The sequence below is a fragment of the Roseateles sp. genome (genome assembly GCF_039595295.1).
Lineage (GTDB): Bacteria > Pseudomonadota > Gammaproteobacteria > Burkholderiales > Burkholderiaceae_C > Roseateles.
Genome location: NZ_JBCNLU010000027.1, coordinates 1 through 57,151 on the forward strand (window position 1 = coordinate 1; position 57,151 = coordinate 57,151).

A 57,151-nucleotide genomic window follows, 5' to 3' on the forward strand; every position below is an offset into this window, starting at 1 on the left:
TGGGTAGCGTGGGAACGGTCGGCAAGCCCAACCACGGCTACCGCGTCGTCTACTTCGACAAGACGGATACGCCCGCCTCCGAGCCGCTGCGCCTGCGCACGCTGGCCCACGAGATGGGCCACAACATTGGCCTGGGCCATGCCCGCACCATCACTTGTCTGGACGACGCGGGTCGGCGTGTGTCGATGTCCGCGAACTGCACCGAGGATGTCCAGGGCGATCCCACGGATGCGATGGGGACCTCGGGCCGAGTCAGCAATCCGGGTCCGGAAGGCAACGACTACAGCCCGATGGATCCCAACCCGCGACTGCTCGCCGCATCGCGCGCCTACGACCTGGGCTGGCTGACGCCGTCGGAACTCCAGGTGGTCACCGGCCCCGGCGTTTACCGGCTGCGTCCGCTGTACTGCTCCGCCGACAACGGCGCGCCGCGCGCGCTGCGCCTGGCCTCCACCACGCCGGGGCGCGATTACTGGCTCGAGACCCGCATCGCCTGCGGCGGTCCCTACGACAACTTCCGCAACGGTTCGATCCACCACGGGGTGAGCGACACGACGGTGAACGGGCTGATCATTCGGCAGGGCGATTCGGGACCGGGGCCGTCGGGCAGCACCTTCCTGCTGGATCTGCATCCGGCCACGACCAACGGCTCCAGCGGCTTCGTCGACGCGGCGCTGAGCCGGGGCGAGGTCTTCTCCGATCCGCTGCCGGGCGGCCTGCGTTTCGAGATCACGGCGGTCGACGCCGACGGCACCATCACCGTCCGCATCCGGTGACCCGCGCAGGCCCGCCGCGTCCGCGCGGGCCTGTCCGGCCTGTCTTTTCGCACTTGCCGCCCGCATGAGGGCGCTGATAGCATCGGCGCCTTGTTCCTCCCCGGAACCTCTGCAATCCACCGCGAATGCGGTCCTCACAAGCGGCCCTCGCCGGCCGCCGATCTCCGATGACCAAGCTGCTCGACCGCACCAAATCCGACGCCCTCGCGTCGGTGCGCGCTCGCGTCCTCGGTCCGGAGACGCGACGACCGTAGCGCTCCGGCGCGGACGCGACCAGCGTCGGCGACCGCCTGATCGGCTCATGGCTGATCCCCGCGCGGCGCCTCATTCACAGGTCTGATTGCATTCATACGCATCCGGCGTCCAGGCCGGATCCGACCGGCGCCGACGACGTCGACCACGACGCGGGGCCGCCTCCGGAGATTCATCATGCTGCCCACCAGGCAACCCAAGTCGTTCGATCGACTGCTCGACCGTTTGCTGGACCTGATCCGGCTGCCCGCCGGCGATCTGCTGCGCAACCTCGTCTACCGTCGGCTGTGGACGTCCATCCTGATCAGCTCGCTGGGCGGTCAGATCACGCTGCTGGCGCTGCCGCTGACCGCGGCCATCCTGCTGCACGCCACGCCCACGCAGATGGGTCTGCTGACCGCGATGGAGCTTGCGCCCTTCGTGCTGTTCTCGCTGCCCGCCGGCGTGTGGCTGGACCGCGTGCGCAAGCTCCCGGTCTACATCGTGGGCGAGGTCACGCTCGCCGTCGCCGTGGGCAGCGTCCCCATCGCCGCCTGGATGGGCTGGCTGGGCATGCCCTGGCTGTACTTCGTGGGCTTCCTGCTCGGCACCGTGTACACGATCGCGGGCAGCGCCTCGCAAATCGTGCTGACGCAGGTGGTGAGCCGCGACCGCCTGGTCGAGGCCCACGCCAAGAACGCGCTCGCGTCCTCCGGCGCGGAAGTCGCCGGTCCCGGCGTGGCGGGCGCGCTGATCAAGCTCGTGGGCGCGCCGCTGGCGCTGGCGGTGGACGCCTTGCTGCTGCTGGTGTCCGCGCTGATCCTGCGCGGCGTGAAGGTCGACGAGGTCCTGCATCGCCGCGACGGCGCCGATTTCTGGCGCGATCTGAAGGCCGGTGTCGCGTTCGTCCGCGGCAAGCCCATGCTGGTGAGCCTGGCCTGCGCGGTCGGAGGCTGGCAGATGTTCAACCAGGCGGCGCAGGTGGTGCAGATCCTCTTCGCCACCCGCGTGCTGGGCCTGTCGGCGCAGAGCGTCGGCCTGTCCTACATCGCGCTGGGCGCCGGCACGGTGCTGGCGAGCGCCCTGGGCCACCGGGTCAGCGCGCGCGTCGGTCCCGGTCCCTGCCTGATCAGCGGCTTCCTGATCTGCGGCATTGGCTGGACGGCGCTGTGCGTCGCGCCGGCCAACGCGATCGGTGTCGCGGCCTTCGCCTTCACGCTGTTCATGTTCGGCGTCGGCGCGGTGTTCATCTTCATCAACTTCCTGTCGCTGCGCCAAGCGGTCACGCCCGCGCCGCTGCTGGGCCGCATGACCAGCACCATGCGCTGGCTGATCCTCATCCCCGCCGGCCCCGGCGCGCTGATCGGCGGTTGGCTGGGCGAGCACGTCAGCCTGCGCGCCGCGCTGGGCTTCGCGGGCATCGGCGCGCTCCTGCTGGCCGTGGCCGCCTGGCAGCTTCGGGCGATCCGCACGGTGCGTCAGCTGCCGCGCGTCGAGGAAGAGGTCGCGCTCGGCGCCGAGGCCCAGCCCGGCGGCTTGAACCTGCAACCCGTCAACGGCAACTGACCGCCCCTTTCAGCGATGCGACCCATGCCTGCCACCGACGATCCCATCCTCATCGATGTTCCCGAATGCCTCGAGACCCCGCGGCTCTTGCTGCTGATGCCGCGCGCCGGCATGGGCCCGGCGCTCAACCGCGCCGTGCTCGAGGCCCAGGAGTCGCTCAAGCCCTGGATGCCCTGGGCCCACGAGACGCCCAGCGTCGAGCAGTCCGAGGCCATCGTGCGCCGCATGCAGGCGCAGTTCCTCAAGCGCGAGCACCTGGCGTTCCACGTCCACGAGCGCGGGCCCGACGGGAGCGTCGGGGCGCTGATCGGCGGCGCCGGTCTGCACACGCTGGACTGGAAGATCCGGCGTTTCGAGATCGGCTACTGGCTGTCGCCCTCGCGCGCGGGCCGCGGCCTGACGAGCGAGGCGGCGACCGCGCTGACGCGATTGGGCTTCGAGCGGCTGCGCGCGCGGCGCATGGAAATCCGGGTCGACTCGCGCAACATCGCCAGCCGCAAGGTGGCCGAGCGCCTGGGCTTCTCGCTCGAGGGCGTGCTGCGCCGCGACGCGCTGGACGTCAAGGGCGAGCCCTGCGACACCTGCGTCTACGCGCTGATCGCGCTGGACGATCTCAAGCGGTCGGACTGAAGCGGTCCACCGCGTCGGTGATGATGCCGTCGACGCCGTTGGCGATCAGCCATTGGGCGGTGGCGGCGTCGTTGACCGTGTAGACGAGCGCCTTCATCTCGGCCTCGTGCAGGCGCGCCACCAGCGCCTGATCCATCAGCGCGTAATGCGTGATGACGGCGCGGCAGCCCAGCGACTGCGCCAAGCCCAACCACCCGTCGGCCGGCTCCAGCTTGTCGAGCAGCAGCCCGCGCGGCACCTGCGGCGCCGACTCGCGCGCGCCGCGCAGCGCCTCCGGCTGGAAGCTGCTGAACAGCACCGCGCCCGGCGCGGTGTCGCCCCACAGCCGCAGCACCTCGCGGCCCACGACCTCGCCGGTGCGGAACTCGTCGCCCGGCGTCGGCTTGATCTCGATGTTCAGCGCATGCTGATTGCGCCGCACGAAAGCGGCGATCGCCTCCAGGCTGGGCGGCGGCTCGCCCGCGAAGGCGCGGCTGTGCCAGCGGCCGGCGTCCAGGCGGGAGAGCTCGCTCCAGCTCAGGTCCGCCGCGCGGCCGCGTCGCGTGGTCGTGCGGTCCAGCGTCGCGTCGTGCAGCAGGAAGGGGATGCCGTCGGCGCTGAGCTTCACATCGCATTCGAAGGCGCGGTAACCGTGGCGCGCGCCCTCGCGGAAGGCCGCGAGCGTGTTCTCCGGCGCCAGTTTGCCCGCACCGCGATGCGCCACCCAGAAGGGCAGCGACCAGGGCCAGACGGCCTCGACCATCGAGGCGCCCGCGTGTTTGCCGTCGCTCATGATCCCGCTCCGATCGATGTTCACTCGACCCGCTGTCCCGTCGCCGCGTCGAACCAATGCAGCCGCTCGACCGGCGCCTTCAGCGTCACCACGTCGCCGGGACGCGGCGGCGTGTCCGTGCCGTCGATGCGCAGCGTGAAGGCCGCGGCGCCCAGACGCCCGTAGACCAGGCGCTCGGCGCCCAGCATCTCGACCATCTCCACCCGCAGCGGCCAGGTCGCGAGCTGCGACGCATCGGCGGCGACGGCCTGGCCATCATGCGGCAACGCATGCTCGGGCCGCAGGCCCAGGATCAGTTCCCCGGTCCGCGGCGCGGGATGCGGCAGCGGCAGTGCGACGTCGCCGATGACGAAGCGCGCGCCCGCGGCGTCCGATTCCGCGCGGCCCTTGAGCAGGTTCATCGCCGGCGAGCCGATGAAGCTCGCGACGAAGGTCGTGGCCGGCCGGCCGTAGACCTCGTCCGGCGTGCCGAACTGCTCCATGCGGCCCGCGTTCATGACGACGATGCGCTGCGCCAGCGTCATCGCCTCGACCTGGTCGTGGGTGACGAAGAGCGAGGTCACGCCCAGCTCGCGGTGCAGCTTCTGGATCTCCAGCCGGGTCTGCACCCGCAGCTTGGCGTCGAGATTGGACAGCGGCTCGTCGAAGAGGAAGACCTGCGGGTCGCGCACGATCGCGCGGCCCATGGCCACGCGCTGGCGCTGGCCGCCGGAGAGCTCGCGCGGACGGCGCTCCAGCAGATGCGCCAGCTCCAGGATGCCGGCCGCCTTGTCCACGCGGGCGCGGATCTGCTCGGGCGGCAGCTTGCGGATCTTCAGGCCGTAGGCCATGTTCTCGAAGACGCTCATGTGCGGGTAGAGCGCGTAGTTCTGGAACACCATGGCGATGTCGCGATCGGCCGGCTCGACCTGGTTCACGACCTTGTCGCCGATGGCGATCTCGCCGTCGCTGATCTCTTCCAGACCCGCGACCATGCGCAGCAGCGTGGACTTGCCGCAGCCCGAGGGGCCGACGATCACGACGAACTCGCCGTCCGCGATCTCGGCGTCGACGCCGTGGATCACCGGATTGGCCTTGGCGCCGTGGCCGTAGCGCTTGACGACCTTGCGCAGGGAGATGCTTGCCATCGAGGTCCTTCTTACTTTTCGGTGTCGACCAGGCCCTTGACGAACCAGCGCTGCATCAGCACCACGACCAGGGCCGGCGGGATCATCGCCAGCAGCGCGGTGGCCATGATGACGTTCCAGTCGTTGGCCGCGTCGCCGCCGCCGATCATTCGCTTGATGCCGATGACCACGGGATACATGCGCTCGTCGGTGGTGACCAGCAGCGGCCACAGGTACTGGTTCCAGCCGTAGATGAACTGGATCACGAAGAGCGCCGCGATGCTGGTCCTGGACAGCGGCAGCAGCACGTCGCGGAAGAAGCGCAGCGGTCCGGCGCCGTCGATGCGGGCGGCCTCGACCAATTCGTCGGGCACGGTCAGGAAGAACTGCCGGAACAGGAAGGTCGCCGTCGCCGAGGCGATCAGCGGGACCGTGAGGCCCGCGTAGCTGTCCAGCATCTTGAGGTCGGCCACGACCTGGTAGGTCGGCCCGATGCGCACTTCCACCGGCAGCATCAGCGTGACGAAGATGGCCCAGAAGAAGACGTTGCGCAGCGGGAAGCGGAAGTACACGATCGCGAAGGCCGACAGCAGCGAGATCGCGATCTTGCCGATGGCGATGATCATCGCGGTCACGAAGCTGACCCACATCATCTGGCCGACCGGCGCCTTCGATCCCGCGCCGCTGCTGCCGAAGAGCGCGGCGGAATAGGTATCGATCAGGTGCGCGCCCGGCAGCATCGGCATCGGCGCCTGCAGCACCTCGCTGGCGGTGTGCGTGGAGGCGACGAAGGCGATGTAGATCGGGAAGGCGACGATGATCACGCCCAGCACCAGGATCAGGTGCGAGAGCGCGGTGAGGACGGGGCGACGCTCGACCATGTCAGTACTGGACCTTCTTTTCGACGAAGCGGAACTGCAGGACGGTCAGCGAGATCACGATCACCATCAGCACCACGCTCTGCGCGGCCGAGCCGCCCAGGTCCAGCGCCTTGAAGCCGTCGTAATAGACCTTGTAGACCAGGGTCGCGGTGTCCTTGCCCGGGCCGCCCTGCGTCGCCGCGTCGATGATGCCGAAGGTGTCGAAGAAGGCGTACACCACGTTGATCACCAGCAGGAAGAAAGAGGTGGGCGAGAGCAGCGGGAAGGTGATGGTCCAGAAGCGCCGCCACGGGCCTGCGCCGTCGATGGCGGCGGCCTCGATCAGGGATTTGGGAATCGACTGCAGCCCGGCGAGGAAGAACAGGAAGTTGTAGGAGACCTGCTTCCACACCGCCGCCATGACAACCAGCGCCATCGCCTGATCGGCGTTGAGCAGGTGATTCCATTCGATGCCCAGCCGGCCCAGCCCGTAGGCCACCAGGCCGATGCCCGGCGCGAACATGAAGACCCACAGCACGCCCGCGATCGCCGGCGCCACCGCGTAGGGCCAGATCAGCAGCGTCTTGTAGAGCCCGGCGCCGCGCACCACGCGATTGGCCATGGTCGCCAGCAGCAGCGACAGCCCCAGCCCCAGCACCGCGACCAGCAGCGAGAACACCGCCGTGGTCTTGAACGAGGCCAGATAGCCGGGGTCGTCGAGCAGCACGCGGAAGTTGGCCAGGCCCACCCACTCGGTGGACAGGCCGAAGGCGTCCTGCTGCTGCAGGCTTTGCAGCAGGGCCTGGGCCGCGGGCCAGAAGAAGAAGACGCCGATCACCAGCGCCTGCGGCGCGAGCAACACCCACGGCAGCCAGCCCGAGCGGAAGAGTACGCGTTTGGTTTGGGCCACGATGGGTCGTCCTCAGCCGATGAGGCGGGTGGTCGCGCCGACCGAGCTGATCGAGCGGATCACGCCGATCAAGTCGGTCGCGTTGACCGAGCGCGTCGCGCCTGTCGAAGCGGCGCTCACAGCTTGGCGGACTTCTGGAACCGTTCCAGCAGCTCGTTGCCGCGCTTGACCGCCGCGTCCAGGCCGTCCTTGGCCGAGCGCCGGCCGGCCCAGACCGGTTCCAGCTCCTCGTCGATGACGGTGCGGATCTGCGCGAAGTTGCCCAGCCGCACGCCGCGCGACTTGTCGGTGGTCTTGCGGATCATCTGCTGGACCGCCACGTCGGTGCCGGGGTTCTCCTTGTAGAAGCCGCTCTTCTCGGTCAACTCATAGGCCGCCTTGGTCACCGGCAGGTAGCCGGTGCGCTTGTGGCTCTCGGAGGCCACCTCGGCCTTGGACAGGTACTGGAAGAACGCGGCGACGGCCTTGTACTCGGCCGGCTTCTTGCCCGACATCACCCACAGGCTGGCGCCGCCGATGACGGTGTTCTGCGGCGCGCCGGGCACGTCCGGGTAATACGGCAGCGGCGCGATGCCGGAGGCGAACTTGGCGTTCTTCTTGATGTTGGCGTACAGGCCCGAGGAGCCGGTCATCATGGCGCACTCACCCGAGAAGAAGCTGGAGTCGGCGGCGTTGCCGCGGCCCTTGTAGACGAACAGGCCCTGCTTGGCCATGTTGGCCAGGTTCTCGATGTGGCGCACGTGCAGCGGCGAGTTGAACACCAGCCGCGCGTCCAGGCCGCCGAAGCCGTTGTTCTTGGTCGCGTACTCGACGTTGTGCCAGGCGGAGAAGCTCTCCAGCTGCGTCCAGCTGACCCAGCTGGTGGTGAAGGGGCACTTGTGGCCGGAGGCCTTGAGCTTGGCGGCCGCGGCGGCGACCTCGGGCCAGGAGCTCGGCGGCTTGTTGGGGTCCAGCCCGGCGGCCTTGAAGGCGTCCTTGTTGTAATGGAAGACCGTGGTCGAGCTGTTGAACGGGAAGCTCAGCATCTGGCCGTTGGGCGCGGTGTAGTAGCCGGCCACCGCGGGCACGTAGGCCGCGTTGTCGAACTTGGCGCCGGCCTGCTGCATCACCTGGCCGACCGGGACGATCGCGCCCTTGCTGGCCATCATGGTGGCGGTGCCGACCTCGAAGACCTGCAGGATGTGCGGGGCGTTGCCGGCGCGGAAGGCGGCGATGGCGCCAGCCATGGACTCGTCGTAGCTGCCCTTGTAGGTGGGGACGACCTTGACCTCCTTCTGGCTGGCGTTGAAGTCCTTGGCCAGGTCGTTGACCCAGTCGCCGAGCGCGCCGCTCATCGAGTGCCACCACTGGACTTCGGTCTGCGCCGCGGCGCTCAGGGGGGACATCAGGGCGGCCGTGGCGATCGAGGCGGCCAGCAACGTGGTCTTGACGGGCTTCATGGGTCTCCGATGCTCGAGAGGGTGGTTCTGCGGCCCGGGTCGGAGACGTCGGATGGACGTCCGGCGGCGGGCCGGCGAGCTTATCGATCGATTGTGACACCGCCGAACTGAGAGTCCCTCGCCCGGGATTGCCCTCTGGCGCTGCGGTAGGATTCTGCCCATTGCCCAGTCCGGGCCGGTCGCGATCGCGGCCTTTCGCAACGCCGGTTCCGGCGCCGTGTCCAGCGGCGGCGGCGGATCACAAGTCCGAGGCGAGGTCCGGTCGCGGCGCTTCTCGCTTTTCCCCAGCCAGGCCGCGGCGTCCCAGAGGACGCACGAGGCCGCAACTCCCGGTGCGCGAGCACCAGGCCGCCATGAACGCACCGCATCCGCCGATGCCCGCCGCCCCCGCGATGGTCGGCGACCTTGCCCAGACCCACGCGCCCGCCGCCCGGCTGCGCGAGATCCCGTACAACTACACCTCCTTCTCCGATCGCGAAATCGTCCTTCGTCTGTTCGGCGCTCGCGCCTGGGAGCTGCTGGACCAGTTGCGTGGCGAGCGCCAGACCGGCCGCTCCGCGCGCATGCTCTACGAGGTGCTGGGCGACATCTGGGTGGTGCAGCGCAATCCGTACCTGCAGGACGACCTGCTGGACAACCCCAAGCGCCGCGAGGCTCTGATCGGCGCGCTGCGCCACCGGCTGACCGAGGTCCAGCGCCGCCGTCATCCGGAAGACGACGCCCAGCGCGACGCCTGGGTCGGCGAGCTGCTCACCGCCGCGGAAGCGGCCGTCGGCGCCTTCGCTCACCAGTTCGAGCAGGTGGCCGAGCTGCGCAAGCGCGCGACCAAGGTCTTCGCCCGCACGACGGCCAAGGACAACGTCAAGTTCGACGGCCTGTCCCGCGTGGCCCACGTGACCGACGCGACCGACTGGCGCGTCGAATACCCGTTCGTGGTGCTCACCCCCGACACCGAGGCCGAGATGGCCGCGCTGGTGGCGGGCTGCTTCGAGCTGGGCCTGACGGTGATCCCGCGCGGCGGCGGTACCGGCTACACCGGCGGCGCGGTGCCGCTGGTCTGGAACAGCGCCGTCATCAACACCGAGAAGCTCGAGGCCATGCGCGGCGTCGAGATGGTCTCGCTGCCGGGCCTGGACCAGCCGACCGCGACGATCTGGACCGAGGCCGGCGTGGTCACGCAGCGCGTGTCCGATCTGGCCGAGCTGCACGGTTTCGTCTTCGCCGTCGATCCGACCTCGGCCGAGGCCTCCTGCGTCGGCGGCAACGTCGCGATGAACGCCGGCGGCAAGAAGGCCGTGCTGTGGGGCACCGCGCTGGACAACCTCGCCTCGTGGCGCATGGTGACGCCGGACGCGAAGTGGCTGGAGGTCGTGCGCGTCAACCACAACCTGGGCAAGATCCATGACGTGGAGGTCGCCAGCTTCGACCTGCATTACTACGACGCCACCGGCAAGACGCTGGAGCGCACCGAGCGCTTGGACATCCCCGGCCGCACCTTCCGCAAGGAAGGCCTGGGCAAGGACGTCACCGACAAGTTCCTGGCCGGCCTGCCCGGCATCCAGAAAGAAGGCTGCGACGGCCTGATCACCAGCGCCCGCTGGATCGTGCACCGCATGCCGGCGCATGTGCGCACCGTCTGCCTGGAGTTCTTCGGCAACCCCAAGGACTGCGTCCCGTCCATCGTCGACATCAAGGACTTCATGTTCGGCGAGATGAAGAAGCCCAACGGCGCCATCCTCGCCGGGCTGGAGCATCTGGACGACCGATACCTGAAGGCGGTGGGCTACGCGACCAAGAGCAAGCGCGGCGGCCTGCCCAAGATGGTGCTGATCGGCGACATCGTCGGCGACGACGCCGATGAAGTGGCCCGCGCCACCAGCGAGGTGGTGCGCCTGGCCAACGGCCGCTCGGGCGAGGGCTTCGTCGCCGTCAGCGCCGACGCGCGCAAGAAGTTCTGGCTGGACCGCAAGCGCACGGCCGCGATCTCGAAGCACACCAACGCCTTCAAGGTCAACGAGGACGTCGTCATCCCGCTGCACCGCATGGGCGAGTACACGCTGGGCATCGAGCGCATCAACATCGAGCTCTCGTTGCGCAACAAGCTGGCCCTGGTCGGCGCGCTGCGCGAGTTCTTCGAGACCGGCAACCTGCCGCTGGGCAAGACCGACGACGCCGGCGAGATCCCCAGCGCCGAGCTGCTGGAGGACCGCGTGCAGCAGGCGCTCGCGCTGCTGGACGAGGTCGAGCGGCAATGGCGCCAGTGGATGCAGGAGCTGGACCTGGAGCGCGAGGGCGAGCGCAGCTTCTTCGAGCAGCTGCAGGACTACACGCTGCGCGCCAGCTGGCGCAAGCAGATCCTCAAGCCGCTGCAGGACCTCTTCGCCGGCGCCTCGTTCGCGCCCATCGTGGCGGAGTGCAAGCGCATCCACAAGGAGGTGCTGCGCGGCCGGGTGTGGGTGGCGCTGCACATGCATGCGGGCGACGGCAACGTCCACACCAACATCCCGGTGAACTCCGACAACTACGAGATGCTGCAGACCGCGCATGAGGCGGTCGCCCGCATCATGACGCTGGCGCGCTCGCTGGATGGCGTGATCTCGGGCGAGCACGGCATCGGCATCACCAAGCTGGAGTTCCTCAACGATGACGAGCTCGCGGGCTTCGCGGGCTACAAGGCCAAGGTCGATCCGGAAGGGCGCTTCAACAAGGGCAAGCTGCTGCGGCCCGGCACCGGCGGCCACGGCAGCCAGAACACCTTCGCCGATCTGACCAACGCCTACACGCCCAGCTTCGGGCTGATGGGCCACGAGTCGCTGATCATGCAGCAGAGCGACATCGGCGCCATCAGCGAGTCCATCAAGGACTGCCTGCGCTGCGGCAAGTGCAAGCCGGTGTGCGCGACCCACGTGCCGCGCGCCAACCTGCTCTACAGCCCGCGCAACAAGATCCTGGCGACCTCGCTGCTGGTCGAGGCCTTCCTCTACGAGGAGCAGACCCGGCGCGGTGTCTCGATCAAGCATTGGGAGGAGTTCGAGGACGTGGCCGACCATTGCACGGTCTGCCACAAGTGCGTGAATCCGTGCCCGGTGAAGATCGACTTCGGCGACGTCACGATGAACATGCGCAACCTGCTGCGCAAGATGGGCAAGAAGAGCTTCCGTCCCGGCAACGCCGCCGCGATGCTGATGCTCAACGCGACGAATCCGGAGACCATCAAGGTCGCGCGCGCGGCCATGGTCGGCGTCGGCTTCAAGGCGCAGCGCATCGCCAACAGCCTGCTCAAGCGGGTCGCGCGCAAGCAGACCGCGGCGCCTCCCGCCACCGTGGGCACTGCTCCGATCAAGGAGCAGGTCATCCACTTCATCAACAAGAAGCTGCCGGGCGGCTTGCCGAAGAAGACGGCGCGCGCGCTGCTCGACATCGAGGACAAGAACTACGTCCCCATCATTCGGGATCCGAAGAAGACCTCCGCGGATGCCGAGGCGGTCTTCTACTTCCCGGGCTGCGGATCGGAGCGGCTGTTCAGCCAGGTCGGTCTGGCGACGCAGGCGATGCTCTGGCATGCGGGCGTGCAGACGGTGCTGCCGCCGGGCTATCTGTGCTGCGGCTATCCGCAGCGCGGGTCCGGCCAGTTCGACAAGGCGGAGAAGATCATCACGGACAACCGGGTGCTCTTCCATCGCGTCGCCAACACGCTGAACTACCTGGACATCAAGACGGTGGTCGTGTCCTGCGGGACCTGCTACGACCAGCTCCAGGGCTACAAGTTCGAGGACATCTTCCCCGGCTGCCGGATCATCGACATCCACGAGTACCTGCTGGAGAAGGGCATTCAGCTCGACAGCAAGCAGGCCTATCTGTATCACGACCCCTGCCATTCGCCGATGAAGCTGCAGGAGCCGATGAAGACGGTGAAGGCGCTGGTGGGGCCGGAAGTGATGAAGAGCGAGCGCTGCTGCGGCGAGAGCGGCACGCTGGGGGTGACGCGTCCGGACGTGTCGACGCAGGTTCGCTTCCGCAAGGAAGAGGAGCTGCGCAAGGCGGAGATGCAGTTGCGCGATGCGGGCAAGGTCGGGGCGGAGGAGAACCTCAAGATCCTCACGAGCTGCCCGTCCTGCTTGCAGGGGCTGAGCCGCTACGGCGGGGACATGCAGAACGGCCTGCTGGAGGCGGACTACATCGTGGTCGAGATGGCGCGCAAGATCCTGGGCGAGGATTGGATGCCCGCGTATGTGGCGAAGGCCAACGACGGGGGCATCGAGCGCGTGCTGGTCTGAGTCCGAAGACCCTCTCCCCAGCCCTCTCCCGCAAGCGGGCGAGGGGGCCATACGGCTCGCTGCCAATCGAGCAGCGCGGTTCCTGTTCACTCCCTCTCCCGCGAGGCGGGAGAGGGCGGGGGGAGAGGGTGGGAACGTTGCAGGACGCTAGACCCCGAAGACCCTCCCCCCATCCCTCTCCGGCAAGCGGGCGAGGGGATAATTAGCGCGAGGCACTTGGTCTCAGACCCTGAACTGCCCGACCTGAGCGACCAGCCGATGCGCCTGCTCCCGCAGGCTCTCCGCCGCCGCCGTGCTTTCCTCGACCAGCGCCGCGTTCTGCTGCGTGCCCTGATCCAGCTGCGCCACCGCGCCATTGATCCGCGACACGCCCTGCGACTGCTCGCGCGACGCGGTCGAGATCTCTCCGATGATGTCCGTCACCCGCTTCACGCTCACGACGATCTCCTGCATCGCAGCCCCCGTGTCGCCCACCAGCCGCGCGCCCGATTCGACCCGTTCGCCGCTGGCTGTGATCAATCCCTTGATCTGCTTGGCCGCCTCCGCGCTGCGCTGCGCCAGCTGACGCACTTCCGCCGCGACCACCGCGAACCCACGCCCCTGCTCACCCGCGCGCGCCGCTTCCACCGCCGCGTTCAACGCCAGGATGTTGGTCTGGAACGCGATCGAATCGATCGTGCCGATGATGTCGCCGATCTGGCGGCTGGCCGCGCTGATCTCGTCCATGGTGCTGACGACCTGCGCCACCACCTGACCGCCGCGCTGCGCCGCACGATCCGACTCGCCCACCAGCTGATGCGCCTGCTCCGCCGACGCGGCCGTCTGGCCCATGGAGCTGGCCAGCTCCTCCAGCGCCGAGGCCGTCTCCTGCAGATGGCTGGCCGACTGCTCGGTGCGCATCGACAGATCGCGGCTGCCCGCCGCCACTTCCGCCGAGGCCGTGCCGATGCTGTCGCTGGCCTGGCGCACTTCGGTGATCGTGCGCGCCAGCTGCTGTCGCATGCGCTCGACGCCGGCCGCCAGCGCGCCCAGGTCGTCCTCGTGGCGCACCTGCACCGGATGGGTCAGGTCGCCCGCGGCGACCGCCTCGACCGCCTGATTCAGGTCGGCCAGCGGGCGGCCCACCCACAGGTTCAGCAGCCAGGTCACGCCCACGCCCAGCAGGACGACGGTCGCCAGCACCAGTCCCCACAACGTCCACAGCGTGCGGTTGTGCGCCGCCAGCGCCTGCGAGCGCGAGGCCTCCGCCACGACCCACCAGCCTGTGGCCTTGGACTTGCGGGCCACCGCGAAGGCGTCCTGATACTTCTCGCCGTAGACCGCGTGCACGGTCTCCAGCACGCCGTCCTCGTCGCCGCTCAGCGTCTTGACGAGCCCGGCCGCTTCCTGCTCGGGCATCAGCTCCGCGAGCTTCTTGCCTTGCGCGCGCGGATGAGCGCGCAGCATCGCGTCGGCCGGCGTCTTGCCGGTCTCGATCAGGTACAGGCCGCCGGTGTCGTAGAGCTTCACCGCGTCGGCCATCTTGACCAGCTCCTCCTGCAGCCCGCGCATGTCGAAGCCGATGTACAGCACGCCGACGATCTTGCCGCCCGCGTCCTTGATCGGCGTGTAGCGCGTCATGTAGGGGACCTTGAACAGCGTCGCCGGACCGACATAGGTCTCGCCCGTCGAGACCTTCGCATAGGCCGCGCCGTCGCGCGCCAGCGTCGTGCCGATCGCGCGCGAGCCGTCTTCCTTCTTCACCGAGGTGGTGACCCGCACGAAGTCGTCCGCGCCCTTGCGCGCGAAGATCGTCGCGTTGCCGCCGGTCAGGCGCGTGAAGCGGTCGACCGCATCGAAGTTGCCGTTGAGCTTCTGACCGTTGTAGGAGAGCTCCCCATCACCGCTCAGCGCGAACTCGCCGCCGGTGAAGTCGCCCGCCAGCACGTCGTAGAGCCGGTTGGCCGAGTCCCGCGCGGTGCGGTCCAGGGCGTCGGCCACGCGCGCCACCGAGGCGGCCTCGGCCGACATGTAGTCCACCGTGCGCTGACGGGCCTGATCAGTCAGTACCCAGGACAGGGCGCCGCAGATCAGCACCAGCATCGCCGCGATGGCGGCGCTGGACCACAGGGACACGCGGCGAGCGACGGTCGCGCGCGCGGCATTCATGTTGTTCTTGTTCATGACGGACGGCCCCGCCGGGGAGGCGGAGCGGGCAGGAGTGGGCGGGGGATTCGGGGCCAGACACGTCTTGAAAGTCTTGTCATCGTGTCTGGATCAAAACTTTATGCGCGTCTGAGCGCATAGCGACCACTTGTCCGCTCTCGGCGTGCGGGATAACCCGCAGCTATTCGACTTTCACGTGAAGTAATGCGCGGCCCGTCGGACAGCGCTATCTCCGCTCATATACGACCGACCGGACGGTCGCCCTCTTGCCTTCTTGCGCTCTTGCCTTCTGGCCGCCCGGCCCGTTGGCTTCAGTCGATCATTCGGCGGTGATGCCGCGGCTGCGGATCAGCGCATGCCACTTCACCGTCTCCTGCTGGACGAATCGCGCCAGCGCCGGCGCGTCGCCGGGCGCGACCTCCAGCCCGAAGTCCTCCAGCTTGGCCTTGAGCTCAGGCTGCGCCAGCGCCTTCGTCAGCTCGGCGCCCAAGCGCGCGACGACGGGCTCGGGCGTGCCCTTGGGGACGAACAGGCCCTGCCAGGCCGCGACGTCGACGCCCTTGACGCCGAGCTCCTCGAAGGTCGGCACATCCGGCAGCGCCGCGATGCGGCGGGTGGACAGCACCGCCAGCGCCTTGAGCTTGCCCGCGCGCAGATGGGGCAGGGCGGCGGCGGTGTCCAGGATACCCATGGGCACGATGCCGGCGATCAGGTCCTGCGTCGAGAAGGCCGTGCCGCGATAGGGCACGTGGACGATGTAGGTGTGGGTGCGGTCCTTCAGCAGCTCCATCGCCAGATGGTGCGGACTGCCGATGCCGGGCGACGCGTAGCTGAACTTGCCAGGCTTGGCCTGCACCGTCTCCAGCCATTGCTTGGCGGAGCTGAAGCCCGAAGCGGGGTTCACCACCAGCAGCAGCGGGAAGCGCGCCATGAAGCCCACCGGCGCGAGATCCGCGGGCGAGTAGGGCAGCTTCTTGTAGAGCGCGCTGTTGAAGACCATCGCGCCGTTGTCGCCGGTGAGGAGGGTGTAGCCGTCGGGCGCGGACTTGGCGGCGTTGTCGGTGCCGATGATGCCGCCCGCGCCGGGGCGGTTGTCGATCACGAGCGTCTGGCCCAGCGCCTTGCCGAGCACCGGCGCGAGCTGCCGCGCCAGGAAGTCGGAACCGCCGCCCGCCGGATAGGCCACGACCCAGCGGATCGGCTTGCTCGGCCAGGTGTCCGCGCGCGCGGCGGCGGGCAGCAGGCTCAGCGTGGACACGCCGGCGGCCGCGGCGGCGCTCAGCAGCAGGGATCGGCGCGCGGCATGGGTGCGGCGTTCGGGCATGGGGGAGGTCTCCTCGTTGTGCGTCGGCCCATCCTAGCCAGCGCGCGCGAGGCCCCCATTCAGGATCAACCCGATTCCGCGGCGAGCGACGTGCCGATCAACGCGCCGTGGCGCTGGCGATCGTGGCGGGTGCGCCGGCGGCCGGCGGCGCGAACTCGATCATCGCGACGCGGTTGGCGCCGTCCCCGTCATCGCCCTCGTTGCGGAACTGCACCTGCATCACGAAGAGCGTGTCGCGCGCGGGACCGCTGCACTTGAGGTCGGACACGGCGCGGCGCAGCAGCTGGCGATACTCGAGCGGGCTGCCGGTCTGACGCACGTCGCTGACGGTCTCGCCGTTGAGGCGGAAGCTGATCGTCGACAGGCCTTCGGCGCGGGCGCGGAATTGCAGCGGGCTCATGCGGGTGACGATGCTGGCGTCGACGCCGGGGCAGGTCGCACGCACGTCGGTGCGCGGAATCTCGCCGGGGCGGCGGCCGCTGATCTCGACGCGTTGCAGGTCGTCCGGCGCGGCTTGCGCGACGCCGCCGGCCAGGGCGATCCAGGCGCCGGCGGCGGCCAGGACGAGGTGCTTGAGCGGGGTGCGGGTGGTGGCGGTCATGTCGTTCTCCTCTGCGGGCTGAAGGGCCGTCGCGGTCCGCGTCCGTGCGGCTCGTGATCGGACTGCATTCAGCGTAGGCAGCGGCGCGCAGGCGTCCAAGCGACGCGCGACCAAGCGTGGAAGCGACGGGTCGTATCGACGAAAGCCCGCGATGAAACGCGCCCGTCCGCGACGAACGGAGAATCGACTTTCCCCAGTATCCATCGGGTGAAAAGTCATGCTGACCGGCTGGTGACACCGGTTCCCGAAGGGGCATTGCGAGCGCATGACAAGACCTGACACCTCGGCCTGATGCGCGCGGCCCATGACTTCCCGCAGCCCTGTCCGAAAGACACCCATGAAAGAAGAGACCCGCCCACCTCGCGGCGGACGAGTCCCTGTTCATCGGTCATCGGCGTGGCGGCCGATCAGCCGTTCATCCGATCAAGCGATCAATCGCGCGATCACCACACCTTGATCGGGTCGGTCGCGACCATCGCGTCGCCCGTCTTGCAGCTGAAGGCCTTGGCGAACTCCGGCATGTTGGACATCGGCGCCAGCACCCGGTACTTGCCCGGCGAATGCGGATCGGTGCGTAGCTGGTTCAGCAGCGCCGCCTCGCGGGTCTTGTTGCGCCACACCAGTGCGTTGGACAGGAAGAAGCGCTGCTCCTGGGTGAAGCCGTCGATCTTGTCCGTCTTGCCGGTGCGCTTGAGCGCGTTCTGCAGCGCGTCGAAGGCGATCGGCATGCCGGCCATGTCGGAGATGTTCTCGCCCAGCGTCAAGCGGCCGTTGATGTGGGTGCCGGGGACGGGCTCGTAGCTCTCGTACAGCGCGACCACGCGATCGGCGCGCGCCTTGTAATGCTCCGCGTCGGAGGCGGTCCACCAGTCCTTGAGGCTGCCGATGCTGTCGAACTGGCGGCCGCGATCGTCGAAGTGGTGGACGATCTCGTGGCCGATGACCATGCCGATGCCGCCGTAGTTCATCGCGTCGTCGAGCTTGGCGTCGAAGAAGGGCGGCTGCAGGATGCCGGCGGGGAAGGTGATCTCGTTCAGGCCGCCGGCCTGCGCGTTGACGATGTAGGGCGACATGCTCCAGCGCGTGCGGTCGCTGGGGCGGTCCAGGTCCTTGATCTGCTCGCCGTGGAACCAGGCTGCCGCGCGCAGCTGGTTGCCGGCAAAGTCCTTGGCCTGCAGCGTCATCCCCTCGTAGGTCGGCCAAGTCTCGGGCGCGCCGATCTTGGGCTGCATCGCGTCCAGCTTCTCCAGCGCCTTGACCTTGGTCTCGGGGCTCATCCAGCTCAGGTTCTGGATGCGCGTTTTCATGGCCGCCTTGACGTCGCCGATCAGCAGCGTGGCTCGGCGCTGCGCCTCGGGCGAGAAGGCCTTGGACACGAAGAGCTCGCCCAGCGCCAGGCCCAGCGGCGCGCCGCCGGTGCGGCCGCCGATGAGCATGATCACCTCCTCGTCCCGCGGGGTGCGCTTCTCCAGGCCGCTGATGGCGACGCCGCGGTAGTCGAAGTCGGCGTCGGCATAGGCCTTGGGCAGGCGCGCGGCGCTGTTCTCCAGCACGCGCACCCGCAGATAGGTCTGCCACGTGGACAACGGCACGCTGCCGGCCAGCTGCGCCACGCGCTTCATGAATTCGGGCTGCGCGACGATCAGGCGCTCGACGCCGCCAGGACGCTGGTCGCTGCGGGTCAGCTGCTTCAGATAGGCGTCCCAGGCCAGGCCCGGGGCCTTGCCGGACAGCTCGGGCGTGGTCATCGGGTTGTAGACCGCCAGCGGATCGCGCAGCTGCGCGCGCGGCGTGGTGGCCTCGGCCAGCTGGGATTCGAAGGCCATCAGCGCGTCCAGCGTCTCGGGGCGGGCGTCGAATCCGGCCGAGGACAGCAGGCGCTGCGCATACAGCCGGTAGGCGGCGCGCAGCTTCTTGGCGATGTCGGTGTCCTTGAAATAGTCGTCCCGGTCCGGCAGGCCCAGGCCGCTCTGGCCCAGGGTCAGCACGTTGACGCGGGTGTTCTTGACGTCGGGACGGACGTAGGCGCCGACGGGCGCCGAGATGCCGACGCGGCCCAGCTGGGCCAGCGCATAGGGCAGGTCCTCGGCGGACTTCAGGCCGGCGACGCGGTCCAGCAGCGGTTGGACGGGCTTGAGCCCCGCCGCCTCGATGGCGGCCAAGTCCATGCCGCTGGCGAAATAGGCCGCGACCTGCTTCAGGCCGGGTGACTTCTGCAGCTCGGGCTTGGCCAGCAACTCGGCCAGGGCCTGACTCAGCAGCTTGTCGTTGGCCACGCGCAGCGCGTCGAAGCTGCCGATGCGGGTGCGCTCGGCGGGGAGCTCGGTGCGGGCGACCCAGGGGCCGTTCACGTAATCGTAGAAATCGGCGCAGGGCGACACGTCGGGCGAGAAGCTCGCCACATCCAGCGCGTGGGTCGGAACGGCGGCCAGGGACAGGGCGGCGGCCGCGGCGGCCGCAATCAGGCGGGGTCGGAACATGTTCTTGTGGGCCACCGGTGTGGCGAAAACGACAAGGCGCGCAGGCTAATCGACGCGTCGACCCTGCGCCATCGGTCCCGTCCCGCGCATGCCTTCCGGCACCCGGGCACGCCGTTCGCGCGGGCGCACCAGAAGGGCGCATCCCTTATGAATCAGGGCGTTAGCCGCGCCGTCCGGGCGAATGTCAGGCGGGAGGCTGCTTTCGGACACAAAAAAGTTATAGGTGTATTCCTTCCTGTCAGGTCTTGCAGGGGGTGCGTCCGTCGCCCCGCCGGCTTCCTAAACTGGCCTCCGGTTCTTGCCACTCTCCTCGTTTGGTAAGCCGGGTGCCCTGGGCCCGAACGGGGCTCCCGTTGAATCCCGCCGGTGCAAGCCGGCGGGATTTTTTTCGCTCCCTCGCTCGTCCCCCTGCCGGCCGCACGGGCGCACCGGGGTGACCGGGGCGGGGCCGCTACACTGCGGGCCTCCATTTCTCCGCGACTTTCTCGCGACCCCATGGCCGGCCTCGACAGCAATTCGCCGCTTCCCACCGACATCGTGGTGCACCAGCAGTCCAAGGTGCTGGAGCTCGCCTTCAGCGACGGGGCGCGCTTCCGCATTCCCTTCGAGCTGATGCGCGTGTGCAGCCCCTCGGCCGAGGTCCAGGGCCACGGCCCGGGCCAGGAGACGCTGCAGACCGGCAAGCGCGAGGTGTCCATCGTCGCGGTGCAGCAGGTCGGCCATTACGCGCTGCAGCCGCTGTTCTCCGACGGCCATGAGAGCGGTCTGTTCACCTGGGCTTATCTCTACGAGCTGGGCCGCGACCAGGACCGTCTGATGCGCGAGTACGAAGAGAAGCTCGCCGCCGCAGGCCTGGACCGTGATGCGCCCATGCCCGACAAGGGCGGCAAGGGCGGCGGCCACTCGCACGGCGGCGGCGGCGCTTGCGCCAGCCATTGACCCGGATCGCGCGCGCGGCGGCCGACCCGACCGTGACGCCCTCACCATCAGCAGGATTCCCATCATGAGCAGCACCCATTTCGGTTTCGAGACCGTCGACGAGAACGCCAAGGCCAGTCGCGTGCGCGGCGTGTTCGACTCGGTCGCGTCGCGTTACGACGTCATGAACGACCTGATGTCGATGGGGCTGCATCGCGTCTGGAAGCGCTACACGCTGGCCGTGGCCAACCTCAAGCCGGGCGAGCGCGTGCTGGACATCGCCGGCGGGACGGGCGACATGGCCCGGCTCTTCGCCCGCAAGGTGGGCGAGCGCGGCATGGTGGTGCATACCGACATCAACGAGGCGATGCTGCGCACCGGACGTGAGCGCATGATCGACGAGGGCCTTGTGCTGCCGACCAACCTGTGCGACGCCGAGCAGTTGCCCTACAAGGACGGGAGCTTCGACCTGGTGTGCGTGGCATTCGGGCTGCGCAACATGACGCACAAGGACAGGGCGCTGGCCGAGATGAATCGCGTGCTGCGTCCGGGCGGTCGGCTGCTGGTGCTGGAGTTCTCGCGGGTCGCCGAGCCGCTGCGCAAGCCGTATGACTGGTACTCCTTCAAGATCCTGCCGCGCATCGGCTCGATGATCGCGGGCGATGCCGACAGCTACCGCTATCTGGCCGAGTCCATCCGCATGCACCCGGCGCAGCAGGAGCTCAAGGCCATGATGAAGTCGGTGGGCTTCGGGCACGTGGACGTGCACAACCTGACCGGCGGCGTCGTGGCGCTGCATGCGGGCATCAAGTGCTGATGCGCGCTTGAACGCCGAGCCATGAACGAGGGCCCCTGCGAAGGGGCCCTCGGCGTTTGTGGCCCGCCTTTCCCGCTCAGATGCGGGGCGGGGAGATCAGGTCCTCATGGGCCCGGCGCTGGCGCTCTTCTTCGCGCGCCTTCAATCGATCCCGTCGCCGTCCATGAACGTCCTCCCGGACGACCATGCCGCCGAAGACATAGAGGATCACGCCCGCGAACAGCAGTAGCAGCAACACATCCATCATCGATCTCCTTTGCTCATCACGGCGCCGCACAGGAAGCACAGCACGCCAATGGTCATCAACACGAGCAGCCTTGCGGCATCCCAGAAGCGGAACGGCCAGGCCGTTCCAACAATCACCGCCGCACCGGACAGCGATGCAGCGGAAAGCGTGTGCAGGAAACGGCCGGCGGCTTCCCGCTGCTTCGTGGTCGGTCGTCGCAGCGCCGCGCGCCAGTTCGCCACCACCTTGCGCGTGTAGCGGCGGACCAGGCGCCTACCCCTGTCAGTCCACCATCGCTTCGCGACCTCGACGATTCGTTCCCACTGCATGCGCCGAATTGGAGCAAGCGACAACGCGGAAATCACTTCCTTGGATGGGCTGTTCTGATGGCCACTTCAAGTGGGCGAGTGGCATGGATGCCGGGACCCGCGACACCGCTCCGGGATCTTCCCCATTGACGTCCTGAAGCGGTTTTTACGGCGTCGTCCCCCCTTGTTCGAGGGGTCTGCTGCGACGATGCGAGGCAGGCCAGGACCCATTCTTGCTATGGACCCTGCGAACCCGGGGTGGAGGGCCCCGCGGCAGCTTGCAATCGGGGTTTTCCGTCATGGGCCAGGACTACACTCGCCCCTCGCGCGAGCACCCCTAACGGCCCGTGTGGGCCCCCTGGACAGTCAGAACAACGAAGGTCGACACATGCAATCGAATCGGGCCCTGGTCCATCGCATCGGATTCCGTCATGCAGCTCTTGCAGCAAGCCTGTTCACCGCGGCGGCTTTGACCGCCTGCGGCGGCGGCAGCGGCGCCAAGGCCTCGCAGACCGCGGCCAAGGTGAACAAGGAGGAGATCACCGTCCATCAGATCAACTTCGTGCTGCAGACCCAGCCCGGCATCAAGCCCGATCAGGTCGACGCGGTCTCCCGGCAGATCCTGGAGCGCCTGATCGATCAGGAGCTCGCGGTGCAGAAGGCGCAGGACCTCAAGCTCGATCGCGACCCGCGCGTGGTGCAGCAGATCGAGACCGCCAAGCGCGAGATCATCGCCCGCGCCTACGCCGCCCGCATCGGGGAGACCGCCTCCAAGCCCACCGACGAAGAAATCCGCAAGTACTACGCCGAGAACCCCTCGCTCTTCGCCGATCGCCGCATCTTCAATCTGCAGGAAATCAACATCGAGGCCAAGCCCGAGCAGCGCGAGGACATCCGCAACCGCCTGCAGGCCGCCAAGACCCTGCCCGAATTCCTCGAGAGCCTGAAGGCCGACGGCCTGCGCTTCACCGGCACGCAGGCGGTGCGCGCCTCCGAGCAGATCCCGCTGCAGAACCTGGACGCGATCTCCCGCATGAAGGACGGCCAGTTCTTCATGAACGGCACCGCCACCGGCGTGACCGTGCTGTTCCTGGCCGGCTCGCAGCGCCAGCCCTTCAGCGAGGCGCAGGCGCGTCCCTCGATCGAGCAGTTCCTGCTCAACAAGCGTCGCAACGACCTGCTCGCCAAGGACATCAAGTCCATGCGCGAGAACGCCAAGATCGAATACGTCGGCAAGTTCGCCGAAGCCGCGGCCTCCGCCCCGGCCTCGACTTCGCCGGCCGTCAGCCCGGGCGCCACGGCGTCCGACTCCGCCACCGGCGCCGCCAGCGGCCCGGTCGACAACAACGTTTCGAAGGGCCTCGACATCAAATGACCAATTCGCGTCGCCACCCGCTCCGCTCCACCGTCCGCGCCGTCGCGGCCTGCTCGCTCGCCGCGGTGCTCGCCAGCACCGCGTTCGCGCAGTCCACGACCCGCGCCGCCGCGCCCGGCGCCCAGCCCGCGCCGGTGGGCAGCGTCAGCGGCTCGACCGCGGAGTACCGCCTGGGATCGGGCGACGCGATCAAGATCTCGGTCTTCCAGAATCCGGACATGACGCTGGAGACGCGCGTGTCCGAGGCCGGCACCATCAGCTTCCCGCTGCTGGGCCTGGTGCGCATCGGCGGCCTGACCGTCAGCGACGCGGAAGCCAAGATCGCCGACGGTCTGAAGAAGGGCAACTACGTCAAGCAGCCGCAGGTCACCATCCTGATCGTCAAGGTCACCGGCAACCAGGCCAGCGTGCTGGGCCAGGTCAACCAGCCGGGCCGCTATCCGCTGGAGGTCGCCGACACGCGGCTGACCGACCTGCTGGCCAACGCGCGCGGCGTGTCGGTGGCGGGCGGCGATCTGCTGGTGCTCAGCGGCTCGCGCGGCGGCAAGCCCTTCCGCATGGAGATCGACCTGCCCACGCTGTTCGGCCCCAATGGCCGCGAGCAGGATGTGATCGTCCAGAACGGCGACGTGCTGTGGGTCGACCGCTATCCCATGATCTACATCTACGGCGAGGTCCAGAAGCCCGGCCAGATCCGCCTGGAGCGCGGCATGACGCTGCTGCAAGGCCTGGCCGCGGGCGGCGGCCTGACGCTGCGCGGCACCGAGCGCGGCATCCGCGTCCAGCGCAAGACCGACGGCAAGGTCCAGGAGCTCAAGCCCGCGATGGACGAGACGCTCAAGGACGGCGACGTCATCTTCGTCCGCGAGAGCCTGTTCTGATTGTTTGAAGTCGATGCCGGACCCCGGGTCCGGCGAAGGAGTGCATGGTGACGCCCAGCAAGTTGATGTCCATTCTTCGCGCGCGCTGGTCGCTGGTGCTGCTCGTGGTCGTGCTGACCACGCTGACGGCATTCGGCGTCAGCCTGATCCTGCCCAAGCGCTATGTCGCGAGCGCCTCCGTCGTCATCGACGCCAAGCCCGATCCGGTGAGCGCGCTGATCTATCCCGGCATGGCCTCGCCGGCCTACATCAACACGCAGGTGGACGTGATCGCCAGCGATCGCGTCGCGCTGCGCGTGGTGCGCGACCTGCGCCTGACCGAGGTGCCCGAGCTGCGCGAGCGCTGGCAGGAGCAGGGCGCCGAAGGCACGATGGAACAGTGGGTGATGGATTTCCTGCGCGCGGGCATGGAGGTCAAGCCGTCCAAGGAAAGCAACGTGCTGACGGTGTCTTACCGCTCGCCGTCGCCGGAGACCGCGGCCGCCTTCGCCAACGCCTTCGTCAAGGCCTACATCGCCACGACGCTGGATCTGCGCGTGGAGCCCGCGCGCCAGTATGCCGGTTACTTCGACCAGCAGGCCAAGAGCGCGCTGGAGCGGCTTGAGGCCGCGCGCGCCAAGCTCTCCGCCTATGAGCGCGAGCACGGCATCCTGGCCAGCGACGAACGCCTGGACGTCGAGAACGCGCGTCTGGCCGAGCTGTCCTCGCAGCTCGTCGGCCTGCAGGCGCTGGCCTCCGAATCCGGCAGCCGTCAGGGCCAGGCCGCCCGCGGCGCGGACACGCTGCCCGACGTGCTGAGCAACCCGGTGGTGTCGCAGCTCAAGGCCGACGTCAGCCGCGCCGAGGCGCAGCTGCAGCAGCTCAGCACCCGCTACGGCGACAACCATCCGCAAGTGATCGAAGCGCGCGCCTCGGTGGCTGACACCCGCGCCAAGCTCAACGCGGAAATCCGCCGCGTGTCGGGCTCGATCTCGGCGACCAACAACATCAACCGCCAGCGCGAGGCCGAGACCCGCGCTCAGCTGGAGGCGCAGCGCGCCAAGGTGATCAAGCTCAAGGAAGCGCGCGACGAGGCCAGCGGCCTGATGCGCGAGACCGAAAGCGCCCAGCGCGCCTACGAGAACATCACCCAGCGCCTGACCCAGACCAGCCTGGAGAGCCAGTCCACGCAGAGCAACGTCAATCTGCTGGGCGAGGCCACGCCGCCGACCAAGCCGGCGTCGCCGAAGGTGCTGCTGAACACGGCGCTCGCGTTCGTGGCCGGTCTGATTCTTGCGATCGGCATTGCCTTGCTGCTGGAGCTGCGCGACCGCAAGGTGCGTGACGCCGACGACGTGATGGCGGTGCTGCCGCTGCCCATGCTGGGCGTGCTGCCCGCGCCGGGCAAGCGGGTGCGCGGCGCGCTGCCCTCGGTCGAGCGACGTCTGCTCGGCCATGCCGCAGGTGCCACGAGTCGAGGAGCGACCTGATGTCGGATCTGAAGGAACCCCTTTCCCACGCTTTCCCCGCGTTTCCCGCGTACGGCAACCCCGCCACCGGCAACCCTGCAACCGGCAAATCCGTGGACACATCGAACACCAAGCCCGCGGCCGGCATCCATGACCGCTCCATCGGCGCGATCATTGCCGAGACCCGCAACCTCAGCGCCGATCAGGTCGAGCGCGTGCTGCAGTACCAGCGCGAGCGCGGCATCCGCTTCGGCGAGGCCGCGGTGGCGCTGGGCTACGCGAACGCCGAGGACGTGCTGGAGGCGCTGTCCAAGCAGTTCCACTATCCCTACGCCCCGAACGAGCGCAAGAGCCGCAGCCCCGAGCTGGTCGCGCTGAACCAGCCCTTCTCGTCGCAGGCGGAAGTCTTCCGCGGCATCCGCAGCCAGATCACGATGCGGCTGTACCGCGAGGGCGAGCCGCGCCGCGCGCTGGCGGTGATCAGCCCGGACACGCTGGACGGAAAGAGCTACTTCACCGCCAACCTGGCGGTGACGCTGGCCCAGCTGGGCGGCCGCACGCTGCTGGTGGACGCCGACCTGCGCCGTCCTCGCCAGCACGAGATCTTCGACGTCAGCAACCAGGCCGGGCTGTCGTCCATCCTGTCGGGCCGCAGCGAGCCGCGCGTGATCCAGCAGGTGGAGGGCATGACCTCGCTGTTCGTGCTGCCGGTGGGCGCCGTGCCGCCCAACCCGGTGGAGCTGCTGGAGCGTCCCGCCTTCGGCATGCTGATGCGCGAGCTGGCCGGCAAGTTCGACCATGTGCTGGTGGACACCTCGGCCGGCCAGTACGGCGCGGACGCGGCCATCGTCGCCTCGCGCTGCGGCGCGGCGCTGGTGCTGGCGCGTCAGAACCAGTCGCGCGTCAGCGCCCTGCAAGACCTCACCGACAGCCTGGACGGCCTGACCACGACGCTGGTCGGAACCGTGATGAACCAGTATTGAACGCCTCCCGTTCTACAGCCGGGGCTGCAGTGAAAACGATGACTCGCAATCTCTTCGCCGCTTCCCCGGGAGGCTTCGCGCCGGGCTTCTGGGCGAGCAATCGCCTGGCCGTGATGGCGCTGGCCCTGGGCTTGGCGGCGCTGTACGTGCCGACCATCGTCGACTTCATGCATGGCCCGTGGCGCGGGGACCGCAACTCCCACGGCCCCATCGTGCTGGCGCTGTCGGCCTGGTACTTCTACTTCCAGACGCGGCGCCTGGCCGCGCAGGGCGAGGGCTTCCAGCCGCGCCCCGCGCCGGTGCCCGGATGGGCGTTGGTGGTGCTGGGCCTGGGGGCCTATGTGCTGGGGCGCTCGCAGTCGCTGGCGCTGCTGGAGATGGGATCGCTGCTGCCGGTGCTGCTGGGTTTCGCGCTGATCCTGCTGGGACCCGGCATCGCGCGGCATTACTGGTTCGCCTTCTTCCTGCTGCTCTTCGCGGTGCCGCTGCCCGCGTCCATCGTGGACGTGATCACCCAGCCCATGAAGATTGCCGCCTCCTGGGGCGCCGAGCACCTCATGTACTGGCTGGGCTACCCGATCGCGCGGGCCGGCGTGATCCTGCAGATCGGCCCCTATCAGCTGATGGTGGCCGATGCCTGCGCGGGCCTGAACTCGCTGTTCACGCTCGAGGCGCTGGGCCTGCTCTACATGAACGTGGTGCGCCATGAATCGGTGTTCCGCAACATCACCCTGGCCGTGCTCATCGTGCCCATCTCCTATTGCTCCAACGTGATCCGCATCCTGATCCTGGCCCTGCTGACCTATCACATGGGCGACGACGTGGGGCAGGGCTTCATGCACGAGTTCTCCGGCATGGCGCTGTTCCTGACCGCGCTGATGCTGATCGTGGCGGTGGACAGCCTGCTGCGTGCGTTGTCGCTGCGCTGGGAACGGCTGCGCGGCCGTCGTCCGACGGAGGTCGCATGAGCACGACCGGTTCCAGCCCGGCGATCGGGCCGTCCTCGTCGCCGCCATCGCCTCCGCCCGCTTCTTTGCCTTCATCGCCGATCAAGCCGCCCCGTCTGTCCGTCGCCGCCTGCGCCGTGGGCCTGGCGGTAATGCTGGGCGCCGCCGGCGCGGCCTGGCTCGCGACGCCGCGTCTGCAGGCGGTGCAGGGCGCGCCCGATCTGGCCGCCACCGTGCCCAAGGCCTTCGGCGACTGGCACCTGGTGCAGGACGGCTCGGCCCAGGTCGACGTCGCGCAAGGCGTCGAGACCGACACCGAGCAGCCCTACGACCAGACGCTGATGCGCACCTATGCCAACAGCAAGGGCGAGGAAGTGATGCTGGCGCTGGCCTGGGGCGAACGGCAGCGGCAGGACGTCAAGGTGCATCGACCCGAGGTCTGCTATCCGGCCCAGGGCTTCAACGTGGTCAAGCGGCACGACGGCGAGCCGATCGCCGCGACGGGCCGCGCGGCGCCCGTGCCCACGACGGTGCTGCTGACCGAGGCCCGCGGCGGCGGCTACGAGGCGGTGCGCTACTGGATCCGCATCGGCGACCAGTACGGCGGCGACGGGTGGTCCGCGCGCTGGACCATCCTGAACGAGGGTTTCCGCGGCCGCATTCCCGACGGCATCCTGGTGCGCGCGTCCCAGCGCCTGGCGCAGCCGGGCGCCGAGGCCCGCGCCCAGACCGTGATGGCGGGTTTTCTCTCTGATTTGACCGCGGCCCTGCCCGCGCCCACGCGCGGGATGCTGGTGCGATGACTGCGATGCATGTGAGCAATGGACTGAAACCGTACGGGAACGAGCGCCGCTCGCGCTGGGCCGTGCGCTGGAGCACGCTGCTCTGGGCCGCCGCGCTGGCGGCGGGCAGCATCGTGCTGGGCTTCATCTGCGTGATCGCGGGCGATCTCGCGGCGCAGAAGCCGGTGTTCTTCCTGGTCCTGCCGGCGGTGCTGGTCGTGGGCTTCACCTTCCTGGCCAGCCCGCGCACGCTGCTCGTCGCCATCGTGCTGCTGCGGGCCGTCGCCAATCCGGTGCTGGAGGAGGCGCGCTTCGCCAGCTTCGGCGGCCTGGGTGGCCTGGTGAACCTGGCGGTCATCATGCTGGCGCTGGTGTTCTGGATGCGCGAGCCGCGCCGCATTCCGCGCGTGGCGTGGATGGTGTGGATCCCCTTCATCCTGATGCAGATGGCGGGCCTGGTCTACGCGCCCGACCGGCTGCCGGAGCTGCGCACCTTCCTGGGCACGCTCAGCACCATGGCCATGTTCGTGCTGGCCTTCTACGTGGTGGACGACTGGACCTCCTTCGACCGCGTGCTCAAGCTGGTGCTGTGGTCCTCGGTGCCGGTGGCGCTGTACACGCTGGTGGCCATCGCTCGCCACGACGTGCACATCACCAACGACCCCGCCGCGATGGGCCGCTACAAGGGGCCGTTCTCGCACCCCAACATCCTGGCCTTCTACCTGGTGCTGATGCAGGGCGTGATGCTCTACGTCTGGAAGAGCGTGCGCACGCGGGCCAGCACGACCACGCTCACCCGCATGGCCATGGCCGGCTATCTGCTGGTGCTGCTGGCGCTGCTGGCCGCGACCAAGACCCGCAGCGCCTGGATGGCGGCCGCGGGCATGTTCTTCGTCTACGGCCTGATCTTCGAGCGCCGCTTCCTGCTCTACCTGTGCCTGGCGCCGCTGCTGGCGCTGCTGGTGCCCGACATCCGCGACCGGGTGCTGGACCTGGGGCAGGGCAATGCGGTCGTGCAGTACGCGCAGCTGAACTCCTTCACCTGGCGCCGCGTTCTGTGGGAGGACGCGATCAGCTGGATGCGGCCGGCGCGCTATCTCTTCGGCTATGGCTCGGGCGGCTTCTTCTTCAACTCGCCGACCTTCTTCAGCCTGAGCGGCGGCATGACCACCGGCGCGCACAGCGTGGCGGTGCAGATGCTGTTCGACGTCGGGCTGGTGGGCCTGCTGACCTACTACGCGACCTTCTGGCGCAGCGCCCGCATCCTGTGGCGCTTCCGGCGCGAGGACGGGCTGCTGTCGGCCATGTTCATGGCGCTGCTGCTGAGCTACGTGGTGGTCTCGCTGTCCGACAACATGATGAGCTACCTCGTCTTCAACTGGTTCTTCTGGTTCGTCATCGGCGCCGGCCTGAGCATCGCGCTGCGCATGATGCCGGCCGAGGCGCCGATGCCCGCGAGCATCCGCCGCCGCCACGGCCGCGAAGACCTGCCGGTCAGGGCGGGCTGAGCCATGGCGGGCAGTCGTTCACCGGTGCTGGACGGGGTGCGCGGACTCAGCATCGTGCTGGTGTTGATCGCGCACATGATGCCGCTCAATGCGCTGAGCCCACGGCTGAATGAATCGGTGGGCATGCTGGGCATGGCGCTGTTCTTCGTGCTGTCGGGATATTTCATCGGCAACCAGGTGTTGGCCGGCGCGCATCCGCTGGAGTTCGCCGCCCGCCGCTTGCTGCGGGTGCTGCCGCTGGCCTGGCTGGTCGCGCTGATCGTCGCGGCGATCTGGCATTTCACGCCCCAGGCGTTGGCCTCGCACATGCTGTTCTACGCCAACCTCAGCGACGGCGGCATGCGCGTCCCGCTGGACCATTTCTGGAGCCTGTGCGTGGAGCTGCAGTTCTACGCGCTGGCGACGCTGCTGCTGTTCTTCCGGCCCGCGGTGGCGTCGGTGCTGATGCCGGCGCTGCTGGTGACCGTCACCGCCTACCGCATCTACATGAACGCGCTCAGCGGCAGCATCACCTGGTATCGCGTCGACGACATCCTGGCCGGCTTCACGCTGGCCATCCTGATGCAGTCGGAGCGGCGCCGCGAGGTGACGGCCTTCTTCGCGCGGCCGGCCGTGCTGTGGGTGGCGCTGGTCGCGCTGTGCGGGGCGTGCCACAGCGTGTCGGGCAATACGGCCTCCTACCTGCGCCCCTATGCGGTGCTGGTGCTGGCGGGTGCGCTGCTGTGCCAGCCGGCGTCGGCGCCGTCGCGCTGGCTGTCGCGTCCCTTCTGGGGCTATCTGGCGGCGGTGTCCTTTGCGGTCTACGTGCTGCACGTGCCGCTGATGCACACCTGGCTGGGCGAGGGCGATCTCGCCGAGCGCTATCTCAAACGACCGCTGCTGCTGGCGGTGATCTTCCTGCTCGCGCACGTGTCGACGTTTTACTTCGAGCGACACTTTATTGCGCTGAGCCATCGATTGAGGATGTCCAATGGCGCGGTTCGAAGTGTCTAAGGGTGGACGGATGACGTCGCAGCTCACAATCCGTTCCGCCGCCTGGCTGGTGTCTGGCGTGCTCGCCGGCATGGCCATGGGCCTGGGCGCGAGCGCGTGGGCCGCTGAATCCGCCCCGATCGCCGCGGCGAAGGCCGACAAGGCCGACAAGTCCGATCGCGCCGAGCGCCGTGATCGGGGCGATCGCGGTGATCGCGATCAAGCCGCCGACCCCGCGCTGCGCAAGCTGCGCTTCGGCACCGCCGAGCGCCCCTTCGCCGCGGACTCCCCGTGGAACGCGCGCCCCCTGGGCGTCACGCTCGACAGTTACGAGATTCCCCGCGCCCGCTACTTCCCGACCCTGGAGGACGGCAAGTGGTCGACCGGCGTCTTCATCGCATCGCGCGAGGACGCTCCGGTGACGGTGCTGCCGCTTCCTGGCCGCAAGGGCATCTGGGATCCGGATGCGGAGACCATGCGCGAGCAGATCACGATTCCGCGCTGGCCCGCGGGCGTGCAGCCGGCGGCGGCGGCCGACGGCCACGGCGACATCGTCGATCCGGTGGACCGTGTGATCCATTCGTTCAACGTGCTGCGATTCATCGACGGCCAATGGCGCGCCGACCAGTACGCCTGGACGGCGCTGGACGGTCGCGGCTGGGGGGAGCCCGGCCACTACTTCCAGGGTGCCCGCGCGGCCGGCGTTCCGACCATGGGCGGCCTGGTGCGCGCGCAGGAGATCGACGACGGCGACGAGATCTTCCGGCATGCGCTGGCCCTGTCGCTGACGCACACCGGCCTGTCGCCTGATCCGGCCTACATCTATCCCGCAACCTCGGCCGACACCGGCGCCAAGTCCAACACCGGCAAGATCCCGCAGGGCGCGCTGCTGATGCTGCCGCCCGACTTCGACGTGAGCCCCATCGCCGATCCGCTGCTGCGCAAGGTCGCGCGCACGCTCAAGGTCCACGGCGGCTATGTCGTGGACCGCAACACCGAGACGCCCTTCGTCGTCTACGTCGAGATGGGCGCGAGCAAGTCCCCGATGAAGCGCGGCTGGCATCCCGAGTACGCCGCCCAGCTGGACCGCGTGCGCGGCGCGCTGCGTCAGGTGGTGGCGGTGGAGCGCTGGGTCGACGGCAACGGCAAGCCGATGACCATGGACCAGGGCCAGAACGAGATGTCGCTGCGCGGGCCGTGGCGACGCGCCTCGGGCGGCGGCAGCGACGGCGACCGCGCCAAGCGCGCCGACGCTTCCGCGGCGACCAGCGCCGGCGACGCGCCCGCGCGCGGCTACGGCGTCTACGACACGCGCCGGCAGGCGGTGGTCTTTCCCGCCGGCAGCGGCGTGGTCACGCAGGTCAACGACAGCGGCCGCAGCCTGCAGTCCATCGCCTGGGCCAAGCCCGAGCCCGGCAAGCGCTACCGCCTGACCGCGCAAGCGACCGGCGGCGCCACGCTGCGCCTGCAGCTGCTGGACAAGGCCAGGCGCACGACCCTGTTCGACAGCGGTGATCTGGGCGACGGCGTCAGCAAGGAATTCAGCTGGCCCGAAGGGCAGGGCGCCGTCGCGGTGACGGTGCGCAGCGGTTCCGGCGCGGGCGAGTCCTCGGTCGGCGCGCGCCTCGTGCCTGTCGGCGAATCGACCAGGAGCGCCCCATGACGCTGCGCGCCAATCGCGATCCCGACTGGGCCGCCGACGTCGCGCGCTGGGGCCTGGGCCGCATGCCGCGGCGCGAGCAGTCCATGTGGGCGCTGTGGGTCTACCGCTATGGACGCCGTGTCGACGCGGCGCCGGCGGGCCTGGGTCGCACGCTGCATTGCAAGCTCTATCTGCTGCTGCACACGGTGGTGGAGACGCTGACCGGCATCAGCCTGCCCAAGGACACCCGCATCGGACCCGGCCTGAAGATCTGGCACTTCGGCGGCATCTTCGTGAATCCGGGCACGGTCATCGGCGCCCATTGCACGCTGCGCCAGGGCGTCACGCTGGGCAACCGCGTGGACGGCGGCCCGTGCCCGGTGCTGGAGGACGGCGTCGAGCTCGGCGCCTATGCGCAAGTGCTCGGCGGCGTGCGGCTGGGCGCGGGTTGCAAGATCGGCGCGATGAGCGTGGTCCTGCAGGATGTGCCGGCCGGCGCGACCGCGGTCGGCAATCCTGCCCGCATTCTGGTCAAGCCGTCGGTCGACACGGCGGCCTCCACGCCCGAGGCGACGGCCCCGACCGGGAACGATGTTTGCCCTAGGGGCGGCGCCTCCGGCCTCGATTCCGCGGGCACCGGGCATGACGCCCAGGCAACGGCCCAAGCGTCAGCCCCAGCATCCATCCAAGAACCCAGTTCCAGTCCTGCGGCAGGGAGCGTGACCGCGTGAAGATCGCCTATCTCGTCAACCACTATCCCAAGGTCAGCCATACCTTCATCCGACGCGAGATCCATGCGCTGGAGAAGCAGGGCCAGGAAGTGCTGCGCGTCGCGGTCCGCGGCTGGAACGATCCCGCGCCCGATCCGCAGGATCAGGCCGAGAAGTCGCTGACGCATTACCTGCTGCGCGGCGGCGCGCTGTCGCTGGGCTCGGCGCTGGTGCGCGAGGCACTGCGCGCGCCGGGCCGCTTCTTCGGCGCGCTCAAGCTCGCGGTCCGCATGGGCCGCCGCGCCGACCGGCCGCTGCCGCTGCACCTGATCTATCTGGCCGAAGCCTGCGTCGCGCTGAAGCTGACCCGCGATGCCGGCGTGACGCACGTCCACGCGCACTTCGGCACCAACTCGACCGAGGTCGCGATGCTGCTGCACGCGCTGGGCGGCCCGGGCTACAGCTTCACCGTGCATGGCCCGGAGGAATTCGACAAGCCCGAGTTCCTGCATCTGGGCGAGAAGATCCGCCGCGCGCGCTTCGTCGTGGCCATCACCTCGTTCTGCCGCAGCCAGCTGTTCCGCTGGGTGGAGCGCGCGCACTGGGCCAAGGTCCAGGTCGTGCACTGCGGTCTTGAGCCCGGCTTCCACGCCGGCGTCGACGCGCCCGCGCAGGGACAGCGGCTGGTCGCCGTGGGCCGGCTCGCGGAGCAGAAGGGTCACTTGTTGCTGATCGAGGCCGCGGCCCTGGTCGCGGCGCGCCAGCCCGGCTTCGAACTGGTGCTGGCCGGCGATGGCGAGCTGCGTTCCGCGATCGAAGGCCGCATCGCGGAGCTCGGTCTGCAGAAGACGGTGCGCATCACCGGATGGATAGGCAGCGAGCAGGTGCGGGAAGAGCTGCTCGCGGCGCGCGCGCTGGTGCTGGCCAGCTTCGCCGAGGGGCTGCCGGTGGTGGCGATGGAAGCGATGGCGCTGGGCCGCCCGGTGGTCAGCACCTCGATCGCCGGCATCCCCGAGCTGATCGTGCCCGGCACGCATGGCTGGCTGGTGCCCGCCGGCGACGTGCAGGCGCTGGCCGACGCGATGCTGGCCTGCCTGGAATGCGAGGACGGCCGGCTCCAGCAGATGGCCGCCGCCGCGCGCGAGCGCGTGCTCGCCCGTCACGACGTGGACACGGAGGCCACCCGCCTGCTCCGCCTGTTCAGCGAGTACGCCCATGCTTGACACGCTGCTGATGGTCCTCAACGTCCTGCTGCTGATCGGTACGTTGCTGCTGGCGCTGCCGGTGGCGCTGCTGCTGGCGCAGGTGCTGCTCGCGATGGCGACGCCGCGTCGGCTGGACGACCAGCCGCGCCCGGCGCGCATCGCCGCGCTGATTCCGGCTCACAACGAGGGTCACGGCGTGCGCGCGACCATCATGCAGGCGCTGTCCCAGCTGGGCGACAACGACCGCTTGCTGGTCGTGGCCGACAACTGCAGCGACGACACCGCCGCCCAGGCCCGCCTGCTGGGCGCCGAAGTGGTGGAGCGCTTCGATGCGGAACGCCGCGGCAAGGGCTACGCGCTGGACCACGGCGTGCGCCACCTCGAGGCCGCCGCGCTGGTGGACGGCCGGACGCCGGACGTGGTGATCGTGCTCGACGCCGATTGCGTGCTCGCGCCTGGCCTCATCCCGCGCCTGGCCAGCCTGGCCCATGCGCATGGCCGGCCGGTGCAGGCCAGCTACCTGATGCACGCGGCGGGCCCGGGCCTGAAGGCGCGGGTCGCCGAATTCGCGATGCGTGTGAAGAACCTGGTGCGCTCGCGCGGCATGTTCCGGCTGGGACTGCCCTGCCAACTGCTGGGCACGGGCATGGCCTTCCCCTGGGCGGTGGCGCTGCGCGCGCCGCTGGCCAGCGGGCATCTGGCCGAGGACATGCAGCTGGGCGTGCGCCTGGCCCGCGACGGCACGCCGCCAATGTTCTGCGAGGACATGCTGGTGACCAGCGTCTTCGCCGCCAGCCAGGAAGGCGAGCGCAGCCAGCGTACCCGCTGGGAGCACGGCCATCTGTCGCTGCTGGTGGGCGAGGGTCCGCGCCTGCTGTGGCAGGCCCTGCGCCGCGGCCGCGTCGCACAGGCCATGCTGGTGCTGGACATGCTGGTGCCGCCGCTGGCGCTGCTGGCCGGGTTGCTGGTCGTCGCGCTGACGGTGCAACTGATCTGGGCGCTGATCAGCGGCTGGGTGGCGGGGCTGGTCATCGCGGCGCTCGCCGTGCTGGCGCTGATCACGGCCATCATCGCGGCGCGGCAGCGCTTCGCCTCGGATTTGATCGGGCTGGCCGAGCTGATGAAGGCGCCGCTGTACATCCTGGCCAAGCTCCCGATCTATCTGAGCTTCGTCGTTCGCCGACAGACCGAATGGGTCCGCACCAAGCGCGACCATTGATGCCAAGGACCCCGCAGTGAGCGACTTCCACGACACCATCGCCGCACGCGCCGGATCAGGCGCCGGTGCCGGCACGGGCGCCGGAAGCTGGATCGATCGCTGGCGCGCCATCCTCGGCCGCCTGACCGTGGTCGACAGCGAGCGCGCTCTGGAGGACGACCTGCTGACCTGCCTGGCCGGCGTCGAGCAGCCGCGGGTACTGGCCTTCGTGAACGCGCATGCGATGAACTCCGCGGTGAGCGACGTCGGCTTTGCCGCCGCCGTCGCCGAGGCCGACTGGGTGCTACGCGACGGCTCCGGCATGAAGATGCTGATGGACCGCCTCGGCCTGCCGGCCGGTCTCAACCTCAACGGCACCGACCTGATCCCGCTCATCGTCGCGCGCTACGGCAATCGCCGCATCCTGCTGGCGGGCACGCGCGATCCGCAGTTGAGCGTGGCCGCGGCCCGCATCCGCGACGATCTCGCGCCGGGCGCCAAGGTCGATGCGCTGGACGGTTTTCTCGCGCCCGAGGTCTACGTCACCAAGTCGCGCGAGCTCCAGCCCGAGCTGATCGTGCTGGGCATGGGCATGCCCAAGCAGGAGCAGGTCGCGCAGCAGCTGCGCCGCGCGCTGAGCGGGCCGGTGCTGATCGTCTGCGGCGGCGCGATCCTGGACTTCCTGGGCGGCGGCGCGACGCGCGCCCCGCTGTGGATGCGCCGCCTGGGCGTCGAGTGGCTGTACCGCCTGCTGCGCGAGCCGCGCCGGCTGTTCAAGCGCTACGTGATCGGCAACCCGCTCTTCCTGTCGCGCGCGCGGCGCTATGCCGCCGCCACGCGCGCAGCCGCCCGACATGGCCGCGACGTCCCATGACCGCGCGGTCCTCGCCAGTTCCGGAGGAAATTCCCATGTCCCGACCTGACTCCCAACCGCAGCCGATCGCGCACGCGAACCCGCGGCAGCAGCACGTCATCGCCATCGACCTGGTGCGCTTCCTGGCCGCCGTGCTGGTGCTGCTGTCGCATCTGGCCTTCAGCATCGGCGACCGGCCCGACAGCCGGCCCTACGAGCTCAGCGGCGGCACGGTGCCGCAGGCGCTGCTGCCCGGCATCTCCTTCTACGGCTGGATCGGGGTGCAGATCTTCTTCGTGATCTCGGGCATCGTGATCGCGTACTCGGCCCGCGGCGCCACCCCCTATGCCTTCTTCCGCAGCCGCGTGGTGCGGCTGGTGCCGGCGGCCTGGATCTGCTCGACGCTGACGCTGGGCGTGCTGGCCTGGCATTACGGCGGCCTGACCACCGACCTGATGCGCGGCTACCGCCACAGCATGCTCTTCATGCCCTGGTACCCGTGGATCGACAACGTCTTCTGGACGCTGGGCGTGGAGATCTTCTTCTACGCCGCCGTCGGCGTGCTGATCTGGACCGGGCGCGAGCGTCGCATCGGCACGCTCGCCGCGGCGCTGGCCTGGATCTGCCTGATCTACTGGGTGCTGTTCAGCCTGGGCCAGTCCGGCGCGGTGCCGGCGCTGGCCGTGCTCAAGAAGGGACTCCCTTACCTGGTCGACCGGGTGATGGAGCTGCTGCTGATCAAGCACGGCTCGTTCTTCGCGCTGGGCATCGTCATCTGGGCGGTGCTGATCGACGGTCAGAAACGACCCTCCTGGCTGACGCTGGCGGCGATGCTGACGGCCTGCGTGGTGCAGATCTTCTGGACCACCGTGGACGCCAACGGCCCGCGTGATCTCCCGTGGTGGCCGGCGCTGGCGATGTGGGTGGCCGGGCTGGCCGTGATCTTGCTTGGCATTCGGCACAACGCGGCGTGGCGCTCCAGCGCGACGCTGGTGAGCCTGCTGCGCGTGCTGGGGCTGATGACCTATCCGCTGTACCTCGTGCACCAGAACATCGGCGCGGTCGCGATGGGCGTCATGGGCCGGGCGGGCATCGGTCCGGGCCTGGCGCTGACGCTGGCCAGCGTGCTGGTGCTGGTCGTGAGCTGGCTGGTGGTGACCTACGCGGAGCCGGTGGTCAAGCGCTGGCTGGGCGCGGCGATGGACCTGGTCCGCGTGCGCCTGATGCGTGGGCGGGCGGCCGGTGCCGCCGTGGAACGGCCGAAAGGATGAGCTGAGCGTTTATGGACCTCGATCTGCTGATTTCGAAGATTCACCGCAAGCTGGTCTACAAGCTCGCACCACGCCTGGTCCCCATGCAGGTGCGCGCGCTGCAGCGCCGGAACGAGACCTCGTCCGAGCGTGTCATCGCGCCGGGCGGCCCCGTCGTGTCGCTGACCACCTACGGCCCGCGCATCGACACGGTGCACCTGACCATCGAGAGCATCGGCCGCGGTCGGCTCAAGCCCTTGCGTCTGATCCTGTGGCTGGACGACGAGCGTCGCTACAACGACCTGCCCGAGTCGCTTCGCCGGCTGCAGCGCCGCGGGTTGGAGGTCTATCTGACCGACAACCTCGGCCCGCACACGAAGTACTACCCCTACGTCGCCTCGCAGACCAAGCATGAGGTTCCGCTGGTGACGGCCGACGACGACATCGTCTATCCGCGCTGGTGGCTGCGCCGGCTCTTCGAGGCCTATCGCGCCGAGCCCGAGCAGATCAGCTGCTACCGCGCGCACGAGGTGGCCTTGGATCGCGCGAACGCGAGCGCGGTCACCGGCAAGGGCATCGACGCCGACCCCGCCGCCGTCATTCGACCCTACCGCGACTGGCCACCCTGCGACAGCCGCCAGGCGCGCTGGCGTCATTTCGCGACCGGCGTCTCGGGCGTGATCTATCCGCCGCGCTTCCTGGAGTTCATGCAGGCCAAGGGCGACGCCTTCCGCGAGTGCTGCCCCAAGGCCGACGACATCTGGCTGCATGCCATGGCGCTGCGCGCCGGCCTGCGGGTGCGCCAGATCGGCCGGCTCCCGCGCTACTTCGAGGGCCTGCCGGGCACGCACGATCAGGGGCTGGTGCACTTCAACAGCTTCAACGGCGGCAATGACCGCCAGATCGCCGCGACCTATGTCGCCTCGGATCTGCGCAAGATGGTGGAGGAGCCGGCCTGACCCTGGGCCGGGCGCGTCATGTCCATCATCAACAACGTCAAGTGGGCCGCGTTCTCGCAGCTGGCCCGCATCGGATCGCAGATCGCCAGCGTGACCCTGCTGGCGCGGCTGCTGTCGCCGTCGGACTACGGGTTGTTGGCGATCGCGATGATCTTCACCAACTTCGCGATGCTGTTCCGGGACTTCGGCACCGGCTCCGCGCTGATCCAGCGCGAGACCCTGACCGAAGGTCTGAAGGCCTCGGTGTTCTGGCTCAACATGGCGCTGGGCGGGCTGATCTGCGTGACGCTGATGGCCGCTTCGCCGCTGGTGGCGCGCTTCTATGCGGCGCCCACGCTGGTGCCCGTGCTGTGCCTGCTGGCGCTGTCCTTCCCGGTCTCGTGCAGCAGCATCGTCCACCAGTCGCTGCTGGAGCGCGCGTCGCAGTTCAAGCGCATCGCCGCGGTCGAGACCGTGGCCGTGGTGCTGGCGCTGATCGCGGCCGTGGCCGCGGCGCTGGCGGGTTGGGGCGTGTACGCGCTGGTGGCGCAGACGCTGGTGGCAGCGGTGGTGCAGGGCGTGATGCTGTGGGCCATGTCGGACTGGCGTCCCGCGCTGCGGCCGCGCTTTGACGGCCTGGCCGAGATCACCAAGTACAGCGGCAACGTGTCCGCCTTCCAATTCGTCAACTACTTCGCCCGCAACGCCGACAGCTTCATCATCGGCAAGGTGCTGGGCTCGGCGGTGCTGGGCCTGTACAGCGTGGCCTACCGGCTGATGCTGTTCCCGGTGCAGAACATGAGCCACGTGGTCGCGCGCGCCGTGTTCCCGCTGATGACGCAGGCGCATCAGCAGGGCGGCAATCAGCAGCTGACCGACGTCTATCTGCGCTCGCTGAGCGTGATCACCTTCGGCACCGCGCCGGTGATGGCGGCGCTGTGGTTCTTCCGCGATCCGACGGTGGCGGTGGTCTTCGGGCACAAGTGGGACGGCGCGCAGCTGCTGCTCGCCTGGCTGGCGCCGACCGGCTTCATCCAGTCGGTGCTGAGCACCTCCGGCAGCGCCTTCCTGGCCACCGGCCATGCGGGCCTGATGCTGCGCTACGGCGTGATCGGCTCGGTGCTGCAGGTCGCGGCCTTCACGCTGGGCATCCAGTTCGGCGTGGTCGGGCTGACGCAGGCCTACCTGCTCGCGACCGCGCTCAACCTGCTGCTGACGATGTGGGCGGTGCTGCGCCTGCTCGAGGCCGGCCTGCCGCAGCTGCTGCGCGCGATCGGCTACCAGATGCTCGCCGCCGTTGCCGCCGGCGCCATCGTCTGGGGCGGCGACCGCTGGATCTTCGGCGCCACCGCTGCCGCGGGCCATGAAGGCCTGTGGCGCCTGGCCGCGCAGTACGCGCTCTTCGCCGCCTGCTACCTGGCCGTGATGGCCGTGCTGGCGCCGCAGAAGATGGCCTCGGTCAAGGCGATGTTCCGCGGCAAGCTGTCCCGCGCTTCCTGAGGCGATCACGATGACTTCCTCTCTTCCTCCGACCGCCCCCGCCGCCACCATGGCCTCGACTGCGATGACGACTGAATCCGCCGCCACCTCCGCCGCCGCCGACGGCGCGATCCTGATGGTGTGCTTCACCTTCCCGCCTGAATTCGGCGGCGCGATCGTGCAGGCGCTGCGCCTGGGCGCCGAGCTGCAGACCCGCGGCTGCGAAGTCGCCTTCCTGGCCGACAACGGCGACCGGCCCACGGTCGACGAGCGCCACGAATCCTTCGCGCTCTACCGCCGCCGCACTTTCGTGCAGGCACGCTCCAACCTGCGCAAGCTGATCTGGACGCTGCGCATCGTGCTGTTCGCGCTGGCGCATCCGCGCTTCCGCGTCTTCCACTTCCATTCGGTGCAGGGCCCGGAGCTGCTGGCCATGCCGGTGCTCAAGTGGCTGGGCCGCAAGACCATCGTCAAGCTGACCCTGGCCGAGTCCGACGACCCCGCGACGCTGACGCGGCGCCGCTTGATGGGCAAGCTTTACCGCGCGTGCCTGGGCGCGGTGCATCGCTACATCGCGATCTCGCCCAGTCTCAAGCGCATGGCCGAGAGCGTCGGCGTGGCGCCCGAACGCGTGCTGCTGGTGGCCAACGGCGTGGAGACGGACCGCTACCACCTGCCCATGCCGGACGAGGTCGCCGCGGCGCGCCGCGCGCTGGACATTCCGGACGGGGTCCCGGTGCTGGCCACCATCGGCGCGGTCGAGCACCGCAAGGGCTACGACCTGCTGATCGACGCCTTCGCGACCATCCGCCGCGAGCGGCCCGACGCGGTGTTGCTGATCATCGGCCCGGGCAACGAGGACAAGAACCCGTTCTATGTCGAGCTGCAGCGCACGATGAGCGAGCGCGGCATCGGCGGCGTGCGCTTCCTGGGCCGGCGCGACGACATCCACGAGATCCTGCGGGCGGCCGATCTGTTCGCGTTCTGCTCGCGCCAGGAGGGCTTCGGCACGGCCATCGTCGAGGCCATGTGCGGCGGCCTGGCGGTGGCGGTGATGGACATCCCCGAGATCACCGGCTGGATCGTCGGCCAGCGGCCGGACGCGGTGAACACGCCGTCGCGCGACCCGGAGGAATTCGCCCGCCTGTGCCTGCACCTGCTGGCGCAGCGCACGCCGGCCTCGTCGGCCGCGCTGGCCGAGAGCGCCCGGCGCGACTTTGGCATGAGCGCGATCGGTGACGTCTACGAGGCGCTGTACGCGGAGCTCAAGGGCCGCTGCGGCGCCTGAGGGCGACGCTGGACGATGCCCGCCTGACGAGGCCCGCCTGACGATGAATTGCATGACTTTGGAGAACGCACGATGAGCGCCGCGACCTTCCGCATCCAGCCCACCGGCAACCTGGGCAACCAGATGATGCAGCTGATGCTGGGCCATTCGCTGCGCTCGAAGGTCCCCGACCTGGACATCGTCGGCTACGACATGCCGCTGTGGGACCTCAGGAGCGGCCCCGAGCCGGAGCCGCGGACCAAGACCAAGCCGGTGGAACTGCGCGGTCACCTGATCGATATCCACGGGGTGGCCTCGCTGGTCAAGGCCGGGCTGCTGCGCGACATGAAGCTGGTGGGCATCGGCTCGCGCATGGCCAACTACCTGCCGCCGTCGGCCTATCAGGGCCTGTTCCCGCCCGGGCAGGCCGAGGTCGAGCGCCACGGCGACGACGAGCTGCTGATCAGCGTGCGCGGCGCCGAGATCCTCGGCCAGTGCCATCCCGACTACGGGCCGGTGCCGCCGGCGTATTACCGCCAGCTCGCCCGCGAGACCGGCAAGCGGCCGGTGCTGTTCGGCCAGATCGAGGACGACTGGTATTCGAAGCTGCTGATCGAGGCGATGCCGGATGCGCGCGTGGTCCGCAGCGGCGGCATCCTGGCCGACTTCGAGCGCCTGCGCGGCGCGCGCCATGTGGTGACCAGCGTCAGCTCCTTTGCCTGGCTGGCGACCTGGCTGTCCGCGGCCGAGACCATCCATGTGCCGGTGCTGGGCCTGCTCAACCCGGCGCAGCGGCCCGACGTGGACCTGCTGCCGCTGGACGATCCCCGTTATCGCTTCTACCGCTTCCCGGTGCGGCTCTGGAATGGCCAGCAGGAGGATGTGGACGGGCTCAAGCGCGATGCCGAGTACCCGCTGATGAGCCGCGACGAGGTCGCCGAGATGCTGCGCAAGGCCGACGCCGCCACGCGCGGTGAACGCTTCGAAGTCGCCGCCAAGACGGTGGTCAAGGGCGTGCTCGGACGCCTGCGCGGCTGACCCCCCGTGAGCGGGGGTTCGCCATCGAGCCGTCGCATCGAGTCATGGACAATGCCCATCGTTCCGTTCATTGCATCGCGGGAGCGCGCTTGAAGATCCTCGTCACCGGCGCCGCCGGCTTCATCGGCATGCACGTCAGCCAGATCCTTCTGGCCCGTGGGGACCAGGTCGTCGGCCTGGACAATCTCAACGACTACTACGACCCCAAGCTCAAGCACGCGCGTCTGGCGCGGCTGCAGGGCAAGCCCGGGTTCGAGTTTGTCCAGATGGACGTGGCCGACCGGCAGGGCATCGCCGAGCTGTTCGCCAAGCACGGGTTCGACCGCGTCGTGCATCTGGCGGCGCAGGCCGGGGTGCGCTACTCGCTGGTGAACCCGCACGCCTACATCGACGCCAACATCGTCGGCTTCACCAACATCCTGGAGGGCTGCCGCCACACCGAGGTGCAACACCTGGCCTACGCGTCCAGCTCCAGCGTCTACGGCGGCAACACGCTGATGCCCTTCAGCGAGCATCACGGCGTGGACCATCCGGTCAGCCTGTATGCCGCGACCAAGAAGGCCAACGAGCTGATGGCCCACACCTACAGCCATCTGTTCAATCTGCCGACCACGGGCCTGCGCTTCTTCACGGTCTACGGGCCCTGGGGCCGGCCGGACATGGCGCTGTTCCTGTTCACCAAGGCCATCCTCGCGAACGAGCCGATCAAGGTGTTCAACCACGGCAGGATGATCCGCGACTTCACCTACATCGACGACATCGCCGAGGGCGTGGTGCGGGTGCTGGACCGGACCGCCGCGCCCGATCCCGCGTACGACCCGATCACCGCCGATCCGGCGCGCTCGAATGCGCCGTATCGCGTCTTCAACATCGGCAACCACGACCCGATCCCGTTGATGGACTTCATCGGCGCGATCGAGCAGGCGGTGGGCCGCGAGGCGATCAAGGACTTCCTGCCGCTGCAGGACGGCGACGTCCCCGCGACGCATGCCGACGTCGAGGAATTGGCCGCGTGGACCGGCTTCCGGCCGGCGATGCCGGTGCCCGAGGGCATCCGCCGCTTCGTCGCCTGGTACCGCGAGTACTACCAGCAATGAGATCCGCGCGGTGCCGCTCGCGGTGCCGCCCCCTTGATTCAACCAGGAGTTATTGAATGAAAGTCACGACGATCGGCACGGGCTATGTGGGCCTGGTCACCGGCGCCTGCCTGGCCGAGATGGGCAATCACGTCGTCTGCCTGGATGTGAACGCCGAGAAGATTCGCGTGCTCAACGAGGGCGGCATCCCCATCCACGAGCCGGGCCTGGACGCGGTGGTCAAGCGCAACGTCGAGGCCGGCCGCCTGCAGTTCACGACCGACGTGGACACGGCGGTCAACCACGGCACCATCCTGTTCATCGCGGTGGGCACGCCGCCCGGCGAGGACGGCTCGGCCGACCTGCAGTACGTGCTGGCCGCCGCGCGCTCGATCGGCGAGCGCATGACCGACTACAAGGTCATCGTCGACAAGAGCACCGTGCCCGTGGGCACCGCCGACAAGGTCCGCGCCACCATCGCTGAAGCGCTGGCCAAGCGCGGCTCGGACGCGCATTTCGCCGTGGTCTCGAACCCCGAGTTCCTGAAAGAGGGCGCGGCGATCGAGGACTTCATGAAGCCGGACCGCATCATCGTGGGCTCCGACGACGAGCAGGCCACGCTGATGATGCGCGCCCTGTACGCCCCCTTCACCCGCAGCCACGACCGGCTGTTCGTGATGGACGTGCGCAGCGCGGAGTTCACCAAGTACGCCGCCAACGCGATGCTGGCCACCCGCATCAGCTTCATGAACGAGCTGGCGCTGCTGGCCGAGAAGGTCGGCGCCGACATCGAGCTGGTGCGCCGCGGCATCGGCTCGGACCCGCGCATCGGCTACCAGTTCCTGTACGCCGGCGCCGGCTACGGCGGCAGCTGCTTCCCCAAGGACGTCAAGGCGCTGGTGCGCACCGGTCGCGAGCATGAGCAGTCGCTGTTCGTGCTGAACGCCGTCGAGGAGGCCAACGAGCGCCAGAAGCGCGTGCTGGTCGACAAGGTGGTGGCGCGCTTCGGCGAGGACCTGGCCGGCAAGCGCTTCGCGCTGTGGGGCCTGGCCTTCAAGCCCAACACCGACGACATGCGCGAGGCCCCCGCGCTGGTGGTCATCGAGGAACTGGTCAAGCGCGGCGCCGCGATCGCGGCCTACGACCCGGTGGCGATGAGCGAGGCCTCCAAGCTGCTGGCGCAGGTGCCGGGGGTGAGCTTCTGCGAGCGCGCCGAGCATGCGCTGAGCGATTCCGACGCGCTGATCATCGTGACCGAGTGGAAGGAGTTCCGCACGCCGGACTTCGACCGCATCAAGTCCGAGCTCAAGCAGCCGGTGATCTTCGACGGCCGCAACCTGTACGAGCCGGCGCTGATGAAGACGCTGGGCCTGGAGCACCACGCCATCGGCCGCGGCACCGCGCCGCAAGCCTGATCGCAAGGGGCTCGCCCGCCAGAACGAAAACCGCGCCGAGGCGCGGTTTTTCTTTGGGCCGCCGACGCCGTGTCGGAGCCGGCGGCCGAGGGGCAGGACTTGCTCAGCCGGTGATCACGACGCGCAGGCGGCGATCGACGAGGTGCCGATCGGCGTCGGCGCGACCTTGACCAGGGTGGGCTTGAGCGAGGACTCGACGTTGCCTGTGCCGCTGCGGCCCCAGGTCGTGACCTTGAAGCTGGTGCCCGCAGGCCAGGGGAAGCTGATGGTCTGGCCGTCGCTCAGATAGCCGCTGTCGTAGACCGTCGCGCCGGTGGCCTTGTCCGCGATGGTCATGCGGAAGGTGGCGCCGCCGGTGGCGTCCAGGCTGAGGCGGTAGTTGTCGCCCGCCGTCGGCGCGGACCAGCTCACGCCGGCCATTGCGCGGCCGGTGGCGTTGGCCTGCTCGATCAGCGTCGTGGTGGCGGGGAAGACCAGGGCCTGGCGCCAGGTGTCGAACTCGCCGCTGACGGGGCCCTTGGTGCGCCACCAGGCGCCGCGCATCGACAGCAGGTTCAGCGCGGTGTCGGTCACGAAGCCCGAGGTCTTGCCGTTGCCGTCCACCCACCAGGCGGCGCTTTCCAGCGGCCGCATGGCGGCGCGCATCGCGTCCAGGTCGTTGGCGGTGGCGGTGTTCCAGCCGTTCTTGTGCAGCTTGAAGTCGGCGCCGATCTCGACGTAGATGACGAAGGGCGTGCCGGTGTTGCGGTCGACCACGTAGGCGCCGTACTTCTTCAGCGTCTCGGCGACCTTGCGCAGCTCGGGCGTGGCCAGGGCCTGGGCGTCGAAGCTGGCGGGCAGCATCATCAGCGAGCCCATCGGGATCTGGCCCGAATTGGTCTTGGCCGCGCTGGTGTCGGCCGAGGTCGCCGGGAAGCGGTAGGTCGGGTTGGGGCTCAGACCGGTGAAGTCCAGCGACATGGCCAGCGCGTGGCGGTACAGGGTGTCGCCGTCGTTGACCTCGCCGATGCGGATCAGGCCGCCCAGCGTCGAGACGCCCGCGGCGCGCGCGCCTTGCTGCACATGCGCGGGGTCGCCCATGCCGCGGCCGGCCAGCGGCGTCCAGGCGTACTGGTTGGTCACCCAGGCGCCGTTGACCTGCTTCAGGCCCCAGAAGGAATGGACGATGCCGGTGGTGGTGTCGACGATTTCGGCATGGCCGTCGCCGCCGGTGGCCGGCCGGGTGTTGGCGGGCCAGTGCGGGATGGTGATGCTGGGGCGGTAGATCTCGGCATCCGGGTCCCAGACGCCGTTGGCGGAGGTGCCGGTCACGACCATCGCCGGATCGTCGGCGGTGGCCTTGAAGGCCGCGCTGGACCAGGTGCCGCTGTCGACCGAGGGGTAATAGGTCGAGGTCGGAATCGTGGCGCTGCCCAGCACCGGCGCGACGGGGCGGCTGTTCCACGGCGATTCCGGCGCAAAGGGGCGCTCGAAGCTGGCGAAGTCGCCCATCGAGCAACTGGCCGTGGCGGTTTGCTGGGAAGCGGCCTCGGCCGGCGCGCTGGCGGCCAGCGCGGGCAGGGTGGCGATGACGCTGGACGCGGTGGCGCTCGCGGGAGCGGCATCGCTGGCGGCGCCGGCGGCAGTCGCCGCACCGGCGGTCGTGGACGCGGCTTCCACCGCGGTGGCGCCGGAGCCGCCGCCTCCGCAACCCGCGAGGATCAGGCTGCCGACGAGGGCGTGAAGGGCCAGCGAACCTGGAATGGAGAATCGAGAGGAAATACCCAGCATGATGAATCCCTGAAATATTGGACGTGACGACTTAAATGCCCGCAATCTCTTCTTGTCATGCGCCGGGAAATTCGGAGATTCCCCAGAAAGGTGCTTGTTGTTGCTGAATGTTGGCATCCGGAAATACTGCCGCAGTGAGCCTCTGCCGGAGCAGCGCTCGCGTCGGTGAATTCAGTATGCGGGTTTGACCACCCCTCATTCCAGGGGTGGTGCGCCTCACGGCGCGGCATTCCGGGAATATTCGGCGCCTGAAAAGGCGTACCGTTTGAAACATCCGGGCGGTGCTTCGGATATGGGAAATATGTCGCGGATCGGTGCGGTGTTGCAGTCGGTTTCGTGACTGGCGATACCCCGACCATGGGCCGTGAATAACTCGCGCATTCGCCCCGATGTTCGCTATTTGAAGCGCTGCGATACTACGCGCCCGAATCGTGAGATACTCCCGGCTTCGTCTGAGGAATTCAAATGGTCAAGATCAACGAGATCGTGGTCGACAACGCGCGCCCGTTCGTGCTGTTCGGCGGTGTCAACGTGCTGGAGTCGGAGCAGTTCGCGGTGGACGTCTGCGGCGAGTACGTCCGCGTGACGAAAGAGCTGGGCATCCCCTACGTGTTCAAGGCCTCGTTCGACAAGGCCAACCGCAGCTCCATCCACAGCTACCGCGGGCCCGGCCTGGAGCAGGGCCTGAAGATCTTCGAGGCGGTGAAGAAGGCGCACGGCGTCGCGGTGCTGACCGACGTGCACGAACCGTGGCAATGCGACCCGGTCGCCGCCGTCTGCGACGTGCTGCAGCTGCCGGCCTTCCTGGCGCGTCAGACCGATCTGGTGATCGCGCTGGCCAAGACCGGCCGCGTCATCAACATCAAGAAGCCGCAGTTCGTCAGCCCGCCGCAGATGAAGAACATCGTCGAGAAGTTCGAGGAAGGCGGCAATCCGAACGTGATGCTGTGCGACCGCGGCGCGCAGTTCGGCTACGACAACCTGGTCGTGGACATGCTGGGCTTCGGCGTGATGAAGCAGGTCAGCGGCGGCAAGCCGGTGATTTTCGACGTGACCCATGCGCTGCAGCAGCGCGAGTCCGGCGCCGCCGCCTCGGGCGGCCGTCGCGGTCAGGTGACCGAGCTGGCGCGCGCCGGCATGGCGCTGGGACTGGCGGGTCTGTTCCTGGAATCGCACCCCGAGCCGGAGAAGGCCCGGTGCGACGGCCCCAGCGCGCTGCGCCTGTCGCAGCTCAAGCCCTTCCTGGAGCAGGTCAAGGCCGTGGACGACCTGATCAAGGGCTTCCCGGCGCTGGACACGAACTGAGCGTCACCGGGGGGCGATCACGCCCGCCGCGCCGATTGTGATCGTCGAGAGGGCCGGGGGGGCCTCCGAGCGGCGCGGGCCTTGAAGGGCGGGAGCGCTGGGAACCGACGAGGCGCTCGGCCTCAGGCGACGCGGGCCGTGACGGCGGCCGGAGCGTCCGGCGCGGGCAGCCGGCCGTTGAACAGCAGCCGCATCGGCCCGAAGGGCCGCACGACCCAGCGATGGAAAGCCAGGCTGATGGCGAAGGCGCCCAGCACGATGAGCCCGAACTTGACCGCCGCCGGCCAGTCGTAAGGCAGGAGCAGCAGCGCCAGCGCGATCACGAGCAGGTGGTGCAGCAGGAAGATGGTGTAGCTGGCCGCCGAGAGCTGTCGGCCCAGGCCCGAGCGCGCGCCGGCTCGCAGCCGGCCCAGCGCGCCGACGACCGCGCCGGTCGCGACCCAGATGCCGACCATCTGCACCGCCAGCGCCATCTCGCGCGCCAGCGCGCTGCGCAGCGAGTCGCTGGCGACATCGCCCCAGTTGGCGGCGAAGCCGGCGATCGGCAGCATCCACAGCGGCGTGCTCAGCCAGGCGTCCAGCCAGCCGCGGCGCCGGTGCATCAGCAGGCCGGCGAAGAACAGCGGCGCGTAGAAGGCCAAGTCGAACAGCGTGATGCCGCTCGCGCCCTTGAGGTAAGCCCAGCCGGTCAGGCGCACGATGAGCAACAGGCCCAGCGTCGCCATGGCGCCGCTCAGCGCCACCGACATCCAATGCGAGGGACCATGGCCTTCGAGGCGGTCCAGCAGGCGTGAGAGCCAGCCGGGTTCACGGACCCCGCCGCGCCGGGAGCGGCCGACCAGCGTGACCCAGGCCAGCACCAGCAGGTTGAGCACCAGCAGGTCGCGCAGGAACCACAGGTGATAGATGGGCACGTCCAGGGAGAGCAGGGCCTCCCAGGGATCGTCACCGCGGCGGGCGGCGAGCAGCGCGTGCTGGGCGCCGTTGATGAGCGTCCAGCCCACCAGCAGCGGCAGGCCCAGGCGCAGCAGCTGGCGCAGGACTAGATCCGGCGCGGCATGGCGGCTCAGGCTGCCGGCGAAAAGCAGACCCGACAGCAGATAGAAGCCCGGGACTCGGAAGCTGTGGATCAGCGCGACCAGCGCATCGAAGAAGACGCCGCGGTGGGTGTCGGCGACCAGCCAGTCGCCGGAGGTAATGAAGACGTCAGCCGCGTGCAGGACGACACCCAGGATCATGAGCGTGGCTCGGACCCTGTCCAGATCGATACCGGCCATGCCGGTGGTGACGCTGCTGGCCGCCTCGGTGGACGGCACCTGACTGCTGTGCATGCTTGTCTCCTCCCCGAAGGCGCCTCTGTGGGCGATCGAAGCAGCCAATGTACGACCAGCGCCCCGTGCATTTGTTCACGAGTTGTAAACGCAGGGGCTTGGCGGACCCCGCATTCGTGGGGGAGGTGCGTCAGCCCTGTCGTCCTGTCACGGTTGGACGGACGTTCGGGGGCGTTTGAGTCTGGGCCCCGCTGGCCGCTCCAGCGCGCCGGCCAGGCGTGCGGGTCAGGCGCGCAGGTCGGCGGCCAGGCGAGCGACGATGCGTGCCGCCGCTTGGCCGTCCCACAGCGGCGGGCGTCGGACGGGCGAAGAGGCAGTGGCGTCCGGCCCGGACGAAGCGCCGGTGAGCGCCTCCATCTCGTCCAGGCGCCGCAGCGCCAGCGCCAGCACCCGCGCGGCATCGGTGCCGGCCAGCAGGTTGGTGCCGAGCTCGACGGTGACTGGGCGCTCGGTGTTGTCGCGCACCGTCAGGCAGGGGATGCCCAGGGCGGTGGTTTCTTCCTGAAGCCCGCCGCTGTCGGTCAGCACCAGCGCGGCGCGGCGCCACAGCGCCAGGAAGGGTCGGTAGGGCAGGGGCGGCAGCAGGTGCAGACCGGGTGCCGGCTTCAGGCCCAGCGCGGCCAGCCGGGCCCGGGTGCGCGGATGCACCGCGAACAGCAGCGGCAGCCGGCCAGCGAGCTGGCCCAGCGCCGCCATGAGCGCCGTGAGCTGACGCGGTTCGTCGACGTTGGAGGGCCGATGCAGCGTGACGACGCCGAAGCGCCCCGCCGTAACCGCAGCCGCGCCGGCCGCCGTCAGCGCCGACTGGGCGGCCTCCTCGGCCGCGCTGGCGGCGGCATCGCCCGCATCGAGCCGCTCCAGCTGGAACAACAGGTTGTCGACCATCACATGGCCGACCTCGTGGATGTGCGCGTCGGGATGTCCCTCGCGGCGCAGATGCGCGGCGGCGCTGGGCTCGGTGGTGAACAGCCAGTCGGCGATCGCGTCGGTGGCGCGGCGGTTGATCTCCTCGGGCATGCGCATGTCGCCGCTGCGCAGGCCGGCCTCCACATGCGCGACCGGCACGCCCAGCTTGCGGGCTGTCAGCGCGCAGGCCAGCGTCGAGTCCACGTCGCCCACGACCAGGCAGGCGGCCGGACGATCCGCGATCACATGCGGCTCATAGGCTTGCATGATCCGGGCGGTCAGCTGCGCGTGGCTGCCGCCGTGGCAGTCCAGCGAGATGTCCGGCTCAGGCAGGCCCAGCTCGTCGAAGAAGACGCCGCTCATCGCCTGGTCGTGGTGCTGACCCGTGTGGATCAGCTTCCAGCTCAGGCGGCCGTCGGCGCGCAGGGCCCGCACCAGCGGCGCAAGCTTCATGAAGTTGGGCCGTGCGCCCGCGATCAGATGAAGCAGGGGCCCGGTCATCGTGGCGGCGGGCGAGGGATCGACGGGTCGACGATTCGGCTGACCGGGGAACGGATCAGTCGAAGGACTTGGCGTCAGCGAGCAGAGGCGCCTGGGCGTCCTTCTCGGCGAGCTTGAACTCGACGTCCAGCCGCGGCCAGTCGATGCCGACGCTCGGATCGTCCCAGCGCAGCGAGCCCTCGGCCTGCGGCGCGTACAGGTCGGTGGTCTTGTAGAGGAAGTCGGCCATGTCGCTCAGCACCAGGAAGCCGTGGGCGAAGCCCGGCGGGATCCACAGCTGGCGATGGTTCTCGCCGCTCAGCTCCACGCCGGCCCACTTGCCGAAGTTGGGGCTGGACTTGCGCATGTCGACGGCGACGTCGAACACCGCGCCGCTGGTGCAGCGCACCAGCTTGCCCTGCGCATGCGGCGCGAGCTGGAAGTGCAGGCCGCGCAGCACGCCCTTGGCCGAGCGCGAATGGTTGTCCTGCACGAAGCGCACGTCATGGCCGCAAGCCGCGTTGAACTTGGGCTCGGTCCAGCTCTCCATGAAGAAGCCGCGGGCGTCGCCGAAGACCTTGGGCTCGATGATGAGCACCTCGGGCAGCGAGGTCGGAATGACGTTCATCAGAAGGCCTTCTCGTTCAGGACTTGCTTCAGGTACTGGCCGTAGCCGTTCTTGAGCATGGGCTGGGCCAGGCGCTCCAGCTGCTCGGCGCTGATCCAGCCCTTGCGGAAGGCGATTTCCTCGGGGCAGGCGACCTTCAGGCCCTGGCGCTTCTCCAGCGTGGCGATGAACTGGCCGGCCTCGAGCAGGCTGTCGTGCGTGCCCGTGTCCAGCCAGGCATAGCCGCGGCCCATGATCTCCACGCGCAGCTGCTGCTGGCTCAGGTAGCGGGCGTTGACGTCGGTGATCTCGAGCTCGCCGCGCGGGCTGGGCTTGATGTCGGCGGCGATGTCGCAGACCTGGCGGTCGTAGAAGTACAGGCCGGTGACGGCGTAGTTGCTCTTGGGCGCCTTGGGCTTTTCCTCGATGCTGACGGCGCGCTTGGCGTCGTCGAACTCGACCACGCCGTAGCGCTCGGGATCATGCACGTGGTACGCGAAGACGCTGGCGCCGTCGGTCTGGGCGTCGGCGTTGTCCAGCAGGCCGGCGAAGTCGTGGCCGTAGAAGATGTTGTCGCCCAGCACCAGCGCGCTGGGCGCGCCGCCGATGAAGTCCTTGCCCAGGATGAAGGCCTGCGCCAGGCCGTCCGGGCTGGGCTGCACGCAGTACTGCAGGTTGATGCCCCAGCGCGAGCCGTCGCCCAGCAGCGCCTCGAAGCGGGGCAGGTCTTGCGGGGTGCTGATCAGCAGGATGTCGCGCATGCCCGCCAGCATCAGGGTGCTGAGCGGGTAATAGACCATGGGCTTGTCGTAGACGGGCAGCAGCTGCTTGCTGATGGCCAGCGTGGCGGGGTGCAGGCGCGTGCCGGAGCCGCCGGCCAGGATGATGCCCTTGCGATTCGTGGTGCTCTTCGTGGTGCTCATGGCGAGGTCCGATCAGAGGATTTCGTCGAGCAGGCGATCCACGCCGGTCTGCCAGTGCGGCAGCACCAGGCCGAATCGGTCCTGCAGCTTGTGGTTGTCCAGACGCGAGTTCAGCGGTCTCGGAGCGGGCGTCGGATACGCGCTGCTGGGCAGGGCTTGCACCTGCTCCGGCGCGACCTTGAGCACCAGGCCCTTGGCCTGCGCGCGCGTCAGCACGTGCTTGGCGTAGTCGAACCAGCTGGTCTCGCCGCTGGCCACCGCGTGGTAGACGCCGCAGAGCGCCCGGTCCTGGCGCGTGGCGCGGATCATGTGCGCGCTGACGTCGGCCAGCAGGTCGGCGCCGGTGGGCGCGCCGATCTGGTCCGCGACCACCTTGAGCTGCTCGCGCTCGGCCGCCAGTTTCAGCATGGTCTTGGCGAAGTTGCCGCCGCGAGCCGCATAGACCCAGCTGGTGCGCAGCACCAGGGCGTCACAGCCGGACGCGGCGATCAGTTGCTCGCCCTCCAGCTTGGTCTGGCCGTAGATGCTGAGCGGACCGGTCGGCGCGTCCTCGAAGCGCCAGTCCGAGCCCGCGCCGTCGAAGACGTAATCGGTCGAGTAATGCACCAGCAGCGCGCCCAGCGCCTTGGCCTCGGCGGCCAGCACGCCGGGGGCCAGCGCGTTGATGCGGCGCGCGAGTTCGGGCTCGCTCTGCGCCTTGTCGACGGCGGTGTAGGCCGCGGCATTGACGATCACGTCCGGCGCGACGCGGCGCACCGTGGCGCGCAGCGTGTCCTCGTCGGCCAGATCGCCGCCTTCGCTGCGATCGATGGCGACCAGCTCGCCCAGCGGCGCGAGCGCGCGCTGCAGCTCCCAGCCCAGTTGGCCGTTCTTCCCGAGCAGCAGGATCTTCATGTCAGACCCCGCTCAAGCGCCGTACTGCTTGGAGACCCAGTCGCGGTAGGCGCCCGACTGCACGCGCGCGACCCAGTCCTCGTTGGACAGGTACCACTGCACCGTCTTGCGGATGCCGGTCTCGAAGGTCTCGGCGGGGCGCCAGCCCAGGTCGCGCTCGATCTTGCGGGCGTCGATGGCGTAGCGGCGATCGTGGCCGGGACGGTCGGTCACGTAGGTGATCAGACGCGCGTAGGGGCCGGCCGGATCGGGGCGCAGCTCGTCGAGCAGCGCGCACACCGTCTTCACGATGTCGATGTTGGCCTTCTCGTTCCAGCCGCCGATGTTGTAGGTCTCGCCCAGCGTGCCGCCGGCCAGCACCGCGCGGATGCCCGAGCAGTGGTCCGTCACGTACAGCCAGTCGCGGATCTGCTGGCCGTCGCCATACACGGGCAGCGGCTTGCCGGCCAGCGCGTTGACGATCATCAGCGGGATCAGCTTCTCCGGGAAGTGATACGGGCCGTAGTTGTTGGAGCAGTTGGTCGTCACCACCGGCAGGCCGTAGGTGTGGTGCCAGGCGCGCACCAGGTGGTCGCTGGCCGCCTTGGACGCGGAGTACGGGCTGTTGGGCTCGTACGCGTTGGTCTCGGCGAAGGGCGGGTCCTCGGGCTTGAGCGAGCCGTAGACCTCGTCGGTGGAGACGTGGTGGAAGCGGAAGGCCGACTTGGCCTCGCCCGCCAGCGCGGTCCAGTAGGCGCGGGCCGCTTCCAGCAGCGCGAAGGTGCCCTCGACGTTGGTACGCATGAACGCGCCCGGGCCGTGGATGGAGCGGTCCACATGCGATTCCGCCGCGAAGTGCACGATGGCGCGGGGCTGATGCTCGGCCAGCAGCCGGTCGATCAGCGCGCGGTCGCAGATGTCGCCCTGCACGAAGATGTGGCGGGCGTCGCCCTTGAGCGAAGCCAGGTTCTCGAGGTTGCCGGCGTAGGTCAGCGCGTCCAGATTGACGACGGGCTCGTCCGAGGACTTGAACCAGTCGAGCACGAAATTGCTGCCGATGAAACCGGCGCCGCCGGTGACGAGAATCGTCATGGAACTTCCCTGTGGTCTGAAAGCGGCCCCTCGCGTCGGTCGGCGGCGGGGCTCGCGGGTCGAATCAAAGCCGCCAGACCCTCAGGCCGGCGGCGCGCAGATTGTCGCTGCTGAACGCGGCCTTCACGTCGATGAACGCGCCGCCCTTCACCAGCTTCTTGGCCAGGTCCTCGGCGGTCAGCGCCTTGTACTCGCGGTGGGCCACCGCCGCGACGATGGCGTCGGCGCGCGGCAGTTCCTCGAAGGGATGCAGCTGCACGCCGTATTCATGCATGGCCTCGTCGGCCTCGGCGGCCGGGTCGGTCACGAAGACCTCGACGCCGTAGCTCTGCAGCTCATGGATGATGTCGATCACCTTGGAGTTGCGCAGGTCGCCGCAGTCTTCCTTGAAGGTCAGCCCCAGCACGTTGACCTTGGCGCCCTTGATGTACGAGCCCGCCGCGATCATCTGCTTGATGGTCTGCTCGGCGATGAACTTGCCCATGCCGTCGTTGATGCGCCGGCCCGCCAGGATGACCTGCGGGTGGTAGCCCAGCATGTCGGCCTTGTGGGTCAGGTAATACGGGTCCACGCCGATGCAGTGACCGCCGACCAGGCCCGGCTTGAACTTCAGGAAGTTCCACTTCGTGCCTGCCGCTTCCAGCACTTCCGACGTGTCCAGCCCGATGCGCTCGAAGATGATGGCCAGCTCGTTCATCAGCGCGATGTTCAGGTCGCGCTGGGTGTTCTCGATGACCTTGGCGGCCTCGGCGGTCTTGATGCTGGAGGCGCGATGCACGCCCGGCACGATGATCTTCTCGTAGGTCTTGGCGACGATGTCCAGGGTCTCGGGCGAGTCGCCGGAGACGATCTTCAGGATCTTCGTCAGCGTGTGTTCCTTGTCGCCCGGGTTGATGCGCTCGGGGCTGTAGCCGACGAAGAAGTCCTGCTTCCACTTCAGGCCGGATTCGCGCTCCAGCACCGGGATGCAGACCTCCTCGGTCGCGCCGGGGTACACGGTCGATTCATAGACCACGACCGCGCCGCGCTTCATGTGGCGGCCGACGCTGGTGGACGAGCCGATCAGCGGCTTGAAGTCGGGGATGTGGGCCTCGTCGACCGGGGTCGGCACGGCCACGATGATGACGTCGGCCTCGGCCAGGCAGGCCGGGTCGCTGTGGTATTCGGCGTGCACGGCGGCCTGGACCTCGGCGTCGCTCAGCTCGCGCGAGGGGTCGGTGCCGGCGCGGCACTTGACGACCTTGTCCACCGCGATGTCGAAACCGATGGTGCGGCCCTGCTTGCCGAATTCGACCACCAGCGGCAGCCCCACATATCCCAACCCGACGACGGCGATCACGGACACGGCCTTCTCCTGTTATCCCGCAGGCCCCGCGGCCTGCATGCCCGCATGAGGGCGGGACTTGTTGATGTTCTGGATGTCGGGCGCGCCGGCCGTGACTTCGGACCGGCGCGCCGCGCGGCTGCGCCGCGAGGTCGGCTTTGTATCCGGTTTTTCCCGCGTCGCCGACCCCGGGAGCAGGGGTCGGCCGTGGCCGCCGTCAGTTGCGGCCATAGGTGTCCTGGTAGCGGACGATGTCGTCCTCGCCCAGGTAGGAGCCCGATTGCACCTCGATGATCTCCAGCGGCACCTTGCCCGGGTTGGACAGGCGATGCACCTGGCCCAGCGGGATGTAGGTCGACTGGTTCTCGGTGAGCAGCAGCGTCTTGTCGCCGTTGACGATCTCGGCCGTGCCCTGCACCACGATCCAGTGCTCGGCGCGGTGATGGTGCATCTGCAGGGACAGCGAGGCGCCCGGCTTGACCATGATGCGCTTGACCTGGAAGCGCTCCCCCATGTCGATGCTGTCGTACCAGCCCCAGGGACGATGGACCTTGCGGTGCAGGTTCTGCTCGTCGCGCTGAGCCGCGCTCAGGCGGTTGACGATGGTCTTGACGTCCTGGCTCTTGCTGCGGTCGGCGACCAGCACCGCGTCCGGCGTCTCGACCACGACGATGTTGTCCAGCCCCACCGCCGACACCAGCCGGCTGGTGGCGTGGACCAGAGTGTTGCGGCTGTCGGAGATGATGGCGTCGCCGCGGCTGGCGTTGCCGGATTCATCCTTGTCGGCCACTTGCCAGACCGCCTCCCAGGCGCCGAGGTCGTTCCAGCCGGCGTCCAGCGGCACCATGCGCAGCGCGAACGCGCTGCCCGGGCAGCGCTCCATCACGGCGTAGTCGATGGACTCGGCCGGCACGGCGGCGAATTGCTCCTTGGACGGGCGAACAAAGGGCCCGTCCACCGCCTTGGCGGTGAACGCCACGCGGGTGGCCTGCTCGATGTCGGGGCGGAACTGGCTCAGCGCCTTCAGCCAGACGCTGGCGCGCAGCACGAACATGCCGCTGTTCCAGAAGTAGCCGCCCTGGTCCAGATACTTCTGGGCGGTGGCGGCGTCGGGCTTCTCGACGAAGGCTTCCACACGCAGGCCGTTGCCGTCCTGCCCGCCGCGGATGTAGCCGTAGCCGGTCTCGGCGCGGTCCGGGGTGATGCCCAGGATCACGATCGCGCCATCGCTGGCCTGGCGGACCGCGTCCTGCAGCGCCGCGGTGAAGGCCGGGCCGTCGACGACGGTCTGGTCGGCCGGCGTCACCACCAGCACCGGATCCGAGCCGGCTTCCAGCGCCTGCAGCGCCGCCAGCGTGATCGCCGGCGCGGTGTTGCGGCCCATCGGCTCCAGCAGCACGGCGCCGGGCTCGATGCGCTGCTCGCGCAGCTGGTCCAGCACCATGAAGCGGTGTTCCTCGTTGCCCACGACGATGGGCGGACGCACTGCCAGATCCTCGGCGCCCAAGGTGGCCAGCCGGTCGGCGGCCTGCTGGAACAGGCTGCTGTTGCCGCTCAGCACCAGGAACTGCTTGGGATAGCCGGCGCGCGACAGCGGCCACAGCCGCGTCCCGCTGCCGCCGGCCATGATCACCGGCTGAATGTCGATCTTGCTCAAGGTACTGCTCCCTCTATCTCAATCTGAATCTGAATCTGAACTTGACCTTGAATCCGGGGCCCCTCAGCCCTCGTAGCCGTTCGGATTGGCCGACTGCCAGCGCCAGCTGTCCTCGCACATGCGCTGCAGGTCGAGCTTGGCGGTCCAGCCCAGCTTCTCGCGCGCCAGCGCCGGATCGGCATAGCAGGCCGCCACGTCGCCGGCACGGCGCGGGACGATTTCATAGGGGATCTCGCGACCGCTGGCGGCGGCGAAGGCCTTCACCAGGTCCAGCACGCTGTAGCCGCGGCCGGTGCCCAGGTTGACCCAGATCGACTCCTTGCCGCGCAGCAGGAAGTCCAGCGCCGCGACATGGCCCTCGGCCAGGTCGACCACGTGGATGTAGTCGCGCACGCCGGTGCCGTCCGGGGTGTCGTAGTCGTTGCCGAAGACCGACAGCTTGTCGCGCCGGCCCACCGCGACCTGCGTCACGTAGGGCATCAGATTATTCGGAATGCCGCGCGGGTCCTCGCCGATCTGGCCGCTCTCGT

48 protein-coding genes (1 of these 48 cut by a window edge) are annotated in these 57,151 nt (G+C 69.0%); 27 read left to right on the top strand and 21 right to left on the bottom strand.

The genetic code is table 11. The features are described 5' to 3' along the window. The 3 genes from ABDW59_RS17780 to ABDW59_RS17790 all read left to right on the top strand — a co-directional run. A partial coding sequence (locus ABDW59_RS17780; RefSeq protein ID WP_343631484.1) for a hypothetical protein occupies positions 1–776 on the top strand: 776 nt, incomplete at its 5' end. A 429-nt stretch (positions 777–1,205) separates the two neighbouring features. Beyond that, positions 1,206–2,573, top strand: a complete 1,368-nt coding sequence (locus ABDW59_RS17785; RefSeq protein ID WP_343631486.1) for an MFS transporter — start codon at positions 1,206–1,208, stop codon at positions 2,571–2,573. Between the two features lie 24 nt (positions 2,574–2,597). Continuing rightward, positions 2,598–3,203: a GNAT family protein gene (locus tag ABDW59_RS17790; RefSeq protein WP_343631488.1), complete on the top strand. Its 606-nt coding sequence runs from the start codon at positions 2,598–2,600 to the stop codon at positions 3,201–3,203. Here ABDW59_RS17790 and ugpQ read toward each other — a convergent pair. From ugpQ to ugpB, 5 genes are all read right to left on the bottom strand, one after another. After that, positions 3,187–3,945, bottom strand: coding sequence for a glycerophosphodiester phosphodiesterase (gene ugpQ, locus ABDW59_RS17795; protein WP_343631584.1), 759 nt, complete (start codon positions 3,943–3,945; stop codon positions 3,187–3,189). The genes ABDW59_RS17790 and ugpQ overlap by 17 nt on opposite strands. A 50-nt stretch (positions 3,946–3,995) precedes the next feature. Then, positions 3,996–5,102: a sn-glycerol-3-phosphate import ATP-binding protein UgpC gene (locus ABDW59_RS17800; protein WP_343631490.1), complete on the bottom strand. Its 1,107-nt coding sequence runs from the start codon at positions 5,100–5,102 to the stop codon at positions 3,996–3,998. 11 nt (positions 5,103–5,113) lie between these two features. Next, on the bottom strand, positions 5,114–5,962 hold the full coding sequence (gene ugpE, locus ABDW59_RS17805) for a sn-glycerol-3-phosphate ABC transporter permease UgpE (protein WP_343631492.1): 849 nt from the start codon (positions 5,960–5,962) through the stop codon (positions 5,114–5,116). A gap of 1 nt (position 5,963) precedes the next feature. Continuing rightward, positions 5,964–6,851 carry a sn-glycerol-3-phosphate ABC transporter permease UgpA gene (gene ugpA, locus ABDW59_RS17810; RefSeq protein ID WP_343631494.1) on the bottom strand — a complete coding sequence of 296 codons (888 nt, stop codon included), beginning with the start codon at positions 6,849–6,851 and terminating at the stop codon, positions 5,964–5,966. A gap of 116 nt (positions 6,852–6,967) precedes the next feature. Further along, on the bottom strand, positions 6,968–8,290 hold the full coding sequence (gene ugpB, locus ABDW59_RS17815) for a sn-glycerol-3-phosphate ABC transporter substrate-binding protein UgpB (protein ID WP_343631496.1): 1,323 nt from the start codon (positions 8,288–8,290) through the stop codon (positions 6,968–6,970). A 374-nt stretch (positions 8,291–8,664) separates the two neighbouring features. Here ugpB and ABDW59_RS17820 point away from each other — a divergent pair, with 374 nt between their 5' ends. Continuing rightward, the gene (locus tag ABDW59_RS17820; RefSeq protein ID WP_343631586.1) at positions 8,665–12,567 is read left to right on the top strand and encodes an FAD/FMN-binding oxidoreductase; all 3,903 of its coding nucleotides are present in this window, start codon (positions 8,665–8,667) and stop codon (positions 12,565–12,567) included. 222 nt (positions 12,568–12,789) lie between these two features. Here ABDW59_RS17820 and ABDW59_RS17825 read toward each other — a convergent pair whose 3' ends face one another. The 4 genes from ABDW59_RS17825 to ABDW59_RS17840 form a co-directional block, all read right to left on the bottom strand. Beyond that, the gene (locus ABDW59_RS17825; protein ID WP_343631498.1) at positions 12,790–14,730 is read right to left on the bottom strand and encodes a Cache 3/Cache 2 fusion domain-containing protein; all 1,941 of its coding nucleotides are present in this window, start codon (positions 14,728–14,730) and stop codon (positions 12,790–12,792) included. Positions 14,731–15,031: 301 nt separating this feature from the next. Beyond that, positions 15,032–16,036 carry a tripartite tricarboxylate transporter substrate binding protein gene (locus tag ABDW59_RS17830; RefSeq protein WP_343631500.1) on the bottom strand — a complete coding sequence of 335 codons (1,005 nt, stop codon included), beginning with the start codon at positions 16,034–16,036 and terminating at the stop codon, positions 15,032–15,034. 97 nt (positions 16,037–16,133) lie between these two features. Then, on the bottom strand, positions 16,134–16,637 hold the full coding sequence (locus ABDW59_RS17835; protein WP_343631502.1) for a hypothetical protein: 504 nt from the start codon (positions 16,635–16,637) through the stop codon (positions 16,134–16,136). A 443-nt stretch (positions 16,638–17,080) separates the two neighbouring features. Further along, the gene (locus tag ABDW59_RS17840) at positions 17,081–19,117 is read right to left on the bottom strand and encodes a M13 family metallopeptidase (RefSeq protein ID WP_343631504.1); all 2,037 of its coding nucleotides are present in this window, start codon (positions 19,115–19,117) and stop codon (positions 17,081–17,083) included. A 495-nt stretch (positions 19,118–19,612) separates the two neighbouring features. On the opposite strand from ABDW59_RS17840, the gene ABDW59_RS17845 reads away from it, so the two are divergent. Further along, on the top strand, positions 19,613–20,056 hold the full coding sequence (locus tag ABDW59_RS17845; RefSeq protein ID WP_343631506.1) for a DUF971 domain-containing protein: 444 nt from the start codon (positions 19,613–19,615) through the stop codon (positions 20,054–20,056). A gap of 64 nt (positions 20,057–20,120) precedes the next feature. Beyond that, positions 20,121–20,852, top strand: a complete 732-nt coding sequence (ubiE, locus tag ABDW59_RS17850) for a bifunctional demethylmenaquinone methyltransferase/2-methoxy-6-polyprenyl-1,4-benzoquinol methylase UbiE (RefSeq protein ID WP_343631509.1) — start codon at positions 20,121–20,123, stop codon at positions 20,850–20,852. Positions 20,853–20,928: 76 nt separating this feature from the next. Here the strand turns inward: ubiE and ABDW59_RS17855 are convergent, their stop codons facing one another. Then, positions 20,929–21,096: a hypothetical protein gene (locus ABDW59_RS17855; RefSeq protein WP_343631511.1), complete on the bottom strand. Its 168-nt coding sequence runs from the start codon at positions 21,094–21,096 to the stop codon at positions 20,929–20,931. Beyond that, positions 21,096–21,407: a hypothetical protein gene (locus ABDW59_RS17860; RefSeq protein ID WP_343631513.1), complete on the bottom strand. Its 312-nt coding sequence runs from the start codon at positions 21,405–21,407 to the stop codon at positions 21,096–21,098. The genes ABDW59_RS17855 and ABDW59_RS17860 overlap by 1 nt, the downstream gene beginning before the upstream one ends. A gap of 367 nt (positions 21,408–21,774) precedes the next feature. Between ABDW59_RS17860 and ABDW59_RS17865 the strand changes: the two genes are divergently transcribed. The 20 genes from ABDW59_RS17865 to ABDW59_RS17960 all read left to right on the top strand — a co-directional run bounded on the left by ABDW59_RS17865 (position 21,775) and on the right by ABDW59_RS17960 (position 44,353). Further along, positions 21,775–22,761 carry an EpsD family peptidyl-prolyl cis-trans isomerase gene (locus ABDW59_RS17865; RefSeq protein ID WP_343631515.1) on the top strand — a complete coding sequence of 329 codons (987 nt, stop codon included), beginning with the start codon at positions 21,775–21,777 and terminating at the stop codon, positions 22,759–22,761. Further along, positions 22,758–23,642 carry a polysaccharide export protein EpsE gene (epsE, locus tag ABDW59_RS17870; protein ID WP_343631517.1) on the top strand — a complete coding sequence of 295 codons (885 nt, stop codon included), beginning with the start codon at positions 22,758–22,760 and terminating at the stop codon, positions 23,640–23,642. Before ABDW59_RS17865 ends, epsE begins: the two co-directional genes overlap by 4 nt. A 65-nt stretch (positions 23,643–23,707) precedes the next feature. After that, positions 23,708–25,111 (top strand): chain length determinant protein EpsF, encoded by a 1,404-nt coding sequence (epsF, locus tag ABDW59_RS17875; protein WP_343631519.1) that lies wholly within the window; start codon positions 23,708–23,710, stop codon positions 25,109–25,111. Beyond that, entirely contained in the window at positions 25,111–26,073 is a 963-nt protein-coding gene (locus tag ABDW59_RS17880; RefSeq protein WP_343631521.1) for a polysaccharide biosynthesis tyrosine autokinase, read from the top strand. The genes epsF and ABDW59_RS17880 overlap by 1 nt, the downstream gene beginning before the upstream one ends. Positions 26,074–26,111: 38 nt before the next feature. After that, a complete protein-coding gene (gene xrtB, locus ABDW59_RS17885) occupies positions 26,112–27,041 on the top strand; it encodes an exosortase B (protein ID WP_343631523.1) in 930 nt (309 codons plus the stop codon). Further along, positions 27,038–27,823 (top strand): exosortase C-terminal domain/associated protein EpsI, encoded by a 786-nt coding sequence (locus ABDW59_RS17890; protein WP_343631525.1) that lies wholly within the window; start codon positions 27,038–27,040, stop codon positions 27,821–27,823. Before xrtB ends, ABDW59_RS17890 begins: the two co-directional genes overlap by 4 nt. Beyond that, the gene (locus ABDW59_RS17895; RefSeq protein WP_343631527.1) at positions 27,820–29,310 is read left to right on the top strand and encodes an O-antigen ligase family protein; all 1,491 of its coding nucleotides are present in this window, start codon (positions 27,820–27,822) and stop codon (positions 29,308–29,310) included. The genes ABDW59_RS17890 and ABDW59_RS17895 overlap by 4 nt, the downstream gene beginning before the upstream one ends. A 3-nt stretch (positions 29,311–29,313) precedes the next feature. Continuing rightward, complete coding sequence (locus tag ABDW59_RS17900; RefSeq protein ID WP_343631529.1) at positions 29,314–30,303, top strand: acyltransferase; 990 nt, start codon at positions 29,314–29,316, stop codon at positions 30,301–30,303. 10 nt (positions 30,304–30,313) lie between these two features. After that, positions 30,314–31,945, top strand: a complete 1,632-nt coding sequence (locus ABDW59_RS17905; protein WP_343631531.1) for an Atrophin-1 multi-domain protein — start codon at positions 30,314–30,316, stop codon at positions 31,943–31,945. Continuing rightward, positions 31,942–32,655, top strand: coding sequence for a serine acetyltransferase (locus ABDW59_RS17910; protein ID WP_343631533.1), 714 nt, complete (start codon positions 31,942–31,944; stop codon positions 32,653–32,655). Before ABDW59_RS17905 ends, ABDW59_RS17910 begins: the two co-directional genes overlap by 4 nt. Continuing rightward, positions 32,652–33,857: a glycosyltransferase family 4 protein gene (locus ABDW59_RS17915; protein ID WP_343631535.1), complete on the top strand. Its 1,206-nt coding sequence runs from the start codon at positions 32,652–32,654 to the stop codon at positions 33,855–33,857. Before ABDW59_RS17910 ends, ABDW59_RS17915 begins: the two co-directional genes overlap by 4 nt. After that, positions 33,850–35,058, top strand: coding sequence for a glycosyltransferase family 2 protein (locus ABDW59_RS17920; protein ID WP_343631537.1), 1,209 nt, complete (start codon positions 33,850–33,852; stop codon positions 35,056–35,058). The genes ABDW59_RS17915 and ABDW59_RS17920 overlap by 8 nt, the downstream gene beginning before the upstream one ends. 16 nt (positions 35,059–35,074) lie before the next feature. Then, a complete protein-coding gene (locus tag ABDW59_RS17925) occupies positions 35,075–35,911 on the top strand; it encodes a WecB/TagA/CpsF family glycosyltransferase (RefSeq protein ID WP_343631539.1) in 837 nt (278 codons plus the stop codon). Between the two features lie 35 nt (positions 35,912–35,946). After that, positions 35,947–37,161, top strand: a complete 1,215-nt coding sequence (locus ABDW59_RS17930) for an acyltransferase (protein WP_343631540.1) — start codon at positions 35,947–35,949, stop codon at positions 37,159–37,161. Between the two features lie 11 nt (positions 37,162–37,172). Further along, positions 37,173–38,099 (top strand): hypothetical protein, encoded by a 927-nt coding sequence (locus tag ABDW59_RS17935; RefSeq protein WP_343631542.1) that lies wholly within the window; start codon positions 37,173–37,175, stop codon positions 38,097–38,099. Between the two features lie 18 nt (positions 38,100–38,117). Further along, positions 38,118–39,578, top strand: coding sequence for a lipopolysaccharide biosynthesis protein (locus ABDW59_RS17940; protein ID WP_343631544.1), 1,461 nt, complete (start codon positions 38,118–38,120; stop codon positions 39,576–39,578). Positions 39,579–39,642: 64 nt separating this feature from the next. Beyond that, complete coding sequence (locus ABDW59_RS17945; RefSeq protein WP_343631546.1) at positions 39,643–40,845, top strand: glycosyltransferase family 4 protein; 1,203 nt, start codon at positions 39,643–39,645, stop codon at positions 40,843–40,845. A 72-nt stretch (positions 40,846–40,917) separates the two neighbouring features. Beyond that, the gene (locus tag ABDW59_RS17950) at positions 40,918–41,862 is read left to right on the top strand and encodes a hypothetical protein (RefSeq protein ID WP_343631548.1); all 945 of its coding nucleotides are present in this window, start codon (positions 40,918–40,920) and stop codon (positions 41,860–41,862) included. Positions 41,863–41,951: 89 nt separating this feature from the next. Further along, positions 41,952–42,959 carry an NAD-dependent epimerase gene (locus ABDW59_RS17955; protein WP_343631549.1) on the top strand — a complete coding sequence of 336 codons (1,008 nt, stop codon included), beginning with the start codon at positions 41,952–41,954 and terminating at the stop codon, positions 42,957–42,959. A gap of 56 nt (positions 42,960–43,015) precedes the next feature. Continuing rightward, positions 43,016–44,353: a UDP-glucose/GDP-mannose dehydrogenase family protein gene (locus ABDW59_RS17960; RefSeq protein WP_343631551.1), complete on the top strand. Its 1,338-nt coding sequence runs from the start codon at positions 43,016–43,018 to the stop codon at positions 44,351–44,353. 114 nt (positions 44,354–44,467) lie between these two features. Here the strand turns inward: ABDW59_RS17960 and ABDW59_RS17965 are convergent, their stop codons facing one another. Next, a complete protein-coding gene (locus tag ABDW59_RS17965) occupies positions 44,468–46,123 on the bottom strand; it encodes an Atrophin-1 multi-domain protein (RefSeq protein WP_343631553.1) in 1,656 nt (551 codons plus the stop codon). Positions 46,124–46,588: 465 nt separating this feature from the next. Here ABDW59_RS17965 and kdsA point away from each other — a divergent pair, with 465 nt between their 5' ends. Continuing rightward, a complete protein-coding gene (kdsA, locus tag ABDW59_RS17970; RefSeq protein ID WP_343631555.1) occupies positions 46,589–47,428 on the top strand; it encodes a 3-deoxy-8-phosphooctulonate synthase in 840 nt (279 codons plus the stop codon). A 122-nt stretch (positions 47,429–47,550) separates the two neighbouring features. Here kdsA and ABDW59_RS17975 read toward each other — a convergent pair whose 3' ends face one another. The 9 genes from ABDW59_RS17975 to galE all read right to left on the bottom strand — a co-directional run. Next, a complete protein-coding gene (locus tag ABDW59_RS17975; RefSeq protein WP_343631557.1) occupies positions 47,551–48,759 on the bottom strand; it encodes an acyltransferase family protein in 1,209 nt (402 codons plus the stop codon). Between the two features lie 225 nt (positions 48,760–48,984). Then, positions 48,985–50,166, bottom strand: a complete 1,182-nt coding sequence (gene wecB, locus ABDW59_RS17980; protein ID WP_343631559.1) for a UDP-N-acetylglucosamine 2-epimerase (non-hydrolyzing) — start codon at positions 50,164–50,166, stop codon at positions 48,985–48,987. Between the two features lie 55 nt (positions 50,167–50,221). Beyond that, entirely contained in the window at positions 50,222–50,773 is a 552-nt protein-coding gene (gene rfbC, locus ABDW59_RS17985; RefSeq protein ID WP_343631561.1) for a dTDP-4-dehydrorhamnose 3,5-epimerase, read from the bottom strand. Continuing rightward, positions 50,773–51,675 carry a glucose-1-phosphate thymidylyltransferase RfbA gene (gene rfbA, locus ABDW59_RS17990; protein ID WP_343631563.1) on the bottom strand — a complete coding sequence of 301 codons (903 nt, stop codon included), beginning with the start codon at positions 51,673–51,675 and terminating at the stop codon, positions 50,773–50,775. The genes rfbC and rfbA overlap by 1 nt, the downstream gene beginning before the upstream one ends. A 12-nt stretch (positions 51,676–51,687) precedes the next feature. Continuing rightward, a complete protein-coding gene (gene rfbD / locus ABDW59_RS17995; RefSeq protein ID WP_343631565.1) occupies positions 51,688–52,569 on the bottom strand; it encodes a dTDP-4-dehydrorhamnose reductase in 882 nt (293 codons plus the stop codon). 12 nt (positions 52,570–52,581) lie between these two features. Beyond that, complete coding sequence (gene rfbB, locus ABDW59_RS18000; protein WP_343631567.1) at positions 52,582–53,640, bottom strand: dTDP-glucose 4,6-dehydratase; 1,059 nt, start codon at positions 53,638–53,640, stop codon at positions 52,582–52,584. 64 nt (positions 53,641–53,704) lie between these two features. Next, on the bottom strand, positions 53,705–54,985 hold the full coding sequence (locus ABDW59_RS18005; RefSeq protein ID WP_343631569.1) for a nucleotide sugar dehydrogenase: 1,281 nt from the start codon (positions 54,983–54,985) through the stop codon (positions 53,705–53,707). A gap of 196 nt (positions 54,986–55,181) precedes the next feature. Then, a complete protein-coding gene (locus ABDW59_RS18010) occupies positions 55,182–56,621 on the bottom strand; it encodes a mannose-1-phosphate guanylyltransferase/mannose-6-phosphate isomerase (RefSeq protein ID WP_343631571.1) in 1,440 nt (479 codons plus the stop codon). A 63-nt stretch (positions 56,622–56,684) separates the two neighbouring features. After that, positions 56,685–57,151, bottom strand: the 3' portion of a protein-coding gene (gene galE, locus ABDW59_RS18015; protein ID WP_343631573.1) for a UDP-glucose 4-epimerase GalE. 556 nt of this gene lie beyond the right edge of the window; only the last 467 of its 1,023 coding nucleotides appear in the window; its start codon lies beyond the right edge, outside the window; its stop codon occupies positions 56,685–56,687.

Excerpts from the sequence above, each read along its gene's own strand:
- ABDW59_RS17855 (WP_343631511.1), bottom strand. The coding sequence starts at position 21,096 with ATGGATGTGTTGCTGCTACTGCTGTTCGCGGGCGTGATCCTCTATGTC.
- ugpE (WP_343631492.1), bottom strand. The coding sequence starts at position 5,962 with ATGGTCGAGCGTCGCCCCGTCCTCACCGCGCTCTCGCACCTGATCCTG.
- ABDW59_RS17950 (WP_343631548.1), top strand. The coding sequence starts at position 40,918 with ATGAGCGCCGCGACCTTCCGCATCCAGCCCACCGGCAACCTGGGCAAC.
- ABDW59_RS17960 (WP_343631551.1), top strand. The coding sequence starts at position 43,016 with ATGAAAGTCACGACGATCGGCACGGGCTATGTGGGCCTGGTCACCGGC.
- rfbD (WP_343631565.1), bottom strand. The coding sequence starts at position 52,569 with ATGAAGATCCTGCTGCTCGGGAAGAACGGCCAACTGGGCTGGGAGCTG.
- epsE (WP_343631517.1), top strand. The coding sequence starts at position 22,758 with ATGACCAATTCGCGTCGCCACCCGCTCCGCTCCACCGTCCGCGCCGTC.
- ABDW59_RS17920 (WP_343631537.1), top strand. The coding sequence starts at position 33,850 with ATGCTTGACACGCTGCTGATGGTCCTCAACGTCCTGCTGCTGATCGGT.
- epsF (WP_343631519.1), top strand. The coding sequence starts at position 23,708 with ATGTCCATTCTTCGCGCGCGCTGGTCGCTGGTGCTGCTCGTGGTCGTG.
- rfbA (WP_343631563.1), bottom strand. The coding sequence starts at position 51,675 with ATGAGCACCACGAAGAGCACCACGAATCGCAAGGGCATCATCCTGGCC.
- ABDW59_RS17905 (WP_343631531.1), top strand. The coding sequence starts at position 30,314 with ATGACGTCGCAGCTCACAATCCGTTCCGCCGCCTGGCTGGTGTCTGGC.
- ABDW59_RS17945 (WP_343631546.1), top strand. The coding sequence starts at position 39,643 with ATGACGACTGAATCCGCCGCCACCTCCGCCGCCGCCGACGGCGCGATC.
- ubiE (WP_343631509.1), top strand. The coding sequence starts at position 20,121 with ATGAGCAGCACCCATTTCGGTTTCGAGACCGTCGACGAGAACGCCAAG.
- ABDW59_RS17835 (WP_343631502.1), bottom strand. The coding sequence starts at position 16,637 with ATGACCGCCACCACCCGCACCCCGCTCAAGCACCTCGTCCTGGCCGCC.
- ABDW59_RS17935 (WP_343631542.1), top strand. The coding sequence starts at position 37,173 with ATGGACCTCGATCTGCTGATTTCGAAGATTCACCGCAAGCTGGTCTAC.
- rfbC (WP_343631561.1), bottom strand. The coding sequence starts at position 50,773 with ATGAACGTCATTCCGACCTCGCTGCCCGAGGTGCTCATCATCGAGCCC.
- ABDW59_RS17890 (WP_343631525.1), top strand. The coding sequence starts at position 27,038 with ATGAGCACGACCGGTTCCAGCCCGGCGATCGGGCCGTCCTCGTCGCCG.
- ABDW59_RS17895 (WP_343631527.1), top strand. The coding sequence starts at position 27,820 with ATGACTGCGATGCATGTGAGCAATGGACTGAAACCGTACGGGAACGAG.
- ABDW59_RS17820 (WP_343631586.1), top strand. The coding sequence starts at position 8,665 with ATGCCCGCCGCCCCCGCGATGGTCGGCGACCTTGCCCAGACCCACGCG.
- ABDW59_RS17790 (WP_343631488.1), top strand. The coding sequence starts at position 2,598 with ATGCCTGCCACCGACGATCCCATCCTCATCGATGTTCCCGAATGCCTC.
- ABDW59_RS17900 (WP_343631529.1), top strand. The coding sequence starts at position 29,314 with ATGGCGGGCAGTCGTTCACCGGTGCTGGACGGGGTGCGCGGACTCAGC.
- ABDW59_RS17825 (WP_343631498.1), bottom strand. The coding sequence starts at position 14,730 with ATGAACAAGAACAACATGAATGCCGCGCGCGCGACCGTCGCTCGCCGC.
- ABDW59_RS17840 (WP_343631504.1), bottom strand. The coding sequence starts at position 19,117 with ATGTTCCGACCCCGCCTGATTGCGGCCGCCGCGGCCGCCGCCCTGTCC.
- xrtB (WP_343631523.1), top strand. The coding sequence starts at position 26,112 with ATGACTCGCAATCTCTTCGCCGCTTCCCCGGGAGGCTTCGCGCCGGGC.
- ABDW59_RS17865 (WP_343631515.1), top strand. The coding sequence starts at position 21,775 with ATGCAATCGAATCGGGCCCTGGTCCATCGCATCGGATTCCGTCATGCA.
- ABDW59_RS17880 (WP_343631521.1), top strand. The coding sequence starts at position 25,111 with ATGTCGGATCTGAAGGAACCCCTTTCCCACGCTTTCCCCGCGTTTCCC.
- ugpB (WP_343631496.1), bottom strand. The coding sequence starts at position 8,290 with ATGAAGCCCGTCAAGACCACGTTGCTGGCCGCCTCGATCGCCACGGCC.
- ABDW59_RS17930 (WP_343631540.1), top strand. The coding sequence starts at position 35,947 with ATGTCCCGACCTGACTCCCAACCGCAGCCGATCGCGCACGCGAACCCG.
- ugpQ (WP_343631584.1), bottom strand. The coding sequence starts at position 3,945 with ATGGTCGAGGCCGTCTGGCCCTGGTCGCTGCCCTTCTGGGTGGCGCAT.
- ABDW59_RS17860 (WP_343631513.1), bottom strand. The coding sequence starts at position 21,407 with ATGCAGTGGGAACGAATCGTCGAGGTCGCGAAGCGATGGTGGACTGAC.
- ABDW59_RS17800 (WP_343631490.1), bottom strand. The coding sequence starts at position 5,102 with ATGGCAAGCATCTCCCTGCGCAAGGTCGTCAAGCGCTACGGCCACGGC.
- ABDW59_RS17785 (WP_343631486.1), top strand. The coding sequence starts at position 1,206 with ATGCTGCCCACCAGGCAACCCAAGTCGTTCGATCGACTGCTCGACCGT.
- kdsA (WP_343631555.1), top strand. The coding sequence starts at position 46,589 with ATGGTCAAGATCAACGAGATCGTGGTCGACAACGCGCGCCCGTTCGTG.
- ABDW59_RS17975 (WP_343631557.1), bottom strand. The coding sequence starts at position 48,759 with ATGCACAGCAGTCAGGTGCCGTCCACCGAGGCGGCCAGCAGCGTCACC.
- ABDW59_RS17965 (WP_343631553.1), bottom strand. The coding sequence starts at position 46,123 with ATGCTGGGTATTTCCTCTCGATTCTCCATTCCAGGTTCGCTGGCCCTT.
- wecB (WP_343631559.1), bottom strand. The coding sequence starts at position 50,166 with ATGACCGGGCCCCTGCTTCATCTGATCGCGGGCGCACGGCCCAACTTC.
- rfbB (WP_343631567.1), bottom strand. The coding sequence starts at position 53,640 with ATGACGATTCTCGTCACCGGCGGCGCCGGTTTCATCGGCAGCAATTTC.
- ABDW59_RS17845 (WP_343631506.1), top strand. The coding sequence starts at position 19,613 with ATGGCCGGCCTCGACAGCAATTCGCCGCTTCCCACCGACATCGTGGTG.
- ABDW59_RS17830 (WP_343631500.1), bottom strand. The coding sequence starts at position 16,036 with ATGCCCGAACGCCGCACCCATGCCGCGCGCCGATCCCTGCTGCTGAGC.
- ABDW59_RS17940 (WP_343631544.1), top strand. The coding sequence starts at position 38,118 with ATGTCCATCATCAACAACGTCAAGTGGGCCGCGTTCTCGCAGCTGGCC.
- ABDW59_RS17910 (WP_343631533.1), top strand. The coding sequence starts at position 31,942 with ATGACGCTGCGCGCCAATCGCGATCCCGACTGGGCCGCCGACGTCGCG.